Annotated in this window: 47 protein-coding genes and 1 pseudogene (1 of these 48 running past the window's edge); 35 read left to right on the top strand and 13 right to left on the bottom strand. The window is 42.7% G+C overall.

Features of this window, described 5'->3' with window-relative positions; genetic code table 11:
- From OH459_RS24800 to OH459_RS24780, 4 genes are all read right to left on the bottom strand, one after another.
- Positions 1 to 404, bottom strand: partial view of a hypothetical protein gene (locus OH459_RS24800; RefSeq protein WP_269989244.1) — the 5' portion only. The gene continues 679 nt to the left of window position 1, outside the view; the window shows 404 of its 1,083 coding nt (coding positions 1-404); the start codon lies at positions 402 to 404; its stop codon lies off the left edge, out of view.
- A 688-nt stretch (positions 405 to 1,092) separates the two neighbouring features.
- Positions 1,093 to 1,410: a CcdB family protein gene (locus tag OH459_RS24790; protein WP_269989240.1), complete on the bottom strand. Its 318-nt coding sequence runs from the start codon at positions 1,408 to 1,410 to the stop codon at positions 1,093 to 1,095.
- Entirely contained in the window at positions 1,410 to 1,655 is a 246-nt protein-coding gene (locus OH459_RS24785; protein ID WP_017188783.1) for a type II toxin-antitoxin system CcdA family antitoxin, read from the bottom strand. The genes OH459_RS24790 and OH459_RS24785 overlap by 1 nt, the downstream gene beginning before the upstream one ends.
- A 164-nt stretch (positions 1,656 to 1,819) precedes the next feature.
- Positions 1,820 to 2,482 carry a helix-turn-helix domain-containing protein gene (locus OH459_RS24780; protein ID WP_017819274.1) on the bottom strand — a complete coding sequence of 221 codons (663 nt, stop codon included), beginning with the start codon at positions 2,480 to 2,482 and terminating at the stop codon, positions 1,820 to 1,822.
- Positions 2,483 to 2,635: 153 nt separating this feature from the next.
- Here OH459_RS24780 and OH459_RS24775 point away from each other — a divergent pair, with 153 nt between their 5' ends.
- The 4 genes from OH459_RS24775 to OH459_RS24755 all read left to right on the top strand — a co-directional run bounded on the left by OH459_RS24775 (position 2,636) and on the right by OH459_RS24755 (position 5,481).
- Positions 2,636 to 2,848 carry a hypothetical protein gene (locus OH459_RS24775; protein ID WP_017188785.1) on the top strand — a complete coding sequence of 71 codons (213 nt, stop codon included), beginning with the start codon at positions 2,636 to 2,638 and terminating at the stop codon, positions 2,846 to 2,848.
- Between the two features lie 59 nt (positions 2,849 to 2,907).
- Positions 2,908 to 3,318, top strand: coding sequence for a hypothetical protein (locus OH459_RS24770; protein WP_017819273.1), 411 nt, complete (start codon positions 2,908 to 2,910; stop codon positions 3,316 to 3,318).
- 425 nt (positions 3,319 to 3,743) lie between these two features.
- Positions 3,744 to 4,946: a replication initiation protein gene (locus OH459_RS24760; protein WP_017188788.1), complete on the top strand. Its 1,203-nt coding sequence runs from the start codon at positions 3,744 to 3,746 to the stop codon at positions 4,944 to 4,946.
- Positions 4,947 to 5,199: 253 nt separating this feature from the next.
- Entirely contained in the window at positions 5,200 to 5,481 is a 282-nt protein-coding gene (locus OH459_RS24755) for a hypothetical protein (RefSeq protein WP_017188789.1), read from the top strand.
- A gap of 145 nt (positions 5,482 to 5,626) precedes the next feature.
- Here the strand turns inward: OH459_RS24755 and OH459_RS24750 are convergent, their stop codons facing one another.
- Positions 5,627 to 5,923 (bottom strand): hypothetical protein, encoded by a 297-nt coding sequence (locus tag OH459_RS24750; RefSeq protein WP_017819271.1) that lies wholly within the window; start codon positions 5,921 to 5,923, stop codon positions 5,627 to 5,629.
- A 123-nt stretch (positions 5,924 to 6,046) separates the two neighbouring features.
- Entirely contained in the window at positions 6,047 to 6,379 is a 333-nt protein-coding gene (locus OH459_RS24745) for a hypothetical protein (protein WP_139374638.1), read from the bottom strand.
- A gap of 349 nt (positions 6,380 to 6,728) precedes the next feature.
- On the opposite strand from OH459_RS24745, the gene radC reads away from it, so the two are divergent.
- A complete protein-coding gene (gene radC, locus OH459_RS24740; protein ID WP_017819270.1) occupies positions 6,729 to 7,217 on the top strand; it encodes a RadC family protein in 489 nt (162 codons plus the stop codon).
- 376 nt (positions 7,218 to 7,593) lie between these two features.
- On the opposite strand, the gene OH459_RS24735 is transcribed toward radC, so the two are convergent.
- From OH459_RS24735 to OH459_RS24725, 3 genes are read right to left on the bottom strand one after another with little or no spacing between them, the layout of a single operon-like run.
- Positions 7,594 to 8,007, bottom strand: coding sequence for a hypothetical protein (locus OH459_RS24735; RefSeq protein WP_017819269.1), 414 nt, complete (start codon positions 8,005 to 8,007; stop codon positions 7,594 to 7,596).
- 9 nt (positions 8,008 to 8,016) lie between these two features.
- Positions 8,017 to 8,715, bottom strand: a complete 699-nt coding sequence (stbB, locus tag OH459_RS24730) for a StbB family protein (protein ID WP_017819268.1) — start codon at positions 8,713 to 8,715, stop codon at positions 8,017 to 8,019.
- A gap of 2 nt (positions 8,716 to 8,717) precedes the next feature.
- A complete protein-coding gene (locus OH459_RS24725; protein ID WP_050923350.1) occupies positions 8,718 to 9,218 on the bottom strand; it encodes a hypothetical protein in 501 nt (166 codons plus the stop codon).
- A 244-nt stretch (positions 9,219 to 9,462) separates the two neighbouring features.
- Between OH459_RS24725 and OH459_RS24720 the strand changes: the two genes are divergently transcribed.
- From OH459_RS24720 to OH459_RS24675, 9 genes and pseudogenes are all read left to right on the top strand, one after another.
- Positions 9,463 to 9,816 carry a plasmid mobilization relaxosome protein MobC gene (locus OH459_RS24720; RefSeq protein WP_017819266.1) on the top strand — a complete coding sequence of 118 codons (354 nt, stop codon included), beginning with the start codon at positions 9,463 to 9,465 and terminating at the stop codon, positions 9,814 to 9,816.
- Positions 9,810 to 12,530: an LPD7 domain-containing protein gene (locus OH459_RS24715; protein ID WP_269989229.1), complete on the top strand. Its 2,721-nt coding sequence runs from the start codon at positions 9,810 to 9,812 to the stop codon at positions 12,528 to 12,530. The genes OH459_RS24720 and OH459_RS24715 overlap by 7 nt, the downstream gene beginning before the upstream one ends.
- 789 nt (positions 12,531 to 13,319) lie before the next feature.
- Positions 13,320 to 13,658 carry a hypothetical protein gene (locus OH459_RS24710; protein WP_017188797.1) on the top strand — a complete coding sequence of 113 codons (339 nt, stop codon included), beginning with the start codon at positions 13,320 to 13,322 and terminating at the stop codon, positions 13,656 to 13,658.
- 15 nt (positions 13,659 to 13,673) lie between these two features.
- Positions 13,674 to 14,063 carry a hypothetical protein gene (locus OH459_RS24705; protein ID WP_017188798.1) on the top strand — a complete coding sequence of 130 codons (390 nt, stop codon included), beginning with the start codon at positions 13,674 to 13,676 and terminating at the stop codon, positions 14,061 to 14,063.
- Complete coding sequence (locus OH459_RS24700; protein ID WP_422485142.1) at positions 14,063 to 20,896, top strand: RHS repeat-associated core domain-containing protein; 6,834 nt, start codon at positions 14,063 to 14,065, stop codon at positions 20,894 to 20,896. The genes OH459_RS24705 and OH459_RS24700 overlap by 1 nt, the downstream gene beginning before the upstream one ends.
- On the top strand, positions 20,896 to 21,168 hold the full coding sequence (locus OH459_RS24690) for a MafI family immunity protein (RefSeq protein ID WP_017817642.1): 273 nt from the start codon (positions 20,896 to 20,898) through the stop codon (positions 21,166 to 21,168). The genes OH459_RS24700 and OH459_RS24690 overlap by 1 nt, the downstream gene beginning before the upstream one ends.
- A 168-nt stretch (positions 21,169 to 21,336) precedes the next feature.
- The gene (locus OH459_RS24685; RefSeq protein ID WP_139374639.1) at positions 21,337 to 21,690 is read left to right on the top strand and encodes a hypothetical protein; all 354 of its coding nucleotides are present in this window, start codon (positions 21,337 to 21,339) and stop codon (positions 21,688 to 21,690) included.
- 12 nt (positions 21,691 to 21,702) lie between these two features.
- On the top strand, positions 21,703 to 22,071 hold the full coding sequence (locus OH459_RS24680) for a hypothetical protein (protein WP_017188800.1): 369 nt from the start codon (positions 21,703 to 21,705) through the stop codon (positions 22,069 to 22,071).
- A 236-nt stretch (positions 22,072 to 22,307) separates the two neighbouring features.
- Positions 22,308 to 23,140: pseudogene (locus tag OH459_RS24675) on the top strand (IS256 family transposase).
- A 789-nt stretch (positions 23,141 to 23,929) separates the two neighbouring features.
- On the opposite strand, the gene OH459_RS24670 reads toward OH459_RS24675, so the two are convergent.
- Genes OH459_RS24670 through OH459_RS24660 form a run of 3 tightly spaced genes read right to left on the bottom strand, consistent with a single transcriptional unit; the run spans position 23,930 to position 26,790 of the window.
- The gene (locus OH459_RS24670; protein ID WP_017188801.1) at positions 23,930 to 24,226 is read right to left on the bottom strand and encodes a PAAR domain-containing protein; all 297 of its coding nucleotides are present in this window, start codon (positions 24,224 to 24,226) and stop codon (positions 23,930 to 23,932) included.
- A gap of 9 nt (positions 24,227 to 24,235) precedes the next feature.
- A complete protein-coding gene (locus OH459_RS24665) occupies positions 24,236 to 24,799 on the bottom strand; it encodes a DUF6931 family protein (protein ID WP_017188802.1) in 564 nt (187 codons plus the stop codon).
- On the bottom strand, positions 24,799 to 26,790 hold the full coding sequence (locus tag OH459_RS24660) for a type VI secretion system Vgr family protein (protein WP_026000182.1): 1,992 nt from the start codon (positions 26,788 to 26,790) through the stop codon (positions 24,799 to 24,801). The genes OH459_RS24665 and OH459_RS24660 overlap by 1 nt, the downstream gene beginning before the upstream one ends.
- A 1,724-nt stretch (positions 26,791 to 28,514) precedes the next feature.
- Here OH459_RS24660 and OH459_RS24655 point away from each other — a divergent pair.
- From OH459_RS24655 to OH459_RS24555, 21 genes are all read left to right on the top strand, one after another.
- Positions 28,515 to 29,906 carry a type VI secretion system protein TssA gene (locus OH459_RS24655; protein ID WP_017188805.1) on the top strand — a complete coding sequence of 464 codons (1,392 nt, stop codon included), beginning with the start codon at positions 28,515 to 28,517 and terminating at the stop codon, positions 29,904 to 29,906.
- 27 nt (positions 29,907 to 29,933) lie between these two features.
- Positions 29,934 to 30,464 carry an Hcp family type VI secretion system effector gene (locus OH459_RS24650; RefSeq protein WP_008219014.1) on the top strand — a complete coding sequence of 177 codons (531 nt, stop codon included), beginning with the start codon at positions 29,934 to 29,936 and terminating at the stop codon, positions 30,462 to 30,464.
- A gap of 69 nt (positions 30,465 to 30,533) precedes the next feature.
- The gene (gene tssB / locus OH459_RS24645) at positions 30,534 to 31,043 is read left to right on the top strand and encodes a type VI secretion system contractile sheath small subunit (RefSeq protein ID WP_008219012.1); all 510 of its coding nucleotides are present in this window, start codon (positions 30,534 to 30,536) and stop codon (positions 31,041 to 31,043) included.
- Complete coding sequence (gene tssC / locus OH459_RS24640; RefSeq protein WP_017188806.1) at positions 31,043 to 32,521, top strand: type VI secretion system contractile sheath large subunit; 1,479 nt, start codon at positions 31,043 to 31,045, stop codon at positions 32,519 to 32,521. The genes tssB and tssC overlap by 1 nt, the downstream gene beginning before the upstream one ends.
- A 46-nt stretch (positions 32,522 to 32,567) precedes the next feature.
- Entirely contained in the window at positions 32,568 to 33,923 is a 1,356-nt protein-coding gene (locus OH459_RS24635) for a type VI secretion system contractile sheath domain-containing protein (RefSeq protein ID WP_017188807.1), read from the top strand.
- On the top strand, positions 33,920 to 34,336 hold the full coding sequence (gene tssE, locus OH459_RS24630) for a type VI secretion system baseplate subunit TssE (protein WP_017188808.1): 417 nt from the start codon (positions 33,920 to 33,922) through the stop codon (positions 34,334 to 34,336). The genes OH459_RS24635 and tssE overlap by 4 nt, the downstream gene beginning before the upstream one ends.
- Entirely contained in the window at positions 34,329 to 36,110 is a 1,782-nt protein-coding gene (gene tssF / locus OH459_RS24625; RefSeq protein ID WP_017188809.1) for a type VI secretion system baseplate subunit TssF, read from the top strand. Before tssE ends, tssF begins: the two co-directional genes overlap by 8 nt.
- A complete protein-coding gene (locus tag OH459_RS24620) occupies positions 36,092 to 37,075 on the top strand; it encodes a type VI secretion system baseplate subunit TssG (RefSeq protein WP_017188810.1) in 984 nt (327 codons plus the stop codon). Before tssF ends, OH459_RS24620 begins: the two co-directional genes overlap by 19 nt.
- Positions 37,076 to 37,083: 8 nt before the next feature.
- Entirely contained in the window at positions 37,084 to 39,690 is a 2,607-nt protein-coding gene (gene tssH, locus OH459_RS24615; RefSeq protein ID WP_269989216.1) for a type VI secretion system ATPase TssH, read from the top strand.
- A 142-nt stretch (positions 39,691 to 39,832) separates the two neighbouring features.
- Positions 39,833 to 40,987 carry a D-alanine--D-alanine ligase family protein gene (locus OH459_RS24610; RefSeq protein WP_017188812.1) on the top strand — a complete coding sequence of 385 codons (1,155 nt, stop codon included), beginning with the start codon at positions 39,833 to 39,835 and terminating at the stop codon, positions 40,985 to 40,987.
- Between the two features lie 9 nt (positions 40,988 to 40,996).
- A complete protein-coding gene (locus OH459_RS24605) occupies positions 40,997 to 43,192 on the top strand; it encodes an MFS transporter (protein ID WP_047515429.1) in 2,196 nt (731 codons plus the stop codon).
- Positions 43,189 to 44,322, top strand: a complete 1,134-nt coding sequence (locus tag OH459_RS24600) for an ABC transporter substrate binding protein (protein WP_017188814.1) — start codon at positions 43,189 to 43,191, stop codon at positions 44,320 to 44,322. Before OH459_RS24605 ends, OH459_RS24600 begins: the two co-directional genes overlap by 4 nt.
- 2 nt (positions 44,323 to 44,324) lie before the next feature.
- Positions 44,325 to 45,020 (top strand): substrate-binding periplasmic protein, encoded by a 696-nt coding sequence (locus OH459_RS24595; RefSeq protein WP_017819257.1) that lies wholly within the window; start codon positions 44,325 to 44,327, stop codon positions 45,018 to 45,020.
- 33 nt (positions 45,021 to 45,053) lie between these two features.
- Positions 45,054 to 46,001, top strand: a complete 948-nt coding sequence (locus OH459_RS24590; protein ID WP_017188816.1) for a type VI secretion system-associated FHA domain protein — start codon at positions 45,054 to 45,056, stop codon at positions 45,999 to 46,001.
- Positions 46,001 to 46,465 (top strand): type VI secretion system lipoprotein TssJ, encoded by a 465-nt coding sequence (gene tssJ / locus OH459_RS24585; protein ID WP_017188817.1) that lies wholly within the window; start codon positions 46,001 to 46,003, stop codon positions 46,463 to 46,465. The genes OH459_RS24590 and tssJ overlap by 1 nt, the downstream gene beginning before the upstream one ends.
- A gap of 2 nt (positions 46,466 to 46,467) precedes the next feature.
- Complete coding sequence (gene tssK / locus OH459_RS24580) at positions 46,468 to 47,784, top strand: type VI secretion system baseplate subunit TssK (RefSeq protein WP_029790791.1); 1,317 nt, start codon at positions 46,468 to 46,470, stop codon at positions 47,782 to 47,784.
- Between the two features lie 7 nt (positions 47,785 to 47,791).
- Positions 47,792 to 48,934 carry a type IVB secretion system protein IcmH/DotU gene (icmH, locus tag OH459_RS24575; protein ID WP_010446946.1) on the top strand — a complete coding sequence of 381 codons (1,143 nt, stop codon included), beginning with the start codon at positions 47,792 to 47,794 and terminating at the stop codon, positions 48,932 to 48,934.
- 1 nt (position 48,935) lies between these two features.
- The gene (gene tssM, locus OH459_RS24570) at positions 48,936 to 52,388 is read left to right on the top strand and encodes a type VI secretion system membrane subunit TssM (RefSeq protein ID WP_269989200.1); all 3,453 of its coding nucleotides are present in this window, start codon (positions 48,936 to 48,938) and stop codon (positions 52,386 to 52,388) included.
- Between the two features lie 8 nt (positions 52,389 to 52,396).
- Positions 52,397 to 53,029, top strand: coding sequence for a protein kinase domain-containing protein (locus tag OH459_RS24565; RefSeq protein ID WP_017188820.1), 633 nt, complete (start codon positions 52,397 to 52,399; stop codon positions 53,027 to 53,029).
- Positions 53,030 to 53,044: 15 nt separating this feature from the next.
- Positions 53,045 to 54,934, top strand: coding sequence for a hypothetical protein (locus tag OH459_RS24560; protein ID WP_079325403.1), 1,890 nt, complete (start codon positions 53,045 to 53,047; stop codon positions 54,932 to 54,934).
- A gap of 1,445 nt (positions 54,935 to 56,379) precedes the next feature.
- Positions 56,380 to 56,736 carry a hypothetical protein gene (locus OH459_RS24555; RefSeq protein ID WP_017188823.1) on the top strand — a complete coding sequence of 119 codons (357 nt, stop codon included), beginning with the start codon at positions 56,380 to 56,382 and terminating at the stop codon, positions 56,734 to 56,736.
- A 57-nt stretch (positions 56,737 to 56,793) separates the two neighbouring features.
- Here OH459_RS24555 and OH459_RS24550 read toward each other — a convergent pair whose 3' ends face one another.
- The gene (locus OH459_RS24550) at positions 56,794 to 57,525 is read right to left on the bottom strand and encodes a peptidase (RefSeq protein ID WP_269989196.1); all 732 of its coding nucleotides are present in this window, start codon (positions 57,523 to 57,525) and stop codon (positions 56,794 to 56,796) included.
- Between the last annotated feature and the right edge of the window lie 146 nt (positions 57,526 to 57,671).

Raw genomic sequence — 57,671 nt, 5'->3', positions numbered from 1 at the left:
TACATAATGCTATCTAAAAACTCACGTTTTTTTCCGTCATCAGTATCAGTTGGTGCAACCTGTTCGACATCAAGATATTCGGCACTTGTATCTACAGTTACCACGTTCATGTTGGTATTGTCAGTGTATTTCAGTAAATCACAGAACTGTATACCCCATAATTTTGTATGGTGGTTTATGAACAATTTGGACTTAACAACATCTTCACCATCATCTTCACTATCCGTATCGTCAGAGAAGATTTCAAGGTAACGTTGTCCTACTTTAGGTGTTTTAGCCAAAGCTCTGGTCAATAATTCTTCTAGATTATACGCACCGTCATAGTTAAATATCTGGGCTCTGCGGTAATGTAGAGTTTTGGTTTTAAATGTAATTTCGTCTTTTTCAGGTTCAGTTGACAGCATAGAAGAAGTGCTAGTTAGTGAAAGTTATGGGATGCTATATTAACTTGAGGTTATTGTCACTGTTGCACATCAAGCTTTAGTGAAATTGTAGTCATAACAAAGCATTTAAGAGTGATTCGCAACGCGTGGCATTTTCACTATGCGTTGTGTTTCGTGTTTAAGGTGGTATGCGGCGGCTTTGGTATTGCGTTGCTCACACCTTAACAGGGCGTTAGGCGACATTAGATAAACGATAGAGTCGTGATAGAAACTTGGCGTGAATCTAGCCTCAGTTAACAGAAAAGGAGTGGGTTAATGAATGGTAAAGCATTTGATAATTGGAAAAAATCTCGAGAGAAAGGATGTTTAAATTGGCTTTTTAGAACAACTTTCCTCACATCTATTTTGTACATAATTTTCAATGTAATTTTCCTTTATCCATCTTCAGATGCGGCAAGCATTATGATTTTCTTATCGGATAATGCTCTAAATTATTCCATTTACACGATCGGGATGTTTTTCGCATTTTGGGCTCTCTGGCTATACAACGAATCTTCGTATGAGAAAGAAGTTAAACGTAGAAACGTCGCTTAACAAATTGTTCAAGAGTGATTCACAACACGTGGCGTTTTTAGTCCCTCGTTGAGTTTGGTGTTTAAGGTGGTATGGCTAGGTTTAGTGGTGGTGTTGCTCACTATTTGACAAGGTGTTATATGCCAGTAATCAAAAAGTCGATAGCGGCGATAATTTCGTTTCTGAACGTACTTAACTCGTTGACTGGGGTCGTAAGGAGTTTAGTTGGAACGCTAGCCATTTGTTGAGTAAGAATCGCAAAGTCACCTTCGTCAATATGGATTGTAGGACACAGATGGCTAGGGGCTTTTTTCTTTAGAAGCTCGATAGGAGTTAAGGGAATAACCAAGCGAGTACTCAATGAATCTAGCACCTCGCTTTGAACATCAACGAAATATGGGTAAGTGCTAGCGGTGCTTTTGTCGTTGTTTTTATAAAGCGTAAATTGTGACATTAGAATACTCGGTATGAATCGGAAAATAGTCCATGCTTTGTAGTTAAATCATTGCAAGCTTCAATGGCTTCAGTATTTTGCTCTAGCCATTCGACTTTTAGCTGTTGTTTGACTTCTTTTTCCAAAGCTTTTTCCATTGTTGCTGATAAGTTGATGTTTAAGCGCTTAGCTTCGGCGAGTAACTCGCTGTTTAGACTTAGGTTTGTAGCTTTTTTAGGTGCATTTGTGCGATATGTATTTCTCATAAGTCATCCTATGCGTATTGTTGGTGCGCATTGATTATAGGTGGAAACTAGGAATATAACAATTTCTTTACGAGAGATTCAGCAAGTATGGGGCTTTCTTTTTGTTCACGCTTCCGAGGAGCGCTGCCATACATTTATTTGTCAAAGGTGATGGTTTTAACCAGTTACTTCTTTTCCAGCGCTACCGCTACGCGACCAATTACCCTTATATCCTCTTCAGACACTTCAACAGTTGAGTTACCAAACACGATTGCTAATTTGTGTGGTAATCGTTGAATGTGGTTGATGGACAGACGTCCATTCATATCAATCAAATACTCACCACTCACTGCATCGTTCTGTGTTTTATCTATAAGAAAACGACCCTCGTTAGTTTCTATTTCAATGGTGTTCCTGGCTTCCAAACCCCAAGAGTTGAACATGCGTTGTGCATATGGAATTTCTCCAGTTGGTGCAAGTTGACCGTTCGATAGGCAGAAGCTCTTAATTGCTAAGACAGCTAACTGAGGATTCTGCAACTCTAGATTAGATGAGGTAATGCCTGACTCAGATGTTTCTTGATTGCCCCAAAATGAATGATGCAGCTCAGTAAGAGGGAAGCTCTTTGGGAGAATCAGTTCTTGAACTGGAATGCCTGTACGTAAATGAGTTCTTACCACTAACTCGTGTGAGTTTCTCTTGTGTGAGTTCCAAGTGCTAAACGTTGTCTTCGGTACATTATAAATATTTGCAAGTTCGCCAAGAGAGCCAACGCCATTGACTTCTTTAAGTTTTTCAGTGAATTCCTCGCCTTTGATGTAATCAAATATCGACAATTCAAAACTCATATACGTTCACCATATTGTGATTGATTTCAAATTTGTACGGGTTTGAGTTGATCGTACGTAAAATCGGATCGATACTAAATTTGTTTTCGGACGTCGTGCCGACCAAAGCATGCAACAACCGATGAAGATAGATATAAATATAAGGATATCACCATGTTAACTTACAAGATACCACCCCTAAGTCCTTATGTGACTTATGAAGAGTACTCACGCATCACCGGTTTGCCTATGGGTACCATCAAGCAGTACGTTGAACAGGGGCGCGTCATTATTAAACCTAAGAACAAACCTCGCGATAAACCACTTATAAATATGGTTGCAATGCATGAGATGGCAGCTCGTGAAGCTATTGCAGTTTTAGGTTGAGTTACTCAAATGGACGTTTTTCGAACATGCACTCATCATACTATGACGTGGAGGTTAGTATGGAAAGTTTAGAACTATTTTTATTGAATCAGTCAATAGAGCAGATACAAAAACTCTTTAGGCAAAGCGGTACGAAAGAACAGCAAACAATACTGCAATATCTTGAGGCTATTGCAAAGAAACTGTCTGCTCCCGAGGTACATCGTCCTCAATCAGACATTTTGGCTGAAATACGCGACGCGATGGAGGGAGAGCGCGCTCGTGTATTCTTCTCCCATTCATTTGTCAGTTGGTATCGCTCCGGAAATGTTAAGTGCGTACCGCAACTTCATCATTGGTCTTATTTGGATTTCAATAATCGTAGCTTGTTTGTGGAGATGCTCACTCTTAGAGACCATGGACATTTCGATGATGAAGCGTTGTTCCAGTTTGAACAATACTGCTTAGGCGCTATGGGGGGCAACGCATGAGTTATCTAACGGTTCAGATACCAATCTCCAACGTTGATGAAGCACTCCATCTTCAGAACGTAGCATCACTAAATATCGCTAAGTATCGAGATAACCAAGTCGAGGGACAAGAGGCGTGTCAAAGTAATTTGATTCGGATTTGGCGTGATATACACAACCAAGCTGGTATAGCTCTTAAGACATTTGCAAGCGAGACGAAAGGATGACATATCTCCTTGTTCATAGAAACTAGAGGGTGCTCTCACGCGAAGACCCCCTCTAAGTCTTGAGCCCTTCAACATTAATAATGACCCTGTTTCTACAGTCGATCCCAATATCGAAGGTTACCTCTGTGCGTCGGGATTATTATAGTGTTGGCTAGAGTATGCCTGTGAAGGTTATCAATTGCTTCCTAACCATGACTAAATAACTTTAGGCAGGTTGTTATGCTCCCTCTAAAAACAACGAGCAGCTCGTTTCAGCGTTTGCTCGATGAAGCCCCGTATCTGTCTAGATGCAGCGATAATAAAACTGCAATGCTTGTTCGACCAAGGCATTATGCTGTCCGCTGGCCTTATATGCAGGTGAATCGTAAAGATATGCTCTCTTGGTTAGTGTTCGACATTGACCATGATGACCAAGCAATCCCCAACCCTTACATTTGGCAAGATGAAGGGTTACCACCTCCTAATCTCATTGTACGAAATCGACACAGTAACAAAGCCCACCTTTACTATGCGATTGTTCCTGTTTGTAATAGTGACAACGCGAGAAGTAAACCTATCCAATATCTCAAAGCTATTTATCAAGCTATGGCTCTACGCCTCAAAGCTGATCTTGCGTATTCAGGACCAGTGGCTAAGACGCCTTTTCATCCATGGTGGCAAACAACCGAACTTCATTCCCAAATTTATGAGCTTGGTGAGTTAGCTGACTCTGTAGAAGTTGAAGCGGCTTTGCATTGGCGTCAACCCGCTAGTTTAGATGATATGTCTCACTCCCGTAATTGCACTTTATTTGAGTATGCTCGTCTCTACGCCTATTCGATTGTAAAGAGCGAGCGTAGGGAAGGGAGTTATGAGAATTTCAAGCGTCGTGTCAGTTACTTTGCAACATACAAGAACCACTCGTTTGATACTCAGACTCCTTTGAGGCATAGCGAAGTTCAGTCTGTGGTTAAAAGTATTGCTCGGTGGACTTGGGATAAGTATTACGCTTGTTCGCATGTAAAGCGGGGAGTGATGAATCTGTCGAGCGACCTAAACATTAAGCAAAGGCAAAGCTTAGCTGCAGCGAGAACACATCAAGTAAGGCGTGAAAAAACTAAAAAGCGCGTGATAAACGCCAGTCGATATCTATTGAATAAGGGGGAATCACTTAGCATCACGCTAGTTGCGAAAACCGCTTGTCTATGTCGAAAAACCGTGCGTCGTTATTTCAATGAAATTCAACCATTGATTGAGTCTGTTGAAGATGCTCGAATTCTCCCCATTTCATCACTACAAGGTTTGAAGGAAAGTGGTCCTTATGCTGTACATCAGATAACAGCCGTTAAGAATGTTTCTTTAAATGGCGTAAGTGTAACGTGCACATCCAATGATTTTGAGCGAGCACTTAAGAAAGAGAGCATTTATGTCGTTGATGGTTAGTTATAAGGGCAATAGAGAAATTTTACATATCTATGTTTAACAGTATTTGTTTGTTAAGAAATATCCTTTATAAAAGATCGAGAGGTTTTATATGGAAACATTTTCCGATTGTTTCGAAGATGAGCTTAAGATTCATTTTATTGCTAAATACTATTGACGTGAAAAAGAGTACCGTTATCTTTCTCTTTGTCTCTATGCATTATGTTGGATAGGTGGTGTTCGACACCCTTTACTCAATGCTGTCTTTCAACACATGAATAAAGAAGGTGTGATTCATAATCAATTGATTCACGAAGGTGTTGATATGTTAAACCAAAAAGAAAACGATGTTGTACTATCAGCTTTAGAAGTTGTCATTGATGGAGTTTCCAGCAGTGAAGCTAGTGAAAAAACTCGGGTCGCAGGAGTTTACATAACAGGCTTAATTTTAGCTGATACAAAAGGACTGCTAGAGATTGACTCTCAAAAAGCGGTATCAAGCATTATCAGGATGGTACACTGTCGAGATAAGTTAAATCTATTTATTGATGATTAAAGGCTGTTCAACTGATAATTGATGAAACTTTTAAATTACTAGTGAGGATTGCTATCGCTAGCTATCCTCACTATGAGTCACATCTCCAGTTTAACGATAGCGAGTAGTTATTAAACTAACATAAAAAATACTCTCTAAGGATTTGCTACATCCAACGATTGCATGCAGCTAATTCTGTTATCTGGCTAAAATCTTCCGCAGATAAAACATCGGTTGGTACATCATTAATCAATGACTCTAATTCACTTAAGTCTTCAGTACTTCCACATTCATACACTAAAGCTCTAATTGTAATGCGCTTAAGCGCATCGTAGTCGATTGGGTTCAGGATATCCTTAGCTGCTTTTAAGTTCTCGATAAGCTCCTGTTTCAATTCACCTAAGGCATCAGTGTTTTCTATGGTTTTAATAAGCTTTGATACTAGGCTTCTATATTGGTTCATTCATGCCTCTATATATCGTGTAATTTTGAGGTGTGGGTTACGTTGGTAATGGAGCACCCTGCAAACGTAAAGTAACTTGATGCTAAAAATGATACGAGTTGTAGGTGAACCTGGCGCGCGCTGTTACAGTTGTGAGTTGCTGATTGCAATATCGCACTCTAATTTGCATGAGCAATCGCTTTTGCTGGAGTATTGGTTTTCTTGCCATCCTTGACAAGTTCGTTTTATGTACAAGTGTTGTCTTTGTTTTTTTACGGTGCTTTCAATATCTGTCGATATATCAAATCCGCCTTTTATGCATCCAATACAAGGACATGGAATATTCAAATTTACTTTATCCGTTGATTGATACTCAAGCGATTCTACCACTTCATGTGCAAGGTGTATGGGCTGTGTAAATTTCAAGGTCACTTTGATATTTTTGGTATTTAAATATCTATATTCGATTTTAGTCACGTGTCATCTCTTTGGTATTTAGAATATTGATATTATCACCTTTAATTATTGGATTGGCTGTCTAATTAGAGAGGCTTATCAGAAATTAAAAACTCACTATTAATTATGCGTGCAGTCCTTAGCTATATTCACTTTACTGAGCCCATTTGTAACGGTGATCTCATATTTTAGGTTAACTCAAGTTTCTATCCTTATTGTGCTCAGTCATTCATCGCATTCCCTTGAACCGTCTACTATCAGAACCTAACCGGCAAGGTAGGGCAGAGCCGCTTCGCGCCCTTGCAGATTAGAACCACGACAGTAGATCGGACAGTCAGGCGAAAACAACATGAACACAAGGATATAAGCCATGACTGAATCAACCTTCAACTATACAGATACGTCATTATTTACCGCGCAAGAGCAGGAAGTATTGTCTCATGCTGCCGCAATCCTAAAGTCAAAGCTGTTTATTAGTGAGCAACCAGCTCTCAGTTCTCCTGAAATGGTAAAGCTCTTTTGTCAAAACTCATTAGCGACTAGAGAGCATGAAGTCTTTGGCGTTATCTTCTTAGATAACCAGCACCGAGCTCGCTCTTGTGCCGAGTTGTTTACTGGGACCGTTGATACAGCCTCGGTTTATCCTCGTGAAGTCGTCAAAAGAGCACTTGTTGAAAATGCTGCAGCCGTCATTTTCTATCACAATCACCCTTCTGGTGTTGCGGAGCCGAGCCAAGCTGACCGTCGTATTACGCGCTGCTTAATCGACGCACTATCACTTGTTGATATCAAAGTCCTTGATCACTTTGTCGTTTCTTTTGAAAACACAGTTTCGTTCGCAGAACGTGGCTGGATTTAAAAAGCGGCTTCGGCCGTTTTTCGCTTATGAATGAAATTTGATGTTTTAAGCGAGCTTAAGTTAAGGATTTCCGTTGTTAACGGTTCCCCACGGTTCGATACAACCGCACTCTGTACAAACATAAGTCAAGGGTTTAGGCTGAACTTTAATTTGTCGCTGGAGTCCGTACCTTTTTCTTATTTCTGCTATCAAACAACACGATCTATGAGCTTTTATTGGATCAAAATTACTAACCCCTTCCATGTCTGGGCAAGGAAGGTGTATGGGGTCGGTAATGGGTAAGTACGCAATAGATACCGACGCTTTGTAGTCGATGTCTTCCAAAATGTTCACCTTTCTTTAGCTTGGTTTCTAATTCTCAATTTAGCTCCCTATCTCACAAGACGAATGCGAGTAGATAGAATACCGTTCCCAACAGACTGCTAACGAATAATGCGTTGACAAATAAGGCGGTGAAGAAGAACCCTTTATTTACTGGTATGTAGCCACTTAGCTTATTTGATATTCGTTTATCGATGGCTTTTAATTGTTGCTCATTTTGAGTTTGCAACTGTTGAATAAGTGAGTCACTAAACATTATTTGTGACTGCTCGATAGCAGATCTTAGTTTCCTGCTGTGCTGTTCCATCTCGCAGGTGATATCGAGGACACGATTTATTTTTTGCTGAAACGAGGCATCAAACTCGCTCGGGACGAGCTTGATGGCCTCACTTAATGCAAGAACCGTTTCTCGCAGTTCGTGGAGTTCATCAAGAGTGAGCTCCTTAGTTATTTTGGCAAGGTTGTTCATGGCACCCCCTTAGATTAGCTTTAACGCAGAAAATGCTTGGTCTAACTCATCATTAAACCCATTGACGAGGCGATGCGCCGAACGCTCAAACGAGAGAATATTGCGTTCTTCTTTTGATTCACTTTGACGAATTAGCGTACGGTAATCTCTCTTGTCATTTAATACATCCAAAAATGGGCGATCTATTTTTGCGAGCAAATCAAACACACTGGATTCGAAGACGACAGGATATTCTGAGAGTGAAATACCAGAAGGTATACCACTTAAAAATTCTGCGTACTCTTTGGTGACGGCCAGTTTTTTATTTGCCATATTGAAGATAACTTTAACGCGTTCAGGCTCTATACCAAGAGTCATTAGATTTTGAATAGTAGTAACAGAGTCCACTTGTTGTTTGTTGGGTGGAGTTACAGGGACTAAAAAGTAATCAATATCTTCATGACTGCTTTTGAACTCCTGCATTTTCAATAAAAAGTTTTCGATGTTGGAAGATCCAACATCTATGATTGAGCAATCATGTTCATCCATTTTATTGAGTACGTCTTCGAACTGCTCTGCTGAAATTTTTTCGTCGTTCGTTCCATCTGAATTAATGGTTTCGACTTTGACAACCTTTGCCCCTTCTAATCTTGGTTTTAATAAGATGTCACAGATGGTAGATTTACCTACGTTACCAGAGTTGTTAACGACAGCAATATTTAAGTACATGTTTATTTCCTCTTCATTTTACGCATGCGATATTCATTGATTCGCGTACTCAGTTGAATTTGGTTAGGGCAATTCCAACTTTTTACTTCTTTCGGTGTTAGGTCAGTTTCTTGCAAGACTTTAATTAGATATTCATTGTGAATGCCAATTTCTTCCCAATCCAAGTTAGAAAAGTGACCTGTTTTTTTTAAATTAGTATCAGGTGAAAGTTTTTTTTGACTTGTTACTTTGTCACTAGAAGTAACAGGTATTGGCATTACTTTGTTTTCAATAGAGGTTGCTTTACGCTTTTTCTTTGCGCGAAAAATCAGTGAATGAAAGTGTTTTAAAGCAATTGGAACATCACAACTACTCAGCAGTTCCTTATAACTGACTCCTGATTTGCTCAGTATTTCTATATCAGAAAGATGCTCATCAATGATGCTCTGTTTATTCCTTTTTCCTTGAGTTAGCTTCTCTTTGATACTATTTGCGGTTTCAATAGTGATTTTATTTATGTCCATTTATTACACCTTGAAAGACAATGAGAATACAAAACGGATACAATGTGAAGATTATCCGGAGATATTTCTCTTTTACCTGTGAGAACATCATGAGGTAATGTGGATAATATTGAAAGTCAATGTGAGGAAATAAAAGACCCGTTTCAGGTCTTTTTTATTTCCATAGGCACGCTGTCGAATGTATACATTCGCGTGCCAAGGGGATAACATCCCCTTGAACCCCTGAAACTCTACGAGTTTAATTATGGAAAAAGAAAGTGCCACTATTCATATTCAAACAAGACTAACACCTTCTGAATATGAACCCTTTAAAACCGTTATAGAAAACTTTGATATAAAAAAGGCTGAGCTTTTTCGCAAAGTTATTTTATCAAACGAGAAAAATATGGTGGAGGTGAGCGGTTCAGTTGAGGAAACTGATGCTCAAAAACGCATGATTTTTCTAGCCAATAAAACCTCGAATAACATTAACCAGATCGCCAAGAAGCTCAACCAAGCTTACCGTGGCGAAGTGGTTAGTGAGCGAAACTACCTCAAGATCATGAATGAGTTGATTGGTGTTCGCTCGGCTTTTGAAAAAGGCATGGATAAATGTTAGTTCGAGTTCGTGGTGGTAAGGATGGCATTGCTGAGTATTTGCGCGATGGAATGAAGTCCGACCGCGAAATGCACCGTGACCAATTAGATAAACGTATTTGTATTGATGGGGATTTATCTATTACCGATACCATTATTAAAACAATGGCGAAAACAGATAAACCTGAAAATTATTTTCATGTCACTTTGAGCTTTGCTGAAAGGGATATTTCAGAAGAAAAGATTCGTGAAGTATATGAGGAATATAAGCGAAATATTATGTCTTCTTACACAGAGGGAGAATTTAATATTTATGCTGAGATTCATGTTCCAAAAATTAAGTCCTACGAAGATAAGAGTACAGGGGAAGTAGTAGAGCGCTTTCCTCATGTTCATGTTGTAATACCTAAGAAAAATCTACTCGATGATAAAAACCTGAATCCTTATGGTTTCTACAAAACAAACTTGGAATATTTTGACGCTATCCAAGAGCGTATTAATTCAAAGTTTAACTTGGTATCACCATTTGATAATCAGCGTGTATTTAAAATCGACCAATCGAAACTATTGGCGCGTTACAAAGGTGACAACTTCAAAGGCGCGAACGCCAAACTCAAGTCTGAGCTGTTTGACGTTATCCAAGACAAAAACATCACCACTATGGCCGCTTTCAAAGAAGAGCTCGCGAAGCATGGTGAAGTCTCGATAGGTAAGGTCGGAAAGCCGGACGAATACCTCAAAATCAAACCTCACGGCTCAACGCGTAATGTTCGTTTAACGGACAGTTGTTTTCGCCCTGAGTTTATCGAGCATCGAACACTTAAACGGGAAAAGCCGAGCGAAAAGCAAGTGAACCGCTTGGTTAATGAGTGGGTCAACAGCAAGTCACATGAGGTTAAGTACATTCACCAAGCAGCCCCCAAATTGCGCGAGCAATACAAGGCGCTGCCAACCCAACTAAAAGGGGAGTTTTTAAATGAGCAACGAGAGCGATATTACCGACAATACAACCTTAGCACCGGAGCCCGACTTTCTGAACGAAGCACAGGAACCGGACTTTCAGAACGAGGCGCCGGAGCAAGCCAGCGGAATATTCCAACGAGCAGACGGGCGCGTGATCGAAAGCTTGGTGTTGAACGAGGCATCCCAAGAGGATTTACCGACATCCCCAACGGCTTGCCAAGTATGTCCGAACTCAATGTGGCTACAGGAGGAGGACAACGGGGAAGTTGTCCTACAGAACTATTGCATGATAATGCATCGGATCATTTGGCAGTCAAACAAACCAGTCGAAGTCCTCAATTGCGACGGGCTGGTTATGAACCTCGACGACGAGTAGTTCGACTTTCGCTTTACCGAAAGCCTTCACCGAACGCGACACTGGCAACTATCAAGCGCATCAAAGCCAAGGCGCAACATAGCGAGAGCTACGTGACGCAATTGTTCGACACCTTCCAAGAAAATAAGCAAGAGCAAAGCGAACTCGGTCGCTTTCGCACTATCAGGCAAAACCTAAAAGCCGAGAGCCTACTTTCTCACCTTTCCGACTCTCATGGCTTAGTCCAAGACCAGTACAGCCACTTTAAGGCCAAAGATGGCTCTGTGCGGATAAAAGCTGAAACGCGAGCTTATAACGTCAGTGACTTTTGCACGAAATACATGGGGCTGAGTTGGGATGAAACCAAAGAAATCCTAAAGACGACTTACGGCAAGCAGAGGCAGCAACTCGCGCAACAGCAACGAGTTCGCCAAGAGCAGCAAGCCGTCAATTCCATCGTGTTTGCCAGCAATAGAGTTACTCAAGGTTGGGGTAAAAAGAACCCGCTCGATGAGTCCATCCGATTGCTCAAACACTTGCAACGCAAAGAGCACATTGGAGAGTTACCTATGGCACTACACGAACTAGAGCGCCATCGCGCACCAGAAGCTAAAGATAATGCTATCGTTTCAGCTAACGAGAGCTTTAGCGCCGTCGAGAGTGCTAAGCGCATCATGAAGGCGAGAGAGACTGCCGCGCAGATCACGTTGAGCATGAATGACCTAGTCGCGAGTAAGAACGACGCAAAACGGTATGTAGACTTCTCGGATAAGAACACGGGCGACAAGGTGTTTCGTGATGACGGTGAAAAAATAATTATGCACAGCAAAAAAGCTGATATTAACCATACTGCAGCCGCGCTGACGCTTGCTGCCGAAAAGTTTGGGGTGGTGAAAATCAATGGGACAAAGGAGTTTAAAGAGCAAGTCATTGATGTGGCTGTGAGCAAGGACTTAAATATCGTGTTTGTTGATAAGAAGATGGAGGCGGATTTTATTCGTCGTAAGGAAGAGTTAAAACGTGACGCTATTATTGAGACGATGGATAGCGCGGGTTCGAAATGCGAAGTGGCAATAGCTCTGAAAGATAACGTGTCTTATGAAGCTGCGAACACGCAACTTAAAGAAGAGGTGCTCAAACCTGCCAAATTTGAACTCGATTATAAGTGGGATGAGATCAGCGAGAAGCTGCAAGTGACAATAAACGGCAAGTCGCCAAATCGATTTGAACAATCCACGGTCGAGCAAATTGTAAAGAAAGATGCTTTCTTGAAACATTACACCATTAAAGAAGTGCAGTCTGGTTTGATAGATCAAAAGAAAGCGCAAGGTGTCCAACCTGTGCCTAAAAACTACGATGCGCAGGTTAACGTCATCGACAAAAGTCGCGCGCAAAAACAAAGTTGCCGCATAAAATAGTAACGTAGGCTCTGATTGTGGCAGCGGATTTCGCATTCTGTAGTTTTATTGGTTATCGCTTTCAGCCTTATCTCCAATTTAATCCTAGAGACAATTGGAGCAAAAAATCCCCTTAATCGTTATATGGTGGGGGCAGTTAACTAAAAGTGTCACCGCAAGGCTTTCATCACCTTTCTTTGGGATCCAAAACCATCAGTGATATTACATATCAAAACTAAGGGTCACTCATAAAACTGAACATTTCTAATTGAGCATCTGGGCTATATGCCCAGTTGTTAAATATAAAAGCAATGCCAATTCTAAGTGTGGCAAATTCCTGTTCTATTAATGATTTATGCCAGAAGTGTAGTTGAAAAGTATGAATTTAAAGGTTATTTCTATCTTATTTGGTTCGAAAAATGAGCAACAACCTCCAGAAAAAACCTGTTTGTCCTCAATCGCATACTCAACGTCTAGTTGCGATGTTTTCTAGAACATCTGCTTGGCGTTTCTAAGCTCTTCACCTGACTTCTTTTCAACTTACATGTGAAGATTTCATGGTTCCCTTTTTGATCTTCTTGGCATTTTATAAAATTAGTTTCACTTTTGGTGTTAATGATAATTATTATCAATTATATTCATTTTGGAAATGGAAGTGACCCTTTCTAGGTTCCTATCCATGAAAATCAATATTGAGTTAGTCAAATTGGTCTTAACTTTTGATTATAGGTTAACGCTTTGTAATCAAATTTGAGCTGTTTATATATGTGAATAGTCTTCGTTGTGAACCACCATTTTATAGGTTTTGATATGAAAAAATGTCTAATTGTTTCGCTTTTAACTCTAGGTTTTACTGCTCCTGGTTTAGCCTCTGGATGGAAAAACTCTTCTGATTTAAACATCAAAGGACTTTATCCCGCTGATGAAGGGTTGTACTTCTATGTCACGAATGAAAGTGAATCTTCTTCTACTTCAACATGCGACGGTGATCGTCGTTTTCTTATTCCGACATCTAGCCAGAACTACGAAACTAAAGTGAGCGTCATGATTGCGGCTTTCATGGCAAGTAAATCGATACGTTTAAGGTATGAAGAAGAGCAAAGTACAGACTGTTCGATAACGGTTGCCAGTTTTAAAGTTAATCTTTAATTAGAGCTTGCTTATATGAATCGATACATTCGTCATTTAATGATTGGTATGACCGTTGTTTTTGTCCTGCTTACTACGCATTTCTACCCATCTTTTTTTTTGCCAGCGAAGCAAAATGAACTATTAAATGCTGGGAACACAAGCATGAAGGATGTCGGTACAACATTAAGCGAAGATGCTGAATTTCCTTCCCCCGTAATTCAACTACAGCAAGCAATTTTGGTTGGATCGGAAGAGTTTTCCTCTTTGCAAGAAGGCGCGTTAAACGTTGATTTAAAAGCTCTCTATGACGAAATCCCTTATGAAGATTATGTGGACTCCGATGAGATTGTCGAGTTAAAGCAACAGCTAAGTAAACTTCAGAAATTACAAGAATTCTCGCTAGATAATGAAAGGAACGAATAGTGCTTAAACAATGTTGTATTAAAAAAGTCGCGCTTTTCGCAGTTTTATCGATAAGCTTAACGGCAGGTACAGTAGAAGCCCAAGCGCCAGCTTTACAGTTAGACCGTTTGAACTTGTCCGGTGAATATGAAACTTCCGGAGGGGAGGCTACTTATACGTTACCAATTTCTGTTTCTTCCGGCAGGGCTGGCTACCAGCCTGAGTTAAGCCTCGATTATCGAAGTGATGCGCCGAATAGCATCATGGGGATGGGATGGCAGGTTAATGGTCAATCAGTAATTTATCGTTGTGGAAAAAACCTTGCTACTGATGGACTTTGGGGAGGTGTGAACTTTAACGCTAATGACCGTTTTTGTTTGGATGGACAACGCCTTATTGCAATAAAGGGTAGTAATGGTGCCGATTCTACAGAATATCGTATCGAAGAAAATGGTTATGACAGAATTGTTTCTTTTGGCTCTACTGGTGGTAATGGTCCTGCGTACTTTAAAATATGGAAAACTGACGGAAGTATCCTTGAATATGGTGTGACCAAAGATGCGCGAGTAGAACTATCCGGGCAGTCTCTTGTTTATAAGTGGGCATTAAATAAAAAAACGGATATCACGAAAGCTAACCACATCAATTATCTTTATAGTGAAGACAATAAGGTTGGAACTCATCGACTTAGTCAGATCAGGTACACAGGCGGTAAAATCGAGTTTCTTTATGAAGATCGTCGGGATAGAGCATTTTGGTTTTTATATGGTAGTAGAATAAATCGTTTCAAACGTTTAAACGCTGTCGTGACTTACGATGCGGATAATAAAGAAGTAGGTCGTTATCAACTTAGCTATCAATATTCGAATTACACGCATAGAAGCTTACTCTCTAAGATTACATATTCAAATTTACCTCGAGGCTTAAGTACACCGATCACTTTTGAATGGGTGCAGGCAAAAGCAAATGAAAGCAGTGCTTCGGTCCCAAGAAACCCTGATGTATCGTTGCCTTTAGCTGAAGTTAAATATTTTGATGTAGACCGGGATGGAAATAAAGAGTCCTTCGGTATAGTGGAAGCCTCTACATCATCAAAACTTGGTGCATTTAAAGATCTCAACGGTCAATCTACTTTTCCAGGGCAAGGAGGTACATTGGTTGGCAGTTTAGATAAACCGATCGTAAAGCCAGCTAAAGTAAAAAGGCATTGTAACCGAGATGGTGATGGCTCTCATCGCTGCGATTATTATTATACTTTAGATAGCGATTATACACTCGCAAGTTATATGCCGGGAAATAACGGAGTATTGGTTGAATATAATGCCAAAACTCATGTTGCGGGAGATTTTAATGGCGATGGAAAGCAAACACTTAGAGCTATACCAAGTCAAGAAACATCATTTTTTGGTAATCATGATAACTATATTTCAAAACGTTCTTATTATCCTACTTCTACCACTGACATTGATAATGATGGCATCGATGACTATTCTTATCGAAAGAGTAGAACTAATTATCTAACCCTTGGTCTTTCTAGCAAGTTACATAAAGAGTTTGATATTTATTCCCCTTCTGGATGGGATAATTATCGCTTTGTTGATTTGAATCTAGATGGATATTTGGATTTTGTTTCGTATAATGTTGATTATTCTCGAAGACGAGTTGAATTAAGAACTCAGTTTTTTGATGGTAAGGTGTTCAAGAATGCAAAAACACACTACTTTGCTTTAGATAATCGTCGTACTAATATCGAAGTTAACTTTATTGATTACAGCAATGATGGTTATTTAGATGTATATATCGATGGGAAGATATATACAAACCAAGGTGAGGAATCTGTATTTTCTAAGAAGTCGTTATTTGACTTACCTAGAGGGATATATTTGGTGGATGATATCAATGGTGATGGTATTGATGATTTCGTCACTCATGAGCAAAATATTCCGCCATATCGTTCTTCGAAAGTTTATCTATCGAAGGGCACAGCAGTCGATCGTATTCAAGTTATAAAAGAACATGCCTTAACTTTTAATATTGACTATAAGCCTGCTTCTGATAAGGCTGTGCATACTCAAGAACGTTATTATCAGTACCCAGTTATAAACACCACTCCAAATAAACTGCTGGTTTCAACTGTCGAGAAAATGCCTAAGGGCTACCAGTCGATGTTATATACATATCGTTATGAAGGTGCGAAGTCACACGCACTTGGCGGAGGTTTTCTTGGTTTTTCGAGGATTACGGAAGTCCTCTCTCACAAGGCCCCTTGGTTCGCGAAATATGATTTTGTAACTACAACGACAGTTAGTGAGTTTAACCAAATTGATCGAGAAAAAGCCGGTAAACTGAAAAGTGTGACGGTTTACAAGCAAAGTAAAGAGAATAAGTTATTTAATCATCAATCGACGGATAAGACCTCTTATACTACTTATCAATATAATGTAATTCGAGCTAATGGCGGTAATTTTCAGGTATATCCAAGATTAACTGAAGAAGAAATCTATGAAAAAGGCGTTTTGCAAAGAACAAATATGTATAAATATACTCTTAATGAGTATGGGGCTTTAATTAAAAAGAGCAGTAGGTTTAGCAATGGTTTAAAGGTGCGAGATACATTCACCATTAACGAAACTTATACCTATGAACTAGATAATATTAATAATGTTTCCAATGATGATTATTGGAAAATTGATGCGTTAAAACAAAGTTCAAAATTGACCCTTGATTGGAATACTGGGGTTTTATTAAGCAATAAACTAGAGTATGAATATAATAATTTAGGCTTGCTTTCTAGTATAAAAACATATGGCTCTTCTTATTATAATGTTGGTGACCATGGAAAACGATTTTTATTGACATCATATCAGTATGATATCTGGGGTAATGTTGTTCGAGAAACATATTCTGGTAGTGAGTTGCCTCCTCGTTCGACTTCTTATCGTTATGAAAGAAATGGTTTGAAACTTAAAGAAAGTATAAATTCAAAGGGACACGTAACAGCATGGAAATATGATTCTCAAGGGCGGGTTCTTGCAAAAAAAATTCCTCTATATAACCGGAATACTACGTTTGAATATGACGCTTTTGGTCGAGAAAACCGAATTACTCTACCTGGTAAAAATAATGTTACTCGAAAACAGTTTTTTTTGGCGAATGAATGTATTGAAGCGTTAGATTCAACCTCTTATTGTATCAAAGTTGAAGAGGCTGATGGCTCACAAAGTCTAACCTATTACGATTACGCCGATAGAGAAGTTCGACGTTTGCACCGTGCGTTTGATGGTCGATGGGTTGTGGTTGATACTGAATGGGATCTAAATGGACGTAAGCGATTTGTAACGGCGGCAAGGTTTCTTAAGCAAGCAGGTAAACCTGCGCGAGTCGTTTTTGATTATGATATTTACAATCGCGAAATACGTCGTTCTGAACCCCAAAATAGAGGTGGCTCTGCCGTCTTCATTACTAAATATCTCGGATTCCGTACAGAAAAAACAGATGCAAGAGGCTTCAAGCAAAGCACGACTCATAATGTAATGGGGTATGTGATTCGAAAAGATGAACCTCTGGGCTCCTACCAAACGTATGACTATTTTCCCGATGGAAAATTAAGACGCACTACTGATTCAGATGGTAATGCAACACTGATTAAATATGATAGTTTGGGTTATCGAATGGAGTTAGATGACCCGGATATTGGTTTGTGGAATTACCGATATAATGCTTTAGGTCAGCTTGTTTATCAACGCGATTCAAATGGAGTAGTCACTACGATTAACTATGATTCGCTAGGTAGAAAGATTAAGCAAAAAGAAGGTAGCGAAACATCTCTCTGGGGTTATGACGAAAGGGGGGCCGTGGGGACTGTCTCATGGATGAGTGGTAAAGGGCAACGAACCGATTATTTCTACAACCTATCAGGATTGTTACAAGAAAAAGCGGTGACAGTTGGAAGTGAAATTTTTTCAACTCAATATGTTTATGATGGCTTTGAGCGTATAGCTCGGGAAATCAGACCTGATGGCTTAACCTTGACAAAAGCATTAGGTAAGCTAGACAACCAACGTTTAGCCGTGGAGTACCTGTATAACCAATACGGTTATTTAGCGGCAGTTCGAAGTCCTCGTAGTTTTGCAGATGATATTTTTACCAGTGTTAAGTTTCGAGAAGAAACTCGCCAGTTAATTAATGAGGCTATTAAGCAAGCAAATATATTCCTGGGACGAGCGAACCGTTATGCTAAACAAGAACGGTTCTTTCGCGACAAGCGTGCAGAATATAAACAAAAAACGATAGGCGTATATAATTTAGACCGTTCTTCTGCTCAATTACTTAAAGCACATCCTCGCTATAAGCAATGGTGTGATAAACAAGGTGTTTGTTACTTACGACCAACAAAGTGGACGACAGTGCATAGCGGAGTTAGTACTCTTGTTGATGTTACATTAGGACATGACGTCTATCGAATTTCATCTCAGAAAGATAAAGATACTTGGAAGCCAATCTTTAGTGGCTTACAAGGATACAATACAAAAGCGACTCGCATCCATGAAAATGCGTTAAAAGGACTTAAGTTAACTCCATCTTACAATATGAAACTTTCCGGAGATTATGATGGTAATGGCACGCCAGACATTATGCGCGAAAGCGAGGCAAATGGGGTTAAAGCAGATAAAGCCTTACGAAGTGAGCTTTTGTTTGCCGCAGAGGATTTAGAGCAAGCCGCTGATGTTGCTGAGCTTCAGTATAAGCAATATAAGGCTTTAGCTACCGGCTTAATTGGGTTATCAGAAAAAGTGGCACAGTTGAGTGGTTTGTATTGTGAGTTCGCAAATAAATTAGCGGGTCGACATATCGATAATAAGTTACGCCAAAACTGTAAATCTGATGATGATATCAGCCAAGCTGATATGCTAGATACCATTTTGACGAATGCTGAAATATCAGCATCGAGCAAAAATAAAGCCTACCTTTATTATTGGCAGCGCCAAGCAACAGATGCTTTCGACCATACGCTTAATGAGATGCTTGGCAACGGATTGATGAACACCTATGAGTATGATGCGTATACTGGTCGCGTTAATACTATTTCTACTTACCAAGGAAACCAAGTATATAGCTCTGATACACTAAGTGCGATTTCTCGAAACCAACACATTCGCTATTTGAGCTATCAATATGATAAACACAATAACGTCACGGAGCGTTTTGATGAACAATTAGGTATCACTGACGTCTGGACATATGATGCACTCGACCGAGTAGAATCCAACACTGTAGTATTAGTTGATAAGGCGCGACATGGTGTCAACAATCCAGATTTAACAGGTAAACGTACCTTCCGTTATGATCCGTTGGGGAACATACGTTACAAATCTGATGTTGGGGATTATCAATACTCAGGTGTCGGCTCTGGTCCACACGCAGTAACAAGCGCGAACGGACTTGATTATCGATACGATGCTGCCGGTAACATGATTAGCGCTAAGGCAAAGGGGAATACGTCAAACAAACGAACGATAAGTTGGTCACCATTTAATAAGCCAACCAGAATTGTCCGAGATGGTAAGTCAGTAGAGTTTTCTTACGATGCCAATCATGAGCGCTATCTGAAGCGAAGTTCGGATGGAACAGAAACATTTTACTTCGGTAAAACTTATGAGCGAGAGAAGAACCAAAAAACTGGAGAGATTCAGCATAAGCACTTTATCTTTGCTGACGGCAAGTTAATTGCTTTAAACACTCAGACACTCGATAGCAAAAAACAGCTGAAAAACAAACAAGTTCGTTACCTACATTACGACGCATTAGATTCAGTAGACATGGTGTCCGATGGTTATGGCTTGATTGTTGAGAAACGTAGCTATGATACTTGGGGGAAACAACGTCACGTCTTATGGCAAAGCAAGAGTATAACGAATGTTATTCAGTCGACGATCACCAATCGAGGGTATACTGGGCATGAGGAAATTGCGGAAGTTGCCTTGATTCACATGAACGGTCGTATCTATGATCAAGAGTTAGGTCGTTTTCTAAGTGCGGATCCGTTTGTCCAAGCGCCTTTCCAAACTTTTAGCTTTAATCGGTATACTTACGTTAATAACAACCCGTTAAAGTACACGGATCCGAGCGGTTACTACTTCCAAGATAAAGATGGAAATGGAGTAACAGGTACGTGTAATACCGATGGTAGTCTCTCAGGAATGAATTCTGCAAATGGGGGCGATAAGAATGAGCATCAAGATGAAAATAGGAGTGGTTGGGTTGAAGTAATTAGCATTAACCATGGTCCTCGTGACGGGTTTAATGAGGTTGTATCTGTTTATGGTTATTATGAAGAACCGGACTTCGGTTCACAGAGTGAGTTTGCAAAAGCATGGGTTGTTGCTGCACTAATAAATAAGGGAGCGTCGCAGGACGTTATTGACTCTGTTGCAAGAGACTTGGATGCTAACAGTCAAAACATTAGGGATGCGTATCGAACTGCTACTATGATGGCTGCTGTTGGGGCGGTATTAAGTAGAAAAAGTGGTACAAAGGGTGCAGATGATTTTGTTGATCTTGCGAGCCCTCAGCGCCGAAGGCATATTCTTGATGGCGATGCTACAGGTGGAGGCCATCGTCCAGGTACAGGTAAACCTGGTAAGAGCGAATTTCCGCAAGGCTGGTCCGATGATAAGATCATGCACGAAATTTCAGATATAGCGACTGACCCAAATGCGATTCGTAGGAATGGACGAGGAGGTAGAACCATCACTGAGGGCACACGAAACGGAATAGACATTCGCGTAATCCAAGAAAGGAACGGTGATATTGTTTCTGGTTTTCCAACTAATGTACCAAGGAATCCAAGGTAATGACCGATTATCAAATTATTGAAGAACTATTGGGACGATTACTCTCTCTGCTAGTTAATGTATTTAGTGAATCTGAGTCTGGTGAAGTACAGGAATTCATCGATGCTGGGGAATATGGATTAGCCCTCGAAACTTTTATTGATATTGTTGATGAAGAATCCAAAACGATTTCTCATGAAATGCTAGAGCTGGCTAAGCAAGCTGCGGCTGCAATGAAGTTGGACAGTAAGGCGGTTGAGGAAAGATTAGTGGGTTTTGTAGCTGATAGTTAAGATTTAATGTTACAAAGAGTGGAACTTTCCCTAAAACAGCTGATGAAATGAGTGCTCTAATTGGCCCTCCTAATAAATAAGGGAGCGTCGCAGGACGTTATTGACTCTGTTGCAAGAGACTTGGATGCTAACAGTCAAAACATTAGGGATGCGTATCGAACAGCTACTATGATGGCTGCTGTTGGGGCGGTATTAAGTAGAAAAAGTGGTACAAAGGGGGGGCGTGGGCAGCAAGTTGGAAGCATGATAAAAACTGATGGTTCAACCACAGCCAGCGCCATAAAAGCAAAAGCGGAATCGGTAGGTTTTAAATCCACCCAAACAGCAAACGGTCCTTTGAAAATGGTTGATGAAAATGGAGTGGCTCGGGTAACGATTAAAGGTGGAAGTCAACGTGCACCTGGTAGTGCTGGTCCCCATGTTGAGCTTAAAACTTCTAGTGGTCAAAGGGTAAATCCTGCTGGCAATCAAGTAACGCGTAAGAGTTCTGAAAATCACACACCAATTGACTTTGATTTATAGGGGGGCTGTGTTATGAGTAATTATTATGACTGGGAAGGTTTTGCTGGTATTTATTTTGAAGATAGCTTTGTATTGGGTATTTATGAATCTTCCAATGAAATTTCTTTTATTGTTGAAGCGGTCTTAACAGAGAATCACCCATTGTATACGCCACCTGAGAGTGATGAGCAATATTGTTATAAGAAAGGGAAGATTGTTTTTCAAGGCTTAAAGTGCGTTAAATGGATAAGTAGAAACGAAACTCCATTTAAAGATGTTTCCGGTGAAGAAGATTATGGCAATATTGATGTTTTTCAATTATCGAATGATCAGTATTTTCTGTCGGGCGATTGGGGTGAACTAGAAGTCACGTCATCACCTGTAAAGTGGATTTGGATTTAAAGTCAGAGCCATTCAGAACAAAGGACCGGAGTTGATGACAATCACTACCACCAACCAAAGCCCGCATTCGCGGGCTTTTCTCAGCCGCTTTTTAAATGGCGTCAAATTAATAGCAACTTGATACTACCGTATCTCAAGCGAACAAAGAGCGTTGCAACACAGCTCCCGTTACTCTATCTCAAGGGGATATCTACGGGCGATATGCTGCCTGCTCTGGAGTCTCTGCTTGACAAGACCTGTCAGCTAACAGCATCTGTCGCCTCAAAGAGTGCTGGTATGCTGAGTACGAACAATGGCGTAAGCGTGACCTCGGTAGGCATCGCTATGTTTACGTTTGGGCTGATGGTGTTTATTGTCACGTTAGGATGGACGATAAGCTCTGCTTACTCGTCATCATTGGTGTCGATGACACTGGACTCAAAGAAGTCCTTGGCGTTCTGGATGGTCATAGAGAGTCAAAAGCAAGTTGGACGGAACTCATTGAGCAGCTACGAGCGCAGGGATTACAGTTAGCACCGAAGCTCGCCATCGGAGATGGCGCGCTTGGCTTCTGGAAAGCGGTTGCTAAGTGCTGGTCTCAAACGACTCAGCAACGGTGCTGGGTACATAAGACGGCGAATGTGCTTAACAAGTGCCCAAAAGCGTACAACCACGAATGAAGGAAGCACTGCAAGATATCTGGATGGTAGAAACTAGAGATGATGCTTATCACGCCTTCTCTACCTTCCAGAAGCGCTTTGAAGCCAAGTATCCAAAGGCAACCGACTGCTTAGTGAAAGATAAAGCTGAAATGCTGGCGTTCTACGATTACCCAGCAGAGCATTGGGTTCATATCAGGACAACCAACCCAATAGAATCGATGTTCGCCACAGTACGTTTACGCACGAACAAAACAAAGAACTGTGGAAACAGAAAGATTACGTTGATGATGGCCTACAAGTTAATGTGCAGTGCAGAGACAAAGTGGCGTCGTCTACGAGGTTTTGCACTACTAGCGGATGTTGTGAAAGATGTTCGCTTCAGCGATGGAGTGAAAGAAATGGAGGCTCATCAACAAGCTACAGCATGATCCTCTATACGCCACATTTGACAATAGCTCTTTTTTCACTTTGCCATACCTTAAGTTATTCATGTTTTGCTAATATTCGATTTTGCGAAAATGATTTATGTCCAAAAGTTTCTCAGTTTGAATTCTTACCTGTGGCACTTCGATGATTGCGATTGCTCGTTTCGGTTTATTCCGAACACTTGATCCTACCGCTTTATCAGTTATAGCAAAGGCTCCTTCACATTGTATTTAGCTAAGTTTGCTATACCTAAGCTAATGTGAAAGACAAGGTGCAAGGCCTGATTAATAGTCTGATATTGTCGAAGCTCTTTGCAAATTGCACTCATTTCATATCTTAATGAGTGAGGTGAAGCCAGTGTTCAAGAGCTTATTGGGTGGATAAACAAAGAAAATCTTCCAGTTATCGACGGACGGACAACAAAAGTCTTACGGTATTTCGGGTTTGATGTGAAGCAATTGAGCGAGCGAAGAATCGTCGAGATAAATGCTCTGGAACAATGATTTACTTATCGTCATGATTATTCACCTCTAGTATTCTTTATGAACCAGGTTTTACTCAATGGCATTTTAAAAACGACGCTTAATGAAGAGTCCAGTCTGGTTGGAGCAGATCAATTTATCCAATCACAAGGCATTTGTTCACAGCGAAAGTTAGTCCTTCATTAATCAATAGAGGTGCTAAGAAAGGCTCCCTGGTAGAGTTATCCTTCTTCTGAGCATTTTGCGCTTGTTATTTTACGAAGTTATTGAACATAAGCTATATCTGCCAATTTAAATTGAGGCATGCCATTACCCGCCAATTAACACGGTTGGCATCCCCATTACAATGCTTCCACCATGGGCTGTTAGGTCACCCATGCGCGCCGCAGGCTTATTGTTAATCAGCACAGTTATACTTCCTTTAACAACACTATCTGGTGGACCGACACAAACACATATCTGTCCTAGAGTTGCGGCTGGCAGGTTGCCGATCAATACTGTTGTTGGCAGAGGGAGTAATGGTCCGCCTACGTGAGGTATTGGCACCACTGCTGGTGTTTGCATCGGGCACATGTGCATGTCTGTTGCTCTGGCTGCTGGTAGCATGTTCTTTCCTTATCGTTGACCGTTCCCGCCAGAGGCAATGTTTAGACCCATTTCTACAAACTGCTGATAGCGTTCTTTTGCTTCTTCACCGTCAGGTAAAACTGCTGAAAGGTTAATGCTTCCTGCGACCGCTTGTGCATACAAGTATGGGGGAGGGGGAACGGCAGGATCCTCCGGCTTAATCATACTGCCGCCACTCCAAAAAGCCGCTTGAGCTGCCCAGCCTGCACCGGTTCCTAACCCCGCTTTTTCTGCCATTTGCTCTGCAAAACGACGGCTTGTTTCATCAGGTGTATAAACCCAAGCCTTTGCTGCGCGAATGGAATTAGCTTCGTCTTCTTTCCAGTGATGAAGGGAAGCGGCGCAGGTCACGCTCCACCAAATAGATTCACGAACTGGGAGAGCATGTGCAAGAAAAGTCACAGCATCGGAAAATAGTTCTTGTTCCATTGCCACAGAAATCAATTCGATAGGCGTCGTTTTCACGTCTGCTAACTCTGCGAATGTGGTATTCGGCTCGTAGACACTTAAGATGTCTTGCGCGGATTGGTGGGGAACCTTTATCAACATCATCAGTTTACCTTTGTAATTGAGCCTTGAATTTGCACCATGGCTCCGGCTTTTATTTGTGTCATGGCACTGCCATTAACCGACACTAACGTTGCTTTTACATCGGCTTTACCTTGTCCTTCAATATTGATCATTGCGGCTTTCATCTCTGCCTTTGCTTTGCCTGAAACTGAAACTTGAGGAGCGTCGATCTTAATACCACTAGCGCTGATCTCAATTTTACTCGTGCCAACTTTGAGTTCGATCTTCGATTTACCGCAGATCGAAACTTGGCTGCCATCAACGTTGACTGTCGATTTAGCCGCTATATTAATGTTGGAAGCGGCATAGAGGTTTAGATCTTTCTCACTGTCACCCGTCCAGTTGTCTTTACTTTTGGCAGTAAGCGATTTTTCGCTTTCGATTTCTATGTCTTCTTTAACGCTTAAGGTGGCACTCTTCTCAACTTGGGTCTTTTTCATGCCTTTAATCGTTGATTGGCTGTCATTATTTACGTCCAGTAGCCAATCTTTTTCAGCATGTAAGTACACTTGTTCTTTGTCTTTTTGATCTTCAAAACGTAGTTCGTTTCCTTGCTTGCTGCTGGCTTTAGGCGTTGAGCGAGTTTTGATGCCATTTTGAGTATCCGAGCTGTAAGGCGCTGCGTTGTTTTTGTTGTATAAGGAGCCTGTCACGATAGGGCGATTGGGGTCACCATCAATGTATTGCACAATCACTTCATCACCAATGCGTGGTGTGAACTGAGAACCGAAGCCTTTACTGGCGAACCCTTGCGATACTGGCAACCAACATGAACTGTTTTCGTCATTTTTCCCGCTTCTATCCCAGTGAAATTGCACTTTTACTCGACCTAATTTATCTCGGTAAATCTCTTCTCCCTTTGGCCCGGTGACGGTTGCTGTATGTAAGCTATGTACACGCGGTTTATTTAATATTTCTGGACGAAAGACCAGTGACGAAGGGATGCAAGAAAACTGATTTTGATAAGCGACGTCGTAGTTTGATTCTTCTCTGGATATGCAGTGTGATAGATGAGTGACGATGTACTCTTGATTCATTGAACCGAGAGGATGGTTCGTTAGTTCAAATTTATAGCCACAAGCAAGCGTTGCTAAATTAGATGATGAGTGAGAGGCCGATTTCTTAAGATCCAGCGCTTCCATATGTATTTTTGCAGCGTCACGGACTTCATTCTTATTCTCGTGACCAAATGCAAAGAGTTCCTGCGTCAATGAAGTTGACACGTAACTTTCGGTGCTTTTTCGGGTACCGCTATCAAAAAATTCAGCTAGATCTTGAGTATGATCGGCGACAGATACTCTTCCGCTGCCAACATGATGGGATTGACTCCACGTCGTTAATACGTGTTGCAGATTATCGCCACCTATTTGATAGCTTAACTTTGGATCAGACATTTTCTCAAATCGTTGATTCGAATCGCCAATGCAGATTGTTGATTTATTGGATTGATGGCGTACATGGTAGTGCCAACCTTCGCTTGCTAACAGGCGCTGTATAAAAGCTTGGTCGGTTTCATCAAGTTGAACACAATACTCGTGCTTTTTTCCATTTCCAGAATGCGAAAAGTGAAAATAGCTTTTGAGATCAACTTGTTCTAGCAGCTTCTCAATGATCTGTTTCGTCGTCATGTTTTGAAAAACCTGACGACTGCGTTTGTATTGCAACAAGCTAAGCGGGTCCAATATCTCTACTTGATAATAAAACTGGTGCTTGTCTTTGCTATATCCTGTGAATTGCAGAGTGCTACATATGCCTGAAAAAAAGCGCTTTCCAGAATCAAACTCATAAGACACACAAACGGCTTTGCCTAAGTTTTTGGTATCGATCTCCATGCTTGCAACGACGGAAACGGAAAACTTACAGCCTCCGGATATACTTTCCTCCCCAATTAATTGAGTGACAATATAACTTTTGCTATCTGAAAGCTTAACGGTGAGGGAGCGGGTTTGGGACTTTAATTCGTTACTGCTCATGTTCACTTAGTTTACTATTGAATAAACAATTCTAAAAGGTTGTTTGTTGGGGTTGATGTTACTTGACGCGTTTAATTTATTTCGAGTTAAAGATTAATTCAAGATAATTCGTTTATTTAATTATTGCCTAAACGGCATGCGAACGACTACTTTGCTGTTTTTGTTATGTCTAGATTCAAGCATAGAGAGCTATACCCATACCTTTGAACAGTGTTGGTATCTGAATCACTTAGATATTCTCCCAAGTTTTGCAATTCGAACCTTTGTGATAGTTAGAGCAGCGGTGATATGGGTAAAGCAAAAAATGAAGATATCTGCTCAGTGCAAACTGTAATTAGCTGTTAATGTAGATACTTTCGAGGCAATTTGTATGGAAGTCAGCCTTACTAATTTTAGCGGTGATGAAGTTCTACTTGTATTGCTCAAACTACTACGCAGAAAAGCCATTGCAGTATCTTCTGATAGAGTATATGACTCTAGGCGTTGTCACGAAATTTTCAAAAAAAGATTGTCCTCCTTTTAATAGCGTGCCACAAAGCGTTGTTTTTGTGAGGGAGGTCGTCGCTGAAATTAAGCTATACCAAAATTAAGGGGCGAGTAAATGGTAAACTGAGTTTGAAGTTCTACACACTCAAGTAGGACACTATTAAAGTTATAGAGAAAGATATAGGACTGAGAGTTTCCTTTGTCGGCTAGAAATATATGGTGCCGTTGTTCTCAAGTTGGTTTGAGCAACTCCGAATTTTTACTAGACAAACGGGCTACAGGATAAGCAAGCCACCTAAACCGAGTATGAGGAAGGTAGTAATCTACTCTGACTTGTCTTTTAATTATATAAATGCTGGCAACAGCACTGAATTTCATAACTGCGAGCCAAAAAGTATAGCAATTGGTTTCATTTTGCCAAATAAGATTATTTATAGAAACGAAATTCTAATAAAAAACTATTGGTTTGATATGGCAATGTTTGCCGAAACAGAACTTCATATCATATATTGTAATGTTTGCCGAAACAGAACTTCATATCATATATTGTAATGTTTGCCGAAACAGAACTTCATATCATATATTGTAATGTTTGCCGAAACGGAACTTCATATTATATATTGCAATGTTTGCCGAAACGGAACTTCATATTATATATTGCAATGTTTGCCGAAACAGAACTTCATATTATATAAAGCACTTAAGAAAGCGCCAATAAATTAAACTCACTTCAACATAAAAGACTTGTGCACAGAACATCCATAGAGTATATTCGCGAAAATTTGTAAATTCTCGCATTTAAAGTTTGATACTAAACTTAAATATATTTAATACTTAGGATGCAAGGACCTATGTTCGTGTACTTATGATTACTATTTTTCCTAATAGGTACATAAGTGATTGTTAATGTATGATCTCATATCAGCATGAATCTTTATTTTATCCTTAATAAAACTGGTGATTTATATCACTTGTTTTTGTGGTGTTATTTTTAAGATGTTAGATATTCTATTTGCCGCCAATATAATGTGAGTAGGTATTTCTATAATTCAAATCAAAATAAACTCCCATTGATTGATTGTGTGATTTTTGTGAGTAATTTTAACAAGATGTTATTTTTTAGTTAGCGGTGACTTGTCGAATTGAATTAACGCAATTCCTCTAGCTTAGAATACAAAAGAATAGCGATTGAACTTAGTTGGCACTTGAATGGATAGTTGTAATTAGAGTAGGAACCTATGCCCTTTTCAAAGCATCAAATTGAGCAACTTTCTACACCTTTGAGTGATGAATCTATTTGTGGCGTTTACCTTAAACTTAACAAAGGTGCTTTTCGACCACTACGTAATGAATTTAATGTCGCGCAAACAGCGCTGCGTAAGCTGAGCCAAAATCCCAGTGCTGATGAGAAAGACGCGTTACAAGAGGCATGCCTGAATAGTTGGAAGACTCTCTCTGACAGCTTGTTCGAACAGTTTTCAAATACAACCAGAGATATCGAGCTCATCTCATGGTTTGTTGCCGCTCAATTCCTTCTCGATACCACGTTAGAAAGTGCTGCGAATAGCCTTGAGTGGTTAGCCGATTTAAGTGAGAAGTACTGGGATCACCTCAACCCTGTTCTGCCAGTTGAAAAGCTCAAATCTGATGATGATAAGGGTAAAGAGAGAGAGCAAGCTGATGCGAAAGTTAAAGCATTTTTCCAATTAGTTGGTGATAGCGAGGAAAGCTCGATTCTCTATGCACCGATGCTGCAACTGCCCTTAGTTGGGGAAGTGACGTTTTTTGATTTTCAAAGTGCAGAGAGAAAAGGCGAAATCAGCCAACTGAAATCTACGCTTACCACCACGGTGGCGCAAGAGCGTTCCGCGATTCAATTCAAGATGGAAAATGCCAAACGTTGTATCTCCCAGTTGGAGCGTTTGTCTGCGTTAGTGAGCGCTCATTGTCAGTCTGTAGGCAGTCAAACTACCAACTTTGGATTTGCGAAGTCACTGCTTACCCGTGTTGAAAACGCTTTGGTTCATTTAAGCGGAATTAAGTTGGCCCCGAAAGCGGAGGCCAAGGCCGTAGAGCAAGAGGTTGCCGAAAGTTCAGTTTCTGAAGGTCATCAGCCAAGCGATATGGATGTAAAACAGATAGAGCCAATACCTATGGCATCGGAGCAGGCTCAGACCGTAAGCCAACACTTACACGCAGGGAATCTCTCTGAACTGGGTAACTTAAACAACATGAACCGAGACTTAGCTTTCCATTTGCTGAGAGAAGTCTCTGATTATTTTCGCCAGAGCGAACCGCATAGCCCAATTTCATTCTTGTTAGAAAAAGCGATTCGATGGGGATATTTATCCTTACCTGAGTTGCTGCAAGAAATGATGTCGGAACAAAACGGTGACGCTCTTAGTACGATTTTTAATGCCGCCGGATTGAATCATCTCGATCAGGTTTTGCTGCCGGAGGTGAGTACTCCAACGGTGGACATTGAAAGCCCCCAGACACCTCAAGCGACGCCTCCCGTTTCGGAGTCGCCAAGTGTCGAAGAGCATGTATCTCAGACTTCCCCTGTAGATACCCAATCTAAGCAAGATGAAAAACCACAATCATCCGCTACGTCGGCTCTGAGTTGGTAATTGTGTTTAAAAAAATAAGGAAAAATCATGGCAAGTATTTACATGCGTGTAAGCGGTCTTCAAGTTGAAGGCGCTGCGACTATCGGTCAGCTAGAAACGGCTGAAGGCAAAAATGACGGTTGGTTTGCAATCAACTCTTACTCTTGGGGTGGCGTTCGTAACGTTGCTATGGACATCGGTAACGGCACCAATGCGGATTCAGGCATGGTTGGCGTAAGCGAAGTTAGTGTGACTAAAGAAGTCGATGGAGCTTCTGAAGATCTATTGTCTTACCTATTCAACCCAGGTAAAGAAGGTAAAACAGTTGAGATTGCATTTACTAAGCCTTCTAACGATGGTCAAGGTGCAGACGTTTACTTCCAAGTTAAGTTAGAAAAAGCACGTCTAGTTTCTTACAACGTGAGTGGCACTGACGGTTCTCAACCGTACGAAAGCCTATCTCTTTCTTATACTTCGATTTCTCAGAAACATCATTACGAGAAAGAAGGCGGTGAACTACAAAGCGGCGGTGTTGTGACTTACGACCTACCGACCGGAAAAATGACTTCTGGTAAGTAATTTTTTCATTAGACATGCCATTTAACGTGGCATGTCTATTTCATGAATATCTCATTTTAGGACACCTTTATGGCATTGAACTCACAACATAAACGCGTTAGTAAGAACCGTGTCAGCATCACCTATGACGTTGAAACGAACGGCGCTGTAGAGACAAAAGAGCTGCCGTTTGTTGTTGGCGTGATTGGCGACTTTTCAGGCCACAAACCAGAATCAGAAAAAGTTGATTTAGAAGAGCGAGAGTTCACGGGCATCGATAAAGACAACTTCGATACAGTGATGGGTCAAATTCACCCGCGTCTTTCGTACAAGGTTGATAACAAGCTAGCTAATGATGATAGCCAGTTTGAAGTGAACTTAAGCTTCCGTTCGATGAAAGATTTCCACCCAGAGAACTTAGTTGATCAAATTGAGCCGCTTAAGCAGTTGGTTGAAACACGTAACCAGCTAAAAGTACTTCTAAGCAAAGCCGATCGTTCGAGAGATCTTGAGCGTCTACTGAAAGAAGTTCTGCAAAGCGCAGATGCCATCAATGGTTTAGCTCAAGAACTAGGTTTGAGCAAAGAGGGAGCGGAATAATGTCTGTAGAACAACAAACAGTACAAGGTGCTACTGAAGCAGAAGCAACGCAGAGCTTTCTTGACCGAGCGATCAGCGCAACAGCACAAACACCAGTAGATACGACAAAAGAGCTATTGAGCATCATGGCTTCTCAAGCGCTGGAAGGTACAGTGACTTGGGATAAGAACCTAACGTTGACGATTGAAAAAGCAATCAGCGCGCTAGACAGCAAAATCTCTGAGCAGCTGTCAACGGTGATGCAAAACGGTGAGTTCCAAAAAATGGAAGGCTCATGGTTAGGTTTGCAAAAGCTTGTGAAAAACAGCGAGCTAGGTCCAGATCTGAAAATCAAACTGGCGGATTACACCAAAGACGAATTGCTAGAGCAGTTTGAAGATGCACCAGCGATCGATCGCAGCCGTTTCTTCAATATGGTTTATCAAGAAGAATTTGGTACAGCGGGTGGTCAGCCATACGGCGCACTGCTAGGTGACTACGAATTTGGTTACGGTGATGAAGACGTTGCTCTGCTACGTTACATGGGTGAAGTTGCTTCTGCGTCTCACGCACCTTTCGTTGCTGCCGCGAATGCAAGTATGTTCGACTTCAATGCATTCAGTAGCTTTTCTGAAGGCAAGCCAGTTGCAGCAGGCTTTGATTCGCCAGCATACGCAAGCTGGAATGCATTCCGTGAAAGCGATGATTCACGTTACGTTGCTCTGACTCTACCGAAAACGATGGCTCGCCTTCCTTACGGTGCAGAAACTGTTCCAGTTAAATCATTTGCATTTGAAGAGCTTCAAACTCGCGACAACGGTCAGCAAGTTGTGTCTTCAGACGGCGATTTTGTATGGAGCAATGCGGCGTATGAGTTTGGTCTTCTAATGACTCAAGCTTACACCAAGTACGGTTGGTGTACGGCGATCCGCGGTACTGAGAACGGCGGTAAGGTTGAGAACCTGCCAAACTTCACTCACTACTCTGATGCCGGTGACTTGCTACAGCAATGTCCGACAGAAGTTAACCTAACGGATGAGCGTGAGAAAGAGCTGAGTGATCTTGGCTTCTTGCCACTGGTTCACTACAAAAACACCAACTACGCGGTGTTTATGGGTGCTCAGACTGCGCATAAACCAAAAACGTACACAGACCCAGATGCAACGGCAAACGCTGCAATTTCAGCACGTCTTCCATACACAATGGCAAGCAGCCGAATCGCACAGTACCTAAAAGTAATGGGCCGTGATCGTATTGGTTCAAACCTAGATCCAAACGACGTTGAGAAAGAGTTGAACTCTTGGATCAACCAATACGTTAACCCAAATGCGATTGGTAACGATGCGAAAGCAACACATCCATTGGTTGAAGCGAAAGTGACAGTAGAAGAGCAAGCTGGACGCCCAGGTGCTTACTCTGCAGTGGCTTACTTACGCCCTTGGCTGCAAATGGAAGAGCTAACCACTTCACTACGAATGGTTGCGAACATTCCTGGCTAATTCTATTCGGGGGCGCTGTCCCCGAATGTTTTGAACTGAGTCGCTGATGTATACAGATTCCGAATTTGACCGTATTTTAGCTGAGAATCCTGCCTGGCAGGAGCTGTTAGTGTGCGCGAAAAGTCAGTCGGTGGCTCAATTCAAAGCATTGTTGGTTCGTTTGATCTCCGAGATTGATACGTCAATAAGTGAACAGTTGTCGGACGTTATCCAACACCCTAACTATAAGCAGTTAGAAGCCTCTTGGACGGGGCTCAAATCGTTAGCGCAGCTGCAAGTATCCCAGCGTCGAGTCAAAATCAAAATGCTCGACTTGAGTTGGAGTATGGTTTCGGCAGATCTCAATTACTCTTTCGATCTAAAGCAGTCATCCCTATACCGAAAGCTGTATTCAAATGAGCTAGATACCGCCGGTGGTAGCCCATTTGGCATGGTGATGGTTGATCACAAGGTCTCGGCTGATTACGCCGATGATCAGGAGTATGACGATCTCTACACCCTTCAACTGCTCTCTGAGCTGGGGGAGCTCTCTTTTTGCCCAATGGTGCTCGGAACCGACGAGTTTTTCTTTGGTGATGAACCGAGAAGGTTGCTTCACGACAGTGCGAGAATTGATCGCATTCTTACTAGTCGAGATTTTGTTTCATGGCAGCTGCTACGAGAAAAAAGCTCATCACGATTTTTGCATTTGGTGATGCCAGAGCATTTGATTCGTCAACCATATCGTCAATATCAGGCTGGATTTGTTTTTAACGAACGCCAGCAAGAGAAATATGCCTTATGGGGCAGCAGCGCTTACCTCTTACTCGGTAATGTAATGCGAGAGTTTGACCGAATCAGTTGGTTTGGATTCCTGCGTTCTTACGATGAGACAGGTTCGTATGGGGCTATCGTTCAGGACTCAAAAGAGCTTAAGACCAAGATAGACATCTACAGTGAAGATGATGGCTTTTGGTCGTCTCAAGGGTTCATGCCTTTAACCAGTATTTACTTAAGTGGCCATAAAGGTTTCTTTAGCAATCAATCTGTTTGGCAAGCGCCTGATGAAGCTCAACGTCAGCTCGGTATGCTCCAAACCAATCTAATGGCTTGCCGATTTGCCCATTACATCAAGGTTCAAATTCGTGACCAAGTTGGTCGATATGACAGCGCAGAAAGTTGTCGACGCAGTCTAGAGCGATGGCTAGAGCAGTTCATTAGCAACGTCAATTATGGCGAGGATGCCGTACTTGCCCGATATCCGTTGCGGTCTTGCTATGTACGCATTGAAGAGGCTCCTCATGATAAAACCCGCTACCTATGCGAGATCATGCTTCAGCCTCAATATCAATACGAAATGATGGATGCGAAAGTGGTGTTAACTACCTCGGTATCTGGCAGTGAGGTTGGAGAGACATCGTGAGCTTAATGGCTAAGTTAACCCAAAGCTGGAATGACGATATCGACAGTGTTCGAGATGCGATTGTTGATAACGTCTGTGATCTTATTTCCAGCCGAGCACCTCTGCGCTCAGAGATGTTTTTATCGGAAAAAGGAACGATTGCCGAGTTCGGTATGCGCAACATGGCTCGTGCTCAAAGTAAAAACAACACCAGTGACATTGTCGCAGAAATTGAAGTGCTGATTCGAAACTTCGAACCTCGCCTGAGCCAGGTAGAGATTGATGTTCAAGAAGGGGAATTGGGTAGCAACCAATTGAGCTTTCGCCTTTCCGCCGTGGTGCATTCAGAGCTCGGTGATGAGGCGATCGTATTGGATTCTTTTTTGGATTTGAGCAGCAACAAACTAGATGTAAGGAAGTCGAATTTTGTCTGATTCATTGCTTTCCTATTTTGAACAGGAACTGCGCTTTATTCGCAATGAAGCCTCTCAGTTCGCGGAACGTCATCCGGGGACGGCTCGTGCGTTGGGAATGCGTAAAGACAGTATTGATGATCCTCAGATCGCGCGTTTAATTGAAAGTGTTGCCTTGATGAACGGCAAACTGCAGCAGCGCTTGGATGAGTCTTACCCAGAGCTGACAGAAAGCTTGGTGAACTTGTTGTTCCCGCATTATCTAAGGCCAGTGCCGTCATACAGCATGTTGGACTTCGCTATTTTTGAAGAAGCGAATGCAAAGCACAGTATACCTAAAGGCACAGAATTTGATGTCGCGAGTGAATCTGGTGAGCCAGTGGTGTTTCGCACTTCCGAAGATATAGCGCTGCTTCCAATTCAAGTTGCTTCGGCTGAAGTGCTGTTTGCGCCATTTGAACTGGCTAAGCCTGCGGGTGCAGAAAACGCAAAAGCGATGTTGGAGCTGACGATTAAGGCAACCGACAGCGGTATCGAGTTGCGTGATCTGGATATTGACCAGTTGAAACTGCATCTCAAAGGTGAAAGCCACTTCGCGTTGCGTTTGTATGATGTACTCGCCCATGGGCGCTGTCAGGTGTGTATCCAGAATAATGGCAAGAGCTACTCATTAGGTAAGTCTGCACTACAGCCAATTGGCTTCGATGTGAATGACACTATTTTACCGTATCAAGCAGCAAGCTTTGGCGGCTTTAAGTTGCTGACCGAGTTCTTCATGTTCCCTGAAAGATTTCAAGGATTCAAATTAGACCTTGGCAATGTCATGCAACAAGCAATCGGCTCAGAGTTTCGTATTCAGATTTTCTTGAATGAGATGAGTGTGGTGCAAGCTCGTAGCATTCAAGCACAACATTTTTCTCTGTTTTGTACACCATTGGTGAACCTGCAAACCAAAGTGTCAGAACCTCTGCAAATCGACTTCACCCAAAAGCAGTACCCAATTTATCTTGATGCAAGCCAGGGTAATGATTTGGAAGTGTTTTCTGTTGATGAGGTGCTAGACGTGACGGAGGGCAAACCGTTTAAGGTCTGTCAGATCTACGGAGACAAGTACAACAGTACAGAGACTGCACTTCGTTGGCAGCTCGTACAGGATACCCACGAAAGAGGCGTGCTTCGCAGTGGCTTAAAAGTGGCTGATATTGGGCATGTTAGTGCCACGATGTCGTCGAGAGTTTGGTCGGTGACGACAACTGCGACTGACGGCATTCGAGCAGGCTCATTGCCTGTAAACAGCCAAGTGACATGTCGGGAATCTCTTACGATTCCAGCGGCTATGAACTTGCTGCGCCGCCCAACCTTGCCAGTGCGTAGTCGTGACGCAAATAAGAATGTATGGGCACTGCTTTGCCATTTGCACTTTAACTATCACGCGATTCTAGGGACGGATGACCCAACCGCTACGCTGAAAAATGTGTTTGATTTGTATAACCACAACCAAGCGGTGCAAAACCACATCTATATCGAGTCCCTGCAAAATATTGAGCAGGAGCAAGTGGTGGCTCCGATCCGTGTGTCAGGAAAAACATGTTTTGCTTACGGCACAAAAATTTCGGTGACGTTAGACGCAAGCAATGTCAACGGAGGCGTGTCGCTCTTTGGTCATTTGCTTGACCACTTCTTTGCTTATTTCGCAGGCTTCAACAGCTTTACTCAAGTGGATATTTATTTGGAAGGCCAAGACGGTGTTTACCTGTCCTTCCCGAGGAGAACTGGGTGCAAGAGTTTGTTGTAAGCCGTTTCGCTTATGGTGCGTTTGAGGGACAGCTAGAAAAAGCGTGGCAGATCTTCAAGCATCAGGCTCATTTAAAGGGTCATCGACCTGAGGTGAGGTTCAGTGCGGAAATTCTCCCAGCTTACTATCAAGCTGAAGTTTCTATGGTTACTTCGGAGCGAGAGGGTGAATTTACGGTAAAGACATCATTGGCGGCTTTGTCTGGTAACTCTGGATCGATGCCAAGAGCGATGTACGGCGATGCACTAAAAGCGCGTTTTGAACTTGGCGATGAAGCGCCACTCGACTTCTTCGACATGTTTAATAACCGTTACTACCGTTTGTACTGCGAAACAAAGCAAAAGCACGAGCTGACGTATCAGATTGAGGAAGAGGCGTTTCATTGGAATCGTGACCGTCAATCTATTACTGAAATGCTTTCCAGTTTGGCTGGACAGACTGGAGATAAGGCAACAATGCCGGAATCTCATTTGGTGCAATACACCGGCTTATTAGGGTTGAAATTGACCTGCCCATTGGCGCTTAAGTCGATGCTAGAAGATTACTTCGAGTCGGAGTTTGAGGTTGAACGCAGTGGCCTAGAGTATTTGCCTCTCACAGAGTGTTCGTTAACTCAAATTGGCCAAGCCGGAAATAATCATCAACTGGGAATGGGCGCGTTGGTCGGGATGTCGACGCCAATGACGGGGCAGAAACTCAACATAAAAATTTGCCCCCAAGACTATCAGCATTACTTAAAAATACGCAGTGACAAAGAGATGGTTCTTGCACTGGACCATATGGTTAGAAGCTATATGGGAGTGAATACCAAGTATGCACTCTATATGAAGGTAAATAGCCAGTATCTACCGAGAGTGAAGCTATCAGGCAGTCACCAAAAAGCGTTAAGAATTGGCCAATCCGCATGGATGAGTCATCAATCAGATCATCAACAATTTGTTGAAATGCCACTGACGAAAAGTTAGGAAACAGAATGATAAATATTGAACTACAAAGCTTGGTCAAAAGGCTTACTCCGTTACTAAAAAGTGCCCTGGAAACGGCTGCTGGAGATTGTGTAAGTAAAGGACACTTTGCGATAGATGCTGAGCATTGGTTTGTTCAGTTGTTACAGCAGTCCAAAGGCTGGGAAGCCGCTTTGCAGCAAGCATCAATGGCCAAAGAGTCGATGTTGGAGCGTTGCAATGACCGTCTGATGCACTTGGCTCGTGGTAATGACTCTTCCCCTTCTTTGTCACCTGAGTTAGTTGAGTTGCTTAAAGATGCATGGATGCTTGCTTCATTAAACAATCAGCAATCGGTGGTGAATGAATTTCATCTGCTGATGGTGCTGAAGCAGCGTCTGGACCAAAGCGCTTACAACGGCGTGTTGAGCTCGTGGGTGTCAGTATTGTCTTCTGAATGGTTACGCAGTCAGTCGATGGTGATCAGTGGACCCAGTGAAGTCTCATCGTCTACCGAGAGCATGGTCCCAACCGGTGGTGACTCAGCGACGCCAGCTTTGGACAAGTTCTCGCAAAACCTGACAGAGGCAGCGCGTAATGGCGAGTTGGATCCTATTACAGGGCGCGGAGATGAAATTCGCAAATCCATTGATATTTTGTGCCGCCGCCGTCAAAACAGCCCGATCCTCGTTGGTGACCCAGGTGTAGGTAAAACGGCCATTGTTGAAGGCCTTGCCCAAGAAATCGTGAATGGCAATGTCCCACCTGCGCTTGCGAACGTTGAGTTGCGCAGCCTTGATTTGTCCCTTTTGCAAGCAGGTGCGAGCATCAAAGGTGAGTTTGAAAACCGCCTTAAAGATGTGATCAATGAGATCAAGCAGTCAACGACGCCGATCATCATGTTTATCGATGAAGCACATACGCTGATTGGGGCGGGTGGCACAGCGGGCCAGAATGATGCGGCTAATATTTTGAAACCAGCGCTTGCACGTGGCGAGTTTCGTTCACTTGCAGCGACCACATGGGCAGAATACAAACAGTACTTTGAATCGGATGCTGCGTTGACTCGTCGTTTTCAAGTCGTTGCGGTTAATGAACCTAATGAAGAAGATGCTATCCACATGCTTCGCGGCGTGAAGCGCAGCCTTGAAAAGCACCATGGCGTTAAAGTCATGCAAGAAGCCATTGATGCCGCCGTCGCTCTCTCTATTCGTTACCTTCCTGAGCGTAAGTTACCTGATAAAGCAATTAGCCTGTTAGATACAGCGTGTTCACGCATTGGGTTGAGCCAAAGTGCGGCACCTAGACAGTTAGAAGCCATTGCAGAAAAAATCCGCTACACTAACAACGAGATCGAAACGTTACATCATGAGTCGGCATTGTGGTCGATTGAAAGCGTACGCTTGGAAGAAGCAAAGCAGCGATTAGCGGCTTTAGAACAAGAGCATCAGTCACTTGAGCGATCTTGGAACGCAGAGCGCCGCTTGGTGGAAGAGATCATTGAGTTGCAGTCTGGCTTAGACACTGAGCTAAAAGAAAATGGCTCGGTGATATCGCATGAAGCGAAAATCCTGCTAGCAGACAAAATGGCAGCCCTGCGTGAGATCCAGGGTGAGCAGCCATTAGTATTGCCACAGGTAACAGAACAAACCATCGCTGAAGTGGTGGCGCTATGGACGGGTATTCCAGTAGGCAACATGCTTAGCCAAGAAGTTGAGAAGTTGATGCACCTAGAGACTCGTATCGGTGAGCGAGTGATTGGTCAGACAACGCCGATAGCAGAGCTTTCACAAGCAATTCGCTTGTCGCGTGCAGGTTTAACCGACCCACGCAAACCTGTTGGGGTATTCCTGATGTGTGGTCCAAGTGGTGTGGGTAAAACCGAAACTGCATTGGCGCTTACCGACTTGCTATACGGTGGCGAGCGAAATATCACCACCATCAACATGACGGAGTTTAAAGAAGAGCACAAGGTGTCGATGCTTTTAGGCTCTCCTGCGGGTTATGTTGGCTACGGTAAAGGCGGTGTCTTAACAGAAGCGGTACGTAAGAACCCATATTCTGTACTGCTGCTGGATGAAATGGAAAAAGCCCACCCTGGTGTGCACGACATCTTCTATCAAATCTTTGATAAAGGCTCTATCTCGGACAGTGAAGGTCGACACATCGATTTTCGTAATACGATCATCATCATGACATCAAACGCGGCCGACAGTGCTGTTGTTAATGCATGTGAAAATGGTCGACCGGATGTTCCGACGCTGACTCAGTCTATTTTCCCTGAGCTGCAGAAACACTTTAAACCAGCATTTCTTGGTCGTGCGACCATCGTGCCTTACTTCCCTTTGAACGATGAAGAAATGGCGCAAATTGCAACCTTGTCTCTGAACCGCATTCGCAAGCGCGTTCAATCCCACTACAAAGCAAGTTTTGAATTTCACCCTGATGTGATTGATCTGCTGGTCAATATGAACGATTCACCTGAAACAGGCGCTCGTGCCGTTGAGCAACTGATTAATCGTCAACTTATGCCGGATTTAGCGAATCAATGCATTGTTCGCATGAGTGAGAACAAGCCGGTAGAAGCGGTCACTGTTCACGTTGAAGAAGGCAAATTTAAGATTCAGATTCAATAGCATTAAGAGGCGGCAGACCTCAAAAAAACAATGGGTTGCATATCAACCCAACTAAAACAATAACGTAATTTTATTAACGCTTTTTGTTGCAGGCCGTGTTTAACGCGCCCTTTTCGCAGCACAACATTATGAGTACTAACAGATGATACATTCAGTCTTTTCTACGCAACAATTGGAATGGATTCGCAAGAACTTAAAAATCGCAGTGATTCACGGTGGGGATAAAGAGCAGGACGGCAGTTTTATCTTTGAAAACTTGAGCCCTCGCTCAACCAAAACGTATGCACCTGTTGCACACGATATTGCTAATGCACTGCGTGAATCTAATTTCCAGTTCGTTGAGGTGTTAGCTGAAGACATCAACTTAGCGCAGTGCCTGAAAGATAAAGGTATTGACTTGGTGATCACGAACAGTGGTGGTTTGCAAGGTTTTGACTCCATGTGTCATTTGCCTTCTACATTGGAAATGCTGGGCGTGCCTTATGTAGGGCACTCGCCAATGACGGCAGGGATCTTGGATAACAAGCACCTGTTTAAGCATGAAATTAAAGCCGCTGGACTGCCGACTGCACCATTTATCACCATTGGTATTGATGAACATTTTGAAGATGCAGCAAAGCAAGATGCGATCGATCAAATTGAAGCGCAGTTCAAAGATGGTTTCATTGTTAAGCCAGTGTCTGGTCGAGCTTCAATCCATGTTTATCCTGTTTTTAATCGTAGTGATCTCGCGGGTGTTGTAGAGCATGTACGTCAAGCGACGGGGAACACTGTAATGATTGAACCTTTCCTTGGTGGCCGAGAGTTTGTTGTTGCTGTTGCGGGAGAGTACGTGTTTAAAGAAGGCAAGCTGACGCAGTCTGAAATGCCGATGGCTTTCTCAATTACTGAACGTGTACTGGACGCTGACGAGCCGATTTTTACTTCTATGGATGTAAAGCCGATCACTCAAGACCGTTTGGTTGCTGTTAATGAAGAGGGGCTACGCAATCAGTTAGCACTGATCGGTCAGAAGATTTATCGCCAGCTTGGCCTTCAAACGTTAGTGAGAGTGGACTTACGAATGGACAAAGAAGGCAACCTGTATGTGCTTGAAACCAATCCAAAACCGGATCTAAAGCGTCCGGAGGGAGAGAAGGTAAGTTTGGTTTGCCATGATCTGGCTCGTGAAGGTATGGATTACACAGACCTAGTTCAGTCGTTGGTGTTTAACCGATTATCTTTCCTCAAGCAAAAACGACCAATGTCGGTAGCGCATTGCCTCAATGAGCAATTCGACGCTCTAAGTGTGTGTTAGGAGTGAACTTTGAACTCTTTTAAGCAATATAGCCGCTTGTTGCTCGGAGCATTACTGGTTCTGTTATCACTAATACTGATCTTTGTTGTTGGGTATGCACAAGCATTGAAAAGCTATCAACAGCAGAGCCGTGATGCGATTTTAGCCCAAACAGAAGCCGCCCGAATCGGTATAGAACAAGTTCTCAGTTCCGGCGTGCCGCTTCAGGACTTTGCTGGTCTTGAGAAAGTGCTATCGCCAATCGCGAAAGCGGATTCTTCTGTGGTTGATATCCGAGTGATTTCTGGGCAGCAAGAGCTATATCGCTACACCGATGACAACTTTGTTGGCAGCTTAGTCACCATCCCTTTGAACAATAAATTCGCTCAAGTTGGTGCTTTGGAGATTTGGCTGAGTGATGAAGAAATCGAAAGGAGCATCGATAGGCACTTCCAGCCGATGGTGCTGCTGGTGGTTTTACTGACCGCTGCGTTTATTTTCTTTGTGTTGCGTAGCCAAAACCCCAAGATTTACTTCACTGCATTTGGTGGGGTGTTCTTAGCCATGTCGGCGAGCGTGCTGTTGATGGTCGGTGCATTGTACAAATCCGGCTTGGAGCACAAGGCGGATTCCATGGCGAACATTGTTACTCAACGTTTGGCCCCAGTACTGAATGCAGGGATCAGCTATCGTCAAGTGAGTGGCATCGATGAGATGCTAGACAGTTTTCGTCAGTCAAACCCAGAAGTCTCTTCCATTTCTGTTGCTCAGGGATCTGAGTTGATCGCCAAAAGTAAAGTGCAGAACAGTATGTCAGTCGATGAGATGGCCGCATTTCTTGTCAGCGATGCGAAAGGGAACGAGGTGACGGTCGCTTTTTTCCCTAAAGTACTGTTTGCGCAGTTGGTACGTACACTAAAAAACTTTGCCATTCTATTTGCTGGTTGTGCGTTCATTTGCTTTGCTTTTATTCGCTTGCTGAGCCACTCAGAGCAACAGCCAAAAAACGATATTGTACTGGCACAGGTTAAGCCGTTGCTGTTGGTTACGGTGCTGATGGAATCGTTAATGGCGCCGGTTTTACCTCAGTACTTAACGCAAATCGCGGTAGAGAATGGCGCGGGTGAAAGTTGGTCGTCTTACTTCTTTACACTCTACTTTGTCGGCTTTGCTGCAACGCTATTGCCTGTTTCGCGTTTAGTTGAAGTGTTTGATATTCGCAAAGTACTTGGCGTGGGTATTCTGTTATCTGCGGCTGGCTGCCTGTTGCTAGCGTACGAGTCCCAGTTAGCGATGGTGCTTATTGCGCGATTCACCTCTGGCGTTGGGCAAGCGACGATCTTTATTGCCGTTCAAGGTTATATTCTGCGTTGCAGTGATCAATCTAACAAGACACAAGCCGCAGGCATCATCGTATTTTGTTTCAATGCTGGATTCATCTCTGGTGCGGCAATCGGTGCCTTGTTGGCTGATACCGTAGGCGTGCAAGGCATCTTCATGCTGTCGGCTTTAGTTGGTGGCCTGATGTATCTGTTCGCGTTGTCGCTGCCGTCGATGATTCCTCAGGGGAATGCTCAAGGTTCACTCAAAGAGAACCTGATGATGATGCTAAAAGATTCCGCTGCTTTGATGCGTGTACCGTCATTCATGCGCACCATGTTGCTTGTTGGTATCCCAACCAAAATGATGCTAACGGGTGTCGTATTCTTTGCTGTACCAATCCTTCTTTCTGATGTCGGTGTCGAGCGCGAAAGTATTGGTCAGGTGCTGATGGCTTATGCATTCTCTGTGCTTTTCATTAGTGGCAAGGTCTCACCAATGATTGACCGTATTGGCTCTGCAAAATGGGCGCTTTGCTTAGGAAGCATCGTTGGCGCTGTTGCTTTGGCCATTCTTTCTGCTGCCTTCTTATTTGAAGACATAACCTATCTTGTCCTCGTCGCAACGTTCGCAATGCTAGTCATGGGCGTTTCACACGGCTTTATTAATGCCCCAGTTGTGACTCATGTGGTGACCACGACTCAAGGTGTGAATGCCAACTCAGTAGCTTCTACTTATCGCTTTTTGGAAAGGCTAGGTCATGTGTTGGGTTCGGTCGTTGTCGGTGCTTTGCTTACTCACCTTGGAACGGACTACGCATTCTTTGCGCTTTCAGCATTCTTTACCTTAGCTGGCTTGTTGATGCGGTTGTTTGACCGTGGTGCACAAAAGGAGGCGAAAGCATGATTCGATTGATTTTACTTTTGGTACTGGCTGCATCCTCATCGGTGAGTTTGGCGGATTGGCCTGAGTGGTTGGGTGAACACTTACAAGCTGAGAAGGCGGTACAGTGGGAAATCAATGCTAATGACAGCGATGTATTGTTCGCCCCACGTGGTGAACATCCGATGGTTTGGGTTTTAGTTTCTCGAAAAGCGGACTCGTATGATGTTGCGTTGTCGACCATCTTAAAAGTGTTTCGCAGAGAAATGCCTAACGTTTCATTTCGCGCTTTCCTTTTACCTAAAAGACAAGAGGAACTGGTTGCTTGGACGAAAGCTGCCGATATAAAGGCGAACATGATCTACACGGTTGGATCTCGTGCGACCGTCTCACTGCATAAGATTTACGCTGGAGGTAAGCTGCCGGTTGTATCGGTGAACGCAAAAGATCCGGTGTTACTGGGCCTGACGGATAACTATCACTCAAGCGGCAACAACTTTGCTTACACCTCCTTGAATTTGCCTGCTGATATTACGCTGAGCTTTTTACGTCGCTTTAAACCAAGTCTGACTCAAATTGGTGTGTTGTACGCTAAGTCGAACACCAGTGCTTATCTCACTCAGTTTTTGCCACTTCAAAAAGAGGCTGAGAAGCAAGGAGTGACAGTCTTTCCTATCGAAGTTGACGAGAATAATCCTGAGCTTGCCCTCCAGTACGTGATGCAAACCACCGTTGAATCGATGAAGGTCAACGATGGCAATTTACGTCAATCCTTGCTTTGGCTAACGGGTAGCTCAAGTCTTCTTAACCGACTTGATGAGATCAACCTGTATTCGGAGCAGCTTCCTCTGTTAACCGCAGTGCCTGATGCGGTTAATGGCACGCAACAAAGTGCGCTGATGTCTGTTGGCGTAGGGTTTGAGAACAACGCTCACCAAGCGGCACTTTACGGCATTGAAGTACTTAAAAAGGGCGCAGCACCTGCCTCTCTGCCTGTGGGCGTGCTGTCGCCACCAGACATCTCGATTAGCTTTAAACAAGCAGGCCGCGTTGATACGCAGCTTCCGTTTGTACTGATTGAAATGGCCAGCGATATCTATTCGCAAGATGGCAAGCTAGTGCGTTCTGCAGGCATGAGCATGGAGAGCCATTAACCATGATACGTGTCGTTTTTATTGCCGTTATGTTGACCGTGCTGAGCCAACCTGCTTTGGCCTATCAGCGTCCAGAGCGATTACTACTCGCAACCCAAGAATGGTTTCCTTATCAGTACCAAGAAAACGGGGAAATGAAAGGGCCGGGGATAGAACGAGTGAAGTGTGTCATGAGAGTGATGGACCAGCCGTATCAGCTCACGATGACTAAGTGGGATAGAGCTCAGCTCATGACAGAGGTTGGCTCACAACATGGTTTCTTCCTTGCGTCTCGTAACAGTAAGCGTGATGAGTATGCCGATTATTCTGCGCCACTTGATCAACAGAATTGGAGCTGGTTTTCGCTATCTGATTCAACAGAGTTAGACAACGCAATGTTCAAATCTCAGGTCGAAGTCGCAGCACTATTTGGCTCAAATAAATGGTTTTGGCTACAGAAAAACGGTTACAGCGTGAGTAAAAAGCCAAGGACGCCAAAAGCCCTAATTGAGTTGATGCTGAACGGGGAAGTCGGAGCGGTATTGGGCAATGACGCTGTCATTGACGAGACGATAAAAAAAATGGGTATCAGTTATCGAGCGATTTCTCGGACACGGGTTAAATCGAATCCATTGGGGGTGTATTTCTCCAAAGCATTTACTAAGAAATACCCCAACTTTCTTAATGAATTTAACGAGGCGGTTTCTCAGTGTCGTTAACTCCAAATATTGAATTTATTGAAGGTCAGTCAAATGCCTCTATCGATTAGAATTATTAGCTCTCCAGATGGTGAAAGCATCGCCCAATGGAATCAAGCATTTCCAGAAGATGGTGGAGATATCGGGCGTGCGTTTGGCGCGACGCTACAACTTAATGACGCAAGTCGTGAGATTTCAAGTACCCATGCGACGATTCGTAAGACCTCGCGTGGATACCAAATCATGGACAACAGCACCAATGGCCTTTACATCAATGGCTCTGATGCGCCTTTGGGCAATGGTAACCAATCGACATTAAGTGATGGTGATGTTCTTGATATTGGCCGTTACCGATTGCTGGTTTCTTGTTTCTTCCCTGAATCAGCGAAAGCGCAAACCCAGCAGCATCACTCTGATAGCTCTCGACTAGGTGATGATCCGTTTAGTACTGAATCAACACCTTTTATTCAAAGTATTCCTGAAGTCGATGAAGCGCCAGAGTTCACCATCTCGGCAACAGATGTGGTGGGGGATGACCCATTTGCGAATGATGCCTCAGTTAAGCAAGAGCAAGCGCCTCACTTTAATCTTGATTTTCAGACGGATGAGGATGACCCGCTGAAAGACAGTGATTTTCGTGCGTCATTTCCAAACCATGAAGTGATGGCGCCTCCCTCTTTCGCTCAAGAAGAGTCACCAGTTAACCAATCTCAGTTTGCGGTTACTGAGTTTAAGAAGCATGAGCAGCGCTTACAGGAATGCACGGACAAAGCATTAGAAATGGCATTGGCAAGGTTGTTGTCTGACATTTCTCCGAATGCGATGGAGTCGATGTTTGATGATTTGTCGGGCAACGGCTTTTGGTCTCGTAAGCCGAAGTACTGGGATATGTACAAACGCTATTTCAACCGACAAGTAGAGAATCGCGATTGGCAAATTAAGTTTCAAGCGTACTTCAGAGATGCAATGCGTATGCAAAAAAACTTCGAAGGGGATCAGTAATGGTACGTCGTTTATGCCTAATGTGTATCGCCCTTATGATGTCAGGGTGCAGTTTATGGAGCGATGAGCTGGTTGAGCCAAAACTGGTCGTTGATATTAAAGCTGCGACCAATATTAACCCTAATGTTGAAGGTAAGCCTTCTCCGGTAGAGCTCCGAATCTATCAATTGACGAATAATAATGCGTTTGAACTCTCTGATTTTATTCAAATTTATAATGATGACCAAGGCGTATTGAAGGCCGAGTTGGCCGTTTCTCGCCAGTTACCAAGCATTTTGCCAGGTGAAACTCGTCAGGAAATTATCCCACTTGGTAGTGGCGTTAAGTACATCGGTGTGATTGCGGGTTTTGCTGATTACAGAGAGGCGAAGAACAAGGTGATTTATAAGCCGCTAATTGTGAATTCAGCGGTTATCAGTATTGAAATTGATGGCATTAATCTGTCTGTGTCAGGGGAAGAATAATAATGGATAATAATAAAGTCGTGTGGAGTGAGGGGATGTTCCTTTCCCCTCAGCACTTTCAACAGCAAGAGCGCTATGTTGAACATTTTACTCGCGAGTTCGCCGGACAAATTAGCCCTAATGCTTATGGATTGACCTCGCTAGAGCTTGACCGCTCGATGTTGAACATTGGTAAGGTTTCGGTGCGTCGTGCTAAAGGTATTTTCCCTGATGGAACGCCATTTGAAATTGAGCAAGCACTCGTGCTCGATGTGCCGAAAAATACCAGTCATAAGAAAGTGTATCTGGCCCTTCCGGTTTCAAGACCGGGCACTATTGATGTTGGAGAAGATGCGCGTCTTAGACACTCTTCACAAGAGCACCCTGTTTACGATACCAGCCGAGAGCACAGTGACCCGGTTCAGTTAGAGCTAGCAACATTGAACATTCAGTTGCGTTTAGAAGGTGATGAGCTAAAAGATTTTGTATTGATATCCGTTGCTGAAATCAGTGAGCACAAATCTGAAGGTGTTGTTGTGTTGAACCAAGCATTCGTTCCCCAATGCTTGCAGTTTGCCGTATCTAGCTACCTAACCGATAACGTTGCTGATCTATTTGCACAAGTACAATACCGTTCCCGAGCGATACATACTCGTTTACAAGCGGAGTCCAGCAGTAAAAGCTATCAGTCTTTGATGCGTGACTACTTGTGGCTGCAAGTACTGGGTGCTTGGATGCCAAAGCTTGAACAATGGAGCCTAGATGGCTCGTTGCTGACACGTCACCTCTATTTAGAGTGCGTTTCGATGGCGGGGCAGATGCAGGGTTTAGAAGGGAAGATGCCAAAGTCTTTCCCTGCATGGAACCAAGATGCGTTATACAGCATTTTCTCGACCGTGTTTTCTGAGTTATTGGTGTTGCTGCGTGAGGTTCAGATAGATAATGTATCAACATTGAACTGGGACAAGCAGCTGTTCGTGAGCCGCCGCTTACTACGCACACTGGTCGATGATCGCAGCCTATACAATCAAGGGCGCTTTGTGTTGGCCGTTTCCTCGTCTATCGGTGCTACTCGACTTAGTGAAGAGTTTCCTCGTGCTGCGAAGCTAGCAGGGAACAGTGATATTGCCGGTTTAGTGCGTAATGCACTTTCAGGTGTTCTTTTGCGCCATCTTCCTTATGCACCTTCTGAGCTGAAGTCTTTGAATGACGCCGCTTACTTCGAAATCGATACTAAGTCTGAATTGTGGCAAGCGTTGATCAAACGTGATGAGGCGATCGCTCTTCATATTGATGAAAGAATTGATGATATCCACGTCGATTTTCATGTGATCAGGTAGGTTACGGATGGGCGGATTATTTAACGAAGAACCGACGGTTCAAATTCGACGAGTGACATCGACCGAATCACCTCAAAAGCAGCATCAGTTGCCACCCAAAGCGGATACTTCGGGTACAGAGCGATTGATTGAGAATCTTGCCATTTATGGTAGCCCTTTAATGAATGCGGCAACGGAGCTGTTGGGTATTTTAGTGACGATTAAGCGTCAAGGTGCGCCGAGAGACATCAACCGTTTTCGTCAAAAACTTTTGTACGCCATTGATGCGTTTCGTTTGCGTGGTCTGCACTTGGATTACCACCCAAGCGTGATTGAAAAAAGCTGCTTTGTGTTGTGCGCGGCATTTGATGAAGCTGTGCTGTACACCGCTTGGGGAGAGCGTGCCCGTTGGGAAAATCATTCGTTGTTGAGCAAGGTGTTTTCGCAGCGTGATGGCGGAGAGGCCTTTTTTGTGTTGCTAGATAAGGCCAGCCAGCAGCCGAATAAACTTGTTGATTTTATTGAGCTTCAGTACGTGCTTTTGGCTTTGGGTTTCAAAGGGCGCTTTCGCCATGAAGACGAGAGCCAATTGCATGATATTACCGCTCGTGCGTACGGCCTCATTCGCCACTATCGCAGTGAAAGTCCTTTTCCGGTACCGCAAACACCAACGTTAATCGAAGGTAAACGCCCGTGGCTAATGATCAGTATGGGCAAAACGTTAGGCTTGGCTTGTTTGGTTCTGGCATCTGGGTATGGCTTTACTGAATATTGGTACAACAGCCGCGTGCAGCCGTTGTTGGCACAGTTTAGCGCGATCGATATGTCAGACGTCAACCTGAAGAAAAACAGCAGTGACTTAGTGTACTTAAGTTCCGATGCGGATTTGGGGCGACAGAGTGAAAGCCTAGAGGAAGAAACGGGAATGAAAGGAAAAGTGGTCACTCAGCAATGGGAGATCATTCTCGCGGTATTTTCTCGGGCGAGCGACGCACTTCGTTTATCGACAGAACTCAAACAAGCAGGCTATGAGTCTTTTACTCGTGAGACGGAACATGGTGTTGAGCTTTATCTTCACGCAGGTGACGACTTAAACACCATTCGTAAGTTGAAAAATGAACTCAATGTTCGCTTTGGTTTGAACGCCACGATTAAAAGAGCGCTGAAATAAGATGTTTAAAAAGATATTTTCTATTTTCTTGGTGATTACTGCCATTTTAGGGACGGTCGCATTTTGGATAACGGCATCAGAAGAGCAACCAGTCTGGATAAAGTGGGGAATGCTCGCTGTCACCGTCGTTATTGTCTTCTTTACATGTGTTTGGTGGTGGAAACAGCGCAAGCTTAATCAAACAGAGAAAGAAGAGCATGACCAATACGTACTGCTTAAACAAGACACACGCGTGATCCAGCAGCTGTTTCGTATCGCAACGAAAAAGATACAAGGACAGGCTCGTAACAAGCTAGAAAGTCTTTACAGTCTGCCTTGGTACCTAGTTCTAGGTGGTGAAAAAGACGCGAAAAGTGCCATATTGCTACAGAATGGTTTTGAGCCAGTTAACGAGCGCTACTTGGATGAAAGTGATACGGAACAGTACCTACGCTTTTGGAGCAACGATAACGCAGTCGTTGTGGAAGTCGGTCATCGTATATTTGATAACGACGGTATTGACGAGTCACTTTGGCAAGTACTGGCGAAGCAATTACTTAAATACCGTCCGAGGCAAGGGCTGAACGGCATTGTGACGGTTATTGGGTGTGATCGCCTAATGACAGGAGACAAAAAAGAACGTACTAGGCTCTCAGGCATCTATCAGGAGGCTGTGTTGTCGATGGGCGCAGAGCTTAGCTTAAACTTGCCTGTTTACGCCGCTTTCTCTAAAGCTGACTCGATTGCAGACTTCACTGGTTTCTTTGAGAGCTTCACTGCATGTGACTCAGAAAATCCTTTTGGTATTACCTTTGAGTGCGATGTTTCGCGCCGTTATGACAAACAGCAGTTTGAGGCAGAAAGTCACGCGTTGATTCAATCCATTGCGGGGCAGCAGTTTGAGTTACTGAGAAATGTCAGCAGTGACAAGTCGAGCTCTATAATCGCTTGGCCATATCAGCTAAGAATTTTCCTAGAGCGCGTCAACGAGTTTTTGAGCGAGATTGGTCGCGAGAACCGTGTCCGAGAAGCTGTATGGATCCGCGGCGCTTATTTAATGTCATCCGGACAAAAAGGCATTGAGCATGATCTACTAACGCAGGTAGTGGCCGAACGTGCTGAGTTCAACACTAATAATCAGGTTGAACAGCAGCCAAATCGTCGTGGTTTCTTCACTCAACGTTTGTTCAATAAGGTCATCTTGCCGGAGAAGAATATCGTCGGTGTCAATGAATGGCGTCATGCGGGTTATCTTGTATTTCGAACCGCTGTTCTAGTATCCGTAGCTGGGCTGATTTCTATTGCAGGTCTGAAGTTACAGGAAAACTGGAATGTTGATGAAGATTGGCGCACAACGGCTCTATCTCAAATTCGTTTTTATCAAAACGATGTTCACAAGCTGAGCAATGACAATTCTATGTCGGAGGTTGTGGCGGTATTAAGAGAACTCGGCGACGTGGTTGCTGAGGGCGTTCAACCTAAACCGTGGCATGAGAAAGTCAGTATTAAGCAAACAGATACGGCCGAGAGTGTTTACTCTGCTTATGAAAAACAGTTGCACCAGATAATGCTGCCAAAGCTCGAAGGGCTGATCAGCAGCGAGCTGTATGTTTATGTGAACCTTGGTAATCCAAGCCGAATCTTTGAGATTTTGCGTTACTACCAGATGTTGTTTGACCGAGAGCAACTGAACTTTGCGGAACTACAAACTTACTTGCTTGATAGCTTGAAAGACCAAGGTGAGCTTTCTCCGGACGAGCTTTACTCTTTTTCTCTTTTAATCGAAGACTTGTTTAAAAGTCAGTACGACAAGCAGCTACAACCGAACCTAGACCTGATAGCTGTTGCAACGAACAACCTTGAAGGCTTGTCGCCAGAGCGACTGATTTATGCGCGTATTAAAGAGATGCCAGAGTACCGTACTCAAGTGGATCTCCGAAGCCAGCTCGGTGAGAAGTTCGATAGCTTGTTTGAGTTTACTAATGATTTCCATGGCTATCTGATCCCAGAAATCTTTACTAAGCAGGGCTATAGCCAAATTGATTTGACGGCAAAATCGCCTCTGCTTAGAAGCTTGATGAGCGAGTTTAAAGCGATTCAAGGTGATATGTCTGGCGCATCAGTCATTGAGCTTAGAGAACTGAGTAAACAGGTTCAACGTCTGTATTTTGCCGATTACATCTACTACTGGAAAGACCTAGTCAACAACATTCAAATCAAGCAGTTTGGCGATGCTTCAGGACTCAGCTATGCACTAAGGAACACACGTTCTCCGGCTACGAGTCCACTACTTGACGTATTGGATGCAGTTGTGGTGAACACAACATTGGCTGTCGCCGATCAACCGGATACGAAAGGACAGAAGCGTGCAGCCGGTCAACTAGGATTGAAGAAAGCGAAAAAGGTGTTGAATAAAGCCGACAAAGTAAATCGAGCAGTTGGCGATAACCTGTTGAGGCTGCAACCTTCATTCGTCGTAAATGAAGCATTTTTGCCTTTTTCTAGGTTTGTGAATGGGAACGGTAAAGATAAGGATACACCACTGGAGCAGTTGATCGTTCAAGTTGATGAGGTTAACTCGTTTTTCGATGCCGCATTGTCTAGTTCAAACCCAGGTAAATCATTCCATGCTTATGCCATCGCTCATGCGCAAGGTAGTAGCGATCCTATCGTGAACTTCCGTCAAGCTGGCAGTAAGGCTCCGAACATCGTCGCGTCTTGGACGAAGAGTCTCAGTGAACAAGTTTGGAAACAAGTAGTGAATGGCAGCGTGGTGTATCTAAATACACAGTGGGATGAGCAAGTTTACCAGTTTTATGTGTCTGCCATTGAAGGACGATTCCCATTTGATCAACATGGTCGTGGAGAAGTGAGCTTAGATGACTTTTCTCAATTCTTTAAACCAAGTGGCCGTGTGGCTCGCTACATAGAAGAAACCTTGAAGCCGTTTGTTTACTGGGATAACGGCAGGCTCAAGCTAAACGAAGTTGACGGCTTAACGCTACCAATAAACTCAAACACTCGTGAGCAACTTGAATTAGTTCAAAAACTGAGTGGCATTTTCTTCGGTTCTTCAGGGGATGATCTTGGGTTAAGGCTTGAAGTGAAAGCGAGCTCAATGAGTACCGACGTGACGGAATTCCGCCTACGAGAGGCTGAAACGATTTACGACTACAAACATGGTCCAAGAGTGTGGCGCGAGATAACTTGGCCAACCGCAGGAGTGGATGGTTATTTGAGTGCAGAATTCTACAACGGTCAGAATCGAGTCGCACAACAATCATTTACCGGTCAGTGGGCGTTGTTGCGCGCTATTTTTGCGAATAAGAGCAGTGCTACATCGAGCCGCTTGATTCGTAAGCTCAACTACAAAATTAACCAAAACAACATCGTATTGGATTACACGTTGCGTGATTCAAAACAACCATTGGATAAATCTTTATTTGTTCAATTCTCGTTGCCTAAGCAGCTTTAAGGTTGTCGATGTTGAAAGCAGTGATTGAACCGCAGGAACGAGTGCGTTGCCAAGTTTTGGCGACTCACTCCCGTGCACATGAAATCAGTAACGACTTGACCCACTACACTAAGCAATTTGATTCGGCAGAGAGCCTGCAAAGAGAATGGGTTGCTTTGCAAGAGTGTCAGGGCGTTCAAATACAAAAAGTAGTGGATGTCGACTGGAGCAAATTGCAGCTAAAGCTGGAGTTTGATCAAAGTGCGATACCGCTGATTGAGTTTGAGCCTAAGGATTTGGCGTTATTTGCTTCGCTTTTGCCTAGTGCGGTTCAAGCGATCAAACACTGCCATAGCAAGGGGTGGGTACATTGCGATATCAAACCATCGAACCTGCTTTATGTACCTCAATTGCAACATATTCGATTGATCGATTTCGGTGCTAGTTGTCGGACTGGAACTTCTAGGGAAGCACTCTCTGATTGGCAAGCAACTCTAATGTTTGCTTCGCCAAATCAAAAGGGTGGGGAAGGTCTGGTAGAAACGGGGGACGACTGGTTTTCACTGATTCAAATCATCGATCAGGTCATGCCATATGGGCATGACTACTCAATAAAGTCAACGCTTATTCAGTGGCGAAAAGCCCTGAGCCTTGAGATTTAGATAGAAGGAAAGCTAATGAATAAAAAACAGCTTGCTGCAGCCAATCTTGACTTCGACGTGTCGTCAATCAAAGGGACGGATGGAAAATTAATCCCTAACTTAGGATGCGCTATAGAAATTGAGCAATGGTTGAAAAAACTGTCTCTAGCATGTGGGAGAAGGCATTCTAACAGAGCCCTACCTTATTTAGAAAAAGCGATAGATGTTATATATTCTGAGGTTGAGGCGGAATTGTATCGTCAGTCGGGAAACAACAGTAGCGCCTACGAAGCTAGCGCAGTTACTAAGCATCCTGTATGGCAGTTTTTTGTAGAACGAGTGACGAAAAAGTTTGGTAGTGTTGTTAAGGTGATTCAACCACACCGTTCACCAACGGAATCTGTACGTTCGAAACTGATTAATCGTACTTTCTTCCAAATGTTGCATAACAAGCATGAAGTTTTGAAGCGTTCTCATAGCAGTATCTTAGCATCAGGTGAGCTTGGTCAAGCCAAGGTGGAAATTCTTGATGCACAAGTTAATGCTTTACGAGATGCCTACTTTAATCATGCGAAGTGCAACGCTGAACTTTGGCCTGCTATAAATGAACTGTTTCAAAAAGGAAATACCCGCTCTGTTGAGGGCAAAGCAGATCTTGAAGGCGGTTCACTGACATTCGAAGCCTCACAAGCACTATTTGCTGAAGCAAAAGTCGAGTTTGAAAAAACTTGGGACTTCGGAAAAATGAAAAACCAAATTAAAGCATCGGCTGAAATTGGTGTCCGAGAGACCAGCAAATTTAGTGCTAGTGCTAAGGTTAACAAAGGCGCTTTAGATGGAATCGGGCACAGCCGAGATCTTTTTGGTGCGAATAAAGATAAAAGTACTAAATCGGACTTTTCAGTTAATAAATTAACAGGGAATCCTACTTATAGCATCGATGATTCTGTAATTACTACTCAAATTATACCTGGTATTGATTTAGAGGTTGATGCAGTACTTGCTGCTCAGATGGGCATGAAACTGACGGTCTCTCATGAACTCTCTGTGGCTGACTTTATGGCTCTAAAGAATGAGGGAGAATTATTTGTTGGAGCAACCGCAAAAGTTCAATTCACTGGTGCAATAAATAGCGCCAATATGTTTTCTGGAAACGAAGTCATAAAAACCAAGTTTGGTGCAAGTGCTTTTGTTGGTGCTAAAGCGAGTGGTACAAGCTCTTTCACTTTGAAATCTCGCGGAATGAGTATGCTATCAGGCAGCGTCACTGGCACCGCATCAGCCGGTTTAGGTGCCTCCGCAGCTTTGGAAGCCATTGTTAAGGGGTCTGGAGACTTCACATTTAAGGCTGGAGCAGGTGCGACGATGGGGGTAGGAACCAACATAGAATTTGGAAGTATGGTTAACCCGATGCTACTCAAAGTGCTCCTGTGGGATTCGTTCGGTCAGCACCTACGTTCGAAGCAGACTAAGCGTAAACAGGGAATTAAATATAACAGAAACGTCAACCAGGTTGCATTGAGCCGCTGTGAAGAAAGTATTCTGTCGTCGTTGAACTTGATTGAAGCGGACTACCGAGTCTTAGCAGAAGAGATCTGGCGGATTCCAACCTTTACAAATGTATCTATGAAGGATGAAGTCACCACGATCCATGATCGTATTGCGAGCCCTGATAGAAATGTAATGGATAAATACCTAGAAATGCTTGGCGTCAATGATGCTATCAACATGAGCCCTGAGGATATTGCCCAAGCGGCTGTGGATATTGATAATCAGGCGCGCTTTAATCAATCGCAAAACATGCTTCTTAAGCAGGCAAAGAAAGCGGCTTCGAAAAAAGGTTCTAAATCACTTTCCGGAGGGCTGGCTTTAGTGGGAATGAATGTTATGAATCCAACAATGGGGTTACTAGCTGTCAAGCCTTAATAACTCAGAGTGGCGGGATATCCCGCCCCTTTGAGTTATTGTTATAAATTAAAGCGTGTGATTCATAGACATCCTTTCATCACACTGGATGTCTATGGACAGATAGGTTCAACAAAGATTACGTTGGGTAAAACTCTACCAAAAGTGTCGTGATGCGAGCTTGTTTTACCGCTGTTGTGGTATTTGAATATCAACATTTCGCAAGTGGGTGACCCTATATTTAAACGATAGTTTATCGGGCTTAAAAAACATTAACCGAAAAACTCATTCTTCTCTTAATATTAAAGAGTTGATTTTGAATAGAAACCTTAGAGCAAGAAGCCTCTAATCTGAATTGGCACGCCTTCATAACTTTCATTTCAGCACCGAAATCATCCATGACGTGCTTGCTAGCCACCAATACCGTCACTCTCATTGCCACTTACCGTAGGAAGCAATGATTTCAGTGCTATGAAAGGTCAACTCTTGGCAATAGAGTTCAGATGGATACTTGCAAAGTCGCTCTTAGAGTTTATCAATACACGGCAATAGTACGTGTTTTGTCGAGCTATTCACACCGTACAGCAACTAACACGCTAGACTTTCATGAGTGTGTAATCGACGAAGTGCCTGTTCCAATTTAGAGAATTCAAACAGACAGGGGGTAAGAGTTCCTTGCAGTGCCTGTATCAAGAGATACTCAAAGAGTATGGGATAGTTTCTCTTGGATAAATCAGTTTCACCGCACCTCAATGGCAAGATTGAGTGGTCTCAGAAGACTTACAAATATGAGTTTTACCTAACAATAGAGACCGAACTGACAAACTTGAATTGAGATAGAGGCAGATGAGCGGATGCTGAATTTTATCGAGATGCGGTAAATATAGAACTGACGGGCTTACTACGCCTACTTACGGGGTTATTGTAATTGATATGAGAGAACTGTGCTCAAGTCTTAATGATAAGGGGGACATATTTCGCTGCATTAAATCGGACTTCATGTCCTATTTTTCTTGAGCTTTACTACAAAGGTGAGTACTAATATAGGCTTCCTTTCGAATTAGATATTGAGATATTTTTGCGATGGTTTCTAATTGATAAACCTAGCGTAATCATATGCTTGATGCTATTTAGTGCGAACGCATTATTTTTAGATCAATGCCTAGTGCAGTTTCGGCAATGTTGATTTCTACTTACGAAATGATAATTTCAAAAGCTACGTCCAAGTGATATGGAGGAAATGTATTTCACCTGTTAAATGCATAGTCTTGTGATTTTTAGGGAGAGAGTGTGGCTAAGTAAACTCTAATTAGATATTCAGAGAATACGAAGATTTTTTGTCAGAATTATACTTTTTGAAGGATATTGGTGATAAATTATAAACTTAATCTGTCAATTTTAATAGCATATCATATCTTTTTTGATGATAATCTTGGTGTAACAAACGTTATTTAATGGAGTAAAAAATGAAAGTTATAAGTGCTTCACTTGCTGTTTTGCTTTCGTTGCTTGGATGTTCAAATATTGAACAGTACGAATATAGAGGTTTTTTTACATACGGGCATGAAACATCTGTTTTTAGATCATGTAATGATATGCGATACTTCTGGTTAAACGGCGAAAGTGTTAATAGAGGTATTATAGATAATGCCTCTTTAGAGCTTGCCGATAAGGTTAACGAACCATATCAGGCTATTTATATTAGATTCAACGGCTTCATTGAAGATAGAGAACCTGTTGGGTTTGAGGATGACACTGATGGCTTAATATATATGACAGAGCTTTTGGAGTATTCAGAACAGATTCCTGAAAGTTGTAATTGATTTTAGGGTAAATTATTGTATAGGCTTCTATCGAAGCCTATACAAATTTATCGTTTATTAATTGTCAGTATCAACATTTACAATAAAAAGTTTCCCAAAATTTTGTTGTTGAACAAGCTTCCAAGGAGGGTTTTTAACAATAACATTTCTTACACCTAACTTTGAGTAATCTTGAGGTAAGTAAGTCCAACCCGTGTATTGATCGGGGTCAAACTTTCTATAGGTTTGTGATTGCCCTAATGTTGTAATTTCTTGTTTTACTTTAGTTTTTTTAAAAAGCGCATCCTCGTCCTTTTTAACTTCATCAAGATACGCTTGCATTTGTTGTAAGAGCTTTTTAACTTCTTCTTCTCTTTTCTTTTTGGGCAAGGTTTCAAACATCTCATCAATTTCAGATGTATCAAACTCTTGACTGCTTGCCCCTCCATGAAAACCGATGATGGCTTTATTTGATATGTATTTATATCTTCCGGAAGTGAATATGTAGTTTGCACAAGAAGATAAGCAATAATCTTCGACTTCCACGTCTAATTTTTTGTCAAAGACCCATTCACCTAAAGCGATCCCTAATTCGACATCTCCACCATCACTGGTAATTGAAAGTGTCTTTGGTTTAACTTTTGAGTCGTTATATACCTTAAAAACAGACTCATTCCCCTCTGGTGTTAGTGTTCCAGTGTAGTAAATTTTATCGTTTTCAAGGAAAACGCGAGTTTCCGTTTCTTGATTAGCAAAGATAACAGGACTTAAAGATAACAATATTGCAACATTTATTATTTGTTTTTTCATAAAATAACCTTATTGAATGAACTATTGAGGTAGACATTATTTAGGTTAGTTAAGTTCCCATTGTAGAATAAATTTTAATTTTGTCGTCGATAAATTTCTTTTGTAAGCTGGCGGTAAACACCCTATTGCAATAAAAAACGGAAGGT

The organism is Vibrio sp. MM46 (assembly GCF_027587135.1).
Taxonomy (GTDB): domain Bacteria; phylum Pseudomonadota; class Gammaproteobacteria; order Enterobacterales; family Vibrionaceae; genus Vibrio; species Vibrio harveyi.
Note: the sequence above shows the minus strand (reverse complement) of the source record. Positions and strands in the feature narration are given on the sequence as shown.

Coding starts and splice junctions, on each gene's coding strand:
- OH459_RS24790 (WP_269989240.1), bottom strand. CDS start 1,410: ATGTCACAATTTACGCTTTATAAAAACAACGACAAAAGCACCGCTAGC.
- OH459_RS24785 (WP_017188783.1), bottom strand. CDS start 1,655: ATGAGAAATACATATCGCACAAATGCACCTAAAAAAGCTACAAACCTA.
- OH459_RS24780 (WP_017819274.1), bottom strand. CDS start 2,482: ATGAGTTTTGAATTGTCGATATTTGATTACATCAAAGGCGAGGAATTC.
- OH459_RS24775 (WP_017188785.1), top strand. CDS start 2,636: ATGTTAACTTACAAGATACCACCCCTAAGTCCTTATGTGACTTATGAA.
- OH459_RS24770 (WP_017819273.1), top strand. CDS start 2,908: ATGGAAAGTTTAGAACTATTTTTATTGAATCAGTCAATAGAGCAGATA.
- OH459_RS24760 (WP_017188788.1), top strand. CDS start 3,744: ATGCTCCCTCTAAAAACAACGAGCAGCTCGTTTCAGCGTTTGCTCGAT.
- OH459_RS24755 (WP_017188789.1), top strand. CDS start 5,200: ATGAATAAAGAAGGTGTGATTCATAATCAATTGATTCACGAAGGTGTT.
- OH459_RS24750 (WP_017819271.1), bottom strand. CDS start 5,923: ATGAACCAATATAGAAGCCTAGTATCAAAGCTTATTAAAACCATAGAA.
- radC (WP_017819270.1), top strand. CDS start 6,729: ATGACTGAATCAACCTTCAACTATACAGATACGTCATTATTTACCGCG.
- OH459_RS24735 (WP_017819269.1), bottom strand. CDS start 8,007: ATGAACAACCTTGCCAAAATAACTAAGGAGCTCACTCTTGATGAACTC.
- stbB (WP_017819268.1), bottom strand. CDS start 8,715: ATGTACTTAAATATTGCTGTCGTTAACAACTCTGGTAACGTAGGTAAA.
- OH459_RS24725 (WP_050923350.1), bottom strand. CDS start 9,218: ATGGACATAAATAAAATCACTATTGAAACCGCAAATAGTATCAAAGAG.
- OH459_RS24720 (WP_017819266.1), top strand. CDS start 9,463: ATGGAAAAAGAAAGTGCCACTATTCATATTCAAACAAGACTAACACCT.
- OH459_RS24715 (WP_269989229.1), top strand. CDS start 9,810: ATGTTAGTTCGAGTTCGTGGTGGTAAGGATGGCATTGCTGAGTATTTG.
- OH459_RS24710 (WP_017188797.1), top strand. CDS start 13,320: ATGAAAAAATGTCTAATTGTTTCGCTTTTAACTCTAGGTTTTACTGCT.
- OH459_RS24705 (WP_017188798.1), top strand. CDS start 13,674: ATGAATCGATACATTCGTCATTTAATGATTGGTATGACCGTTGTTTTT.
- OH459_RS24690 (WP_017817642.1), top strand. CDS start 20,896: ATGACCGATTATCAAATTATTGAAGAACTATTGGGACGATTACTCTCT.
- OH459_RS24685 (WP_139374639.1), top strand. CDS start 21,337: ATGATGGCTGCTGTTGGGGCGGTATTAAGTAGAAAAAGTGGTACAAAG.
- OH459_RS24680 (WP_017188800.1), top strand. CDS start 21,703: ATGAGTAATTATTATGACTGGGAAGGTTTTGCTGGTATTTATTTTGAA.
- OH459_RS24670 (WP_017188801.1), bottom strand. CDS start 24,226: ATGCTACCAGCAGCCAGAGCAACAGACATGCACATGTGCCCGATGCAA.
- OH459_RS24665 (WP_017188802.1), bottom strand. CDS start 24,799: ATGATGTTGATAAAGGTTCCCCACCAATCCGCGCAAGACATCTTAAGT.
- OH459_RS24660 (WP_026000182.1), bottom strand. CDS start 26,790: ATGAGCAGTAACGAATTAAAGTCCCAAACCCGCTCCCTCACCGTTAAG.
- OH459_RS24655 (WP_017188805.1), top strand. CDS start 28,515: ATGCCCTTTTCAAAGCATCAAATTGAGCAACTTTCTACACCTTTGAGT.
- OH459_RS24650 (WP_008219014.1), top strand. CDS start 29,934: ATGGCAAGTATTTACATGCGTGTAAGCGGTCTTCAAGTTGAAGGCGCT.
- tssB (WP_008219012.1), top strand. CDS start 30,534: ATGGCATTGAACTCACAACATAAACGCGTTAGTAAGAACCGTGTCAGC.
- tssC (WP_017188806.1), top strand. CDS start 31,043: ATGTCTGTAGAACAACAAACAGTACAAGGTGCTACTGAAGCAGAAGCA.
- OH459_RS24635 (WP_017188807.1), top strand. CDS start 32,568: ATGTATACAGATTCCGAATTTGACCGTATTTTAGCTGAGAATCCTGCC.
- tssH (WP_269989216.1), top strand. CDS start 37,084: ATGATAAATATTGAACTACAAAGCTTGGTCAAAAGGCTTACTCCGTTA.
- OH459_RS24610 (WP_017188812.1), top strand. CDS start 39,833: ATGATACATTCAGTCTTTTCTACGCAACAATTGGAATGGATTCGCAAG.
- OH459_RS24600 (WP_017188814.1), top strand. CDS start 43,189: ATGATTCGATTGATTTTACTTTTGGTACTGGCTGCATCCTCATCGGTG.
- OH459_RS24595 (WP_017819257.1), top strand. CDS start 44,325: ATGATACGTGTCGTTTTTATTGCCGTTATGTTGACCGTGCTGAGCCAA.
- OH459_RS24590 (WP_017188816.1), top strand. CDS start 45,054: ATGCCTCTATCGATTAGAATTATTAGCTCTCCAGATGGTGAAAGCATC.
- tssJ (WP_017188817.1), top strand. CDS start 46,001: ATGGTACGTCGTTTATGCCTAATGTGTATCGCCCTTATGATGTCAGGG.
- tssK (WP_029790791.1), top strand. CDS start 46,468: ATGGATAATAATAAAGTCGTGTGGAGTGAGGGGATGTTCCTTTCCCCT.
- icmH (WP_010446946.1), top strand. CDS start 47,792: ATGGGCGGATTATTTAACGAAGAACCGACGGTTCAAATTCGACGAGTG.
- tssM (WP_269989200.1), top strand. CDS start 48,936: ATGTTTAAAAAGATATTTTCTATTTTCTTGGTGATTACTGCCATTTTA.
- OH459_RS24565 (WP_017188820.1), top strand. CDS start 52,397: ATGTTGAAAGCAGTGATTGAACCGCAGGAACGAGTGCGTTGCCAAGTT.
- OH459_RS24560 (WP_079325403.1), top strand. CDS start 53,045: ATGAATAAAAAACAGCTTGCTGCAGCCAATCTTGACTTCGACGTGTCG.
- OH459_RS24555 (WP_017188823.1), top strand. CDS start 56,380: ATGAAAGTTATAAGTGCTTCACTTGCTGTTTTGCTTTCGTTGCTTGGA.
- OH459_RS24550 (WP_269989196.1), bottom strand. CDS start 57,525: ATGAAAAAACAAATAATAAATGTTGCAATATTGTTATCTTTAAGTCCT.